39 protein-coding genes, 3 pseudogenes and 1 riboswitch are annotated in these 45,827 nt (G+C 72.3%); of the genes and pseudogenes, 29 read left to right on the forward strand and 13 right to left on the reverse strand.

Going from position 1 to position 45,827, the window contains the following annotated elements:
* The first annotated feature begins 329 nt into the window (after positions 1-329).
* Together ACFWN1_RS06985 and ACFWN1_RS06990 are read left to right on the forward strand one after the other, a co-directional pair.
* Positions 330-1,856, forward strand: coding sequence for an RNA polymerase sigma factor (locus ACFWN1_RS06985; protein WP_384359009.1), 1,527 nt, complete (start codon positions 330-332; stop codon positions 1,854-1,856).
* Positions 1,857-1,978: 122 nt separating this feature from the next.
* Positions 1,979-2,839, forward strand: coding sequence for a S1 family peptidase (locus tag ACFWN1_RS06990; RefSeq protein ID WP_384359011.1), 861 nt, complete (start codon positions 1,979-1,981; stop codon positions 2,837-2,839).
* A 113-nt stretch (positions 2,840-2,952) separates the two neighbouring features.
* Here ACFWN1_RS06990 and ACFWN1_RS06995 read toward each other — a convergent pair whose 3' ends face one another.
* Positions 2,953-3,183: a hypothetical protein gene (locus ACFWN1_RS06995; RefSeq protein ID WP_384359013.1), complete on the reverse strand. Its 231-nt coding sequence runs from the start codon at positions 3,181-3,183 to the stop codon at positions 2,953-2,955.
* Positions 3,184-3,621: 438 nt separating this feature from the next.
* On the opposite strand from ACFWN1_RS06995, the gene ACFWN1_RS07000 reads away from it, so the two are divergent.
* The 3 genes from ACFWN1_RS07000 to ACFWN1_RS07010 all read left to right on the forward strand — a co-directional run bounded on the left by ACFWN1_RS07000 (position 3,622) and on the right by ACFWN1_RS07010 (position 8,065).
* Positions 3,622-5,745, forward strand: coding sequence for a type IIA DNA topoisomerase subunit B (locus tag ACFWN1_RS07000; protein WP_384359015.1), 2,124 nt, complete (start codon positions 3,622-3,624; stop codon positions 5,743-5,745).
* A 176-nt stretch (positions 5,746-5,921) separates the two neighbouring features.
* Positions 5,922-6,476, forward strand: coding sequence for a DUF485 domain-containing protein (locus ACFWN1_RS07005; RefSeq protein WP_384359017.1), 555 nt, complete (start codon positions 5,922-5,924; stop codon positions 6,474-6,476).
* Positions 6,473-8,065, forward strand: a complete 1,593-nt coding sequence (locus ACFWN1_RS07010; protein WP_384359019.1) for a cation acetate symporter — start codon at positions 6,473-6,475, stop codon at positions 8,063-8,065. Before ACFWN1_RS07005 ends, ACFWN1_RS07010 begins: the two co-directional genes overlap by 4 nt.
* 29 nt (positions 8,066-8,094) lie before the next feature.
* Here ACFWN1_RS07010 and ACFWN1_RS07015 read toward each other — a convergent pair.
* From ACFWN1_RS07015 to ACFWN1_RS07030, 4 genes and pseudogenes are all read right to left on the reverse strand, one after another.
* Positions 8,095-8,274: pseudogene (locus ACFWN1_RS07015) on the reverse strand (two-component system response regulator); the annotation flags it as partial.
* Between the two features lie 76 nt (positions 8,275-8,350).
* The gene (locus ACFWN1_RS07020; protein ID WP_384359021.1) at positions 8,351-8,740 is read right to left on the reverse strand and encodes a hypothetical protein; all 390 of its coding nucleotides are present in this window, start codon (positions 8,738-8,740) and stop codon (positions 8,351-8,353) included.
* A 133-nt stretch (positions 8,741-8,873) separates the two neighbouring features.
* A pseudogene (locus ACFWN1_RS07025) lies at positions 8,874-9,461 on the reverse strand (histidine kinase); the annotation flags it as partial.
* A gap of 99 nt (positions 9,462-9,560) precedes the next feature.
* Entirely contained in the window at positions 9,561-10,502 is a 942-nt protein-coding gene (locus ACFWN1_RS07030; protein WP_384359023.1) for a sucrase ferredoxin, read from the reverse strand.
* Between the two features lie 124 nt (positions 10,503-10,626).
* Between ACFWN1_RS07030 and ACFWN1_RS07035 the strand changes: the two genes are divergently transcribed.
* Positions 10,627-11,676: a CobW family GTP-binding protein gene (locus tag ACFWN1_RS07035; RefSeq protein ID WP_384359025.1), complete on the forward strand. Its 1,050-nt coding sequence runs from the start codon at positions 10,627-10,629 to the stop codon at positions 11,674-11,676.
* Between the two features lie 172 nt (positions 11,677-11,848).
* Here the strand turns inward: ACFWN1_RS07035 and ACFWN1_RS07040 are convergent, their stop codons facing one another.
* Positions 11,849-14,302: a DNA topoisomerase (ATP-hydrolyzing) subunit A gene (locus ACFWN1_RS07040; protein ID WP_384359027.1), complete on the reverse strand. Its 2,454-nt coding sequence runs from the start codon at positions 14,300-14,302 to the stop codon at positions 11,849-11,851.
* A 313-nt stretch (positions 14,303-14,615) separates the two neighbouring features.
* Here ACFWN1_RS07040 and ACFWN1_RS07045 point away from each other — a divergent pair, with 313 nt between their 5' ends.
* The 4 genes from ACFWN1_RS07045 to ACFWN1_RS07060 all read left to right on the forward strand — a co-directional run bounded on the left by ACFWN1_RS07045 (position 14,616) and on the right by ACFWN1_RS07060 (position 19,417).
* A complete protein-coding gene (locus ACFWN1_RS07045) occupies positions 14,616-16,010 on the forward strand; it encodes a M16 family metallopeptidase (protein ID WP_384359029.1) in 1,395 nt (464 codons plus the stop codon).
* Entirely contained in the window at positions 16,007-17,395 is a 1,389-nt protein-coding gene (locus tag ACFWN1_RS07050) for a M16 family metallopeptidase (protein ID WP_384359031.1), read from the forward strand. The genes ACFWN1_RS07045 and ACFWN1_RS07050 overlap by 4 nt, the downstream gene beginning before the upstream one ends.
* A gap of 231 nt (positions 17,396-17,626) precedes the next feature.
* Positions 17,627-17,777, forward strand: a riboswitch (cyclic di-AMP (ydaO/yuaA leader).
* Between the two features lie 13 nt (positions 17,778-17,790).
* Positions 17,791-18,534 carry a M23 family metallopeptidase gene (locus ACFWN1_RS07055; RefSeq protein WP_384359033.1) on the forward strand — a complete coding sequence of 248 codons (744 nt, stop codon included), beginning with the start codon at positions 17,791-17,793 and terminating at the stop codon, positions 18,532-18,534.
* A gap of 190 nt (positions 18,535-18,724) precedes the next feature.
* A complete protein-coding gene (locus tag ACFWN1_RS07060; protein WP_384359035.1) occupies positions 18,725-19,417 on the forward strand; it encodes a GntR family transcriptional regulator in 693 nt (230 codons plus the stop codon).
* 215 nt (positions 19,418-19,632) lie between these two features.
* Here the strand turns inward: ACFWN1_RS07060 and ACFWN1_RS07065 are convergent, their stop codons facing one another.
* Complete coding sequence (locus ACFWN1_RS07065; protein WP_384359036.1) at positions 19,633-19,914, reverse strand: HPr family phosphocarrier protein; 282 nt, start codon at positions 19,912-19,914, stop codon at positions 19,633-19,635.
* Between the two features lie 187 nt (positions 19,915-20,101).
* Between ACFWN1_RS07065 and ACFWN1_RS07070 the strand changes: the two genes are divergently transcribed.
* The 4 genes from ACFWN1_RS07070 to ACFWN1_RS07085 all read left to right on the forward strand — a co-directional run bounded on the left by ACFWN1_RS07070 (position 20,102) and on the right by ACFWN1_RS07085 (position 25,586).
* Positions 20,102-22,903 carry a GNAT family N-acetyltransferase gene (locus ACFWN1_RS07070; protein ID WP_384359038.1) on the forward strand — a complete coding sequence of 934 codons (2,802 nt, stop codon included), beginning with the start codon at positions 20,102-20,104 and terminating at the stop codon, positions 22,901-22,903.
* 200 nt (positions 22,904-23,103) lie between these two features.
* The gene (locus tag ACFWN1_RS07075) at positions 23,104-23,700 is read left to right on the forward strand and encodes a DUF5998 family protein (protein ID WP_384359040.1); all 597 of its coding nucleotides are present in this window, start codon (positions 23,104-23,106) and stop codon (positions 23,698-23,700) included.
* Positions 23,700-24,890, forward strand: coding sequence for an alkaline phosphatase family protein (locus tag ACFWN1_RS07080; protein ID WP_384359042.1), 1,191 nt, complete (start codon positions 23,700-23,702; stop codon positions 24,888-24,890). The genes ACFWN1_RS07075 and ACFWN1_RS07080 overlap by 1 nt, the downstream gene beginning before the upstream one ends.
* 45 nt (positions 24,891-24,935) lie before the next feature.
* The gene (locus tag ACFWN1_RS07085; RefSeq protein ID WP_384359044.1) at positions 24,936-25,586 is read left to right on the forward strand and encodes a thymidine kinase; all 651 of its coding nucleotides are present in this window, start codon (positions 24,936-24,938) and stop codon (positions 25,584-25,586) included.
* On the opposite strand, the gene ACFWN1_RS07090 is transcribed toward ACFWN1_RS07085, so the two are convergent.
* Complete coding sequence (locus ACFWN1_RS07090; RefSeq protein ID WP_384359046.1) at positions 25,587-26,387, reverse strand: VOC family protein; 801 nt, start codon at positions 26,385-26,387, stop codon at positions 25,587-25,589.
* Positions 26,388-26,674: 287 nt separating this feature from the next.
* On the opposite strand from ACFWN1_RS07090, the gene ACFWN1_RS07095 reads away from it, so the two are divergent.
* The gene (locus ACFWN1_RS07095) at positions 26,675-27,517 is read left to right on the forward strand and encodes a sulfurtransferase (protein WP_384359048.1); all 843 of its coding nucleotides are present in this window, start codon (positions 26,675-26,677) and stop codon (positions 27,515-27,517) included.
* A 46-nt stretch (positions 27,518-27,563) separates the two neighbouring features.
* Here the strand turns inward: ACFWN1_RS07095 and sepH are convergent, their stop codons facing one another.
* Positions 27,564-28,604 carry a septation protein SepH gene (gene sepH, locus ACFWN1_RS07100; RefSeq protein WP_384359050.1) on the reverse strand — a complete coding sequence of 347 codons (1,041 nt, stop codon included), beginning with the start codon at positions 28,602-28,604 and terminating at the stop codon, positions 27,564-27,566.
* A gap of 492 nt (positions 28,605-29,096) precedes the next feature.
* Here sepH and ACFWN1_RS07105 point away from each other — a divergent pair, with 492 nt between their 5' ends.
* The gene (locus ACFWN1_RS07105) at positions 29,097-29,855 is read left to right on the forward strand and encodes a hypothetical protein (protein ID WP_384359052.1); all 759 of its coding nucleotides are present in this window, start codon (positions 29,097-29,099) and stop codon (positions 29,853-29,855) included.
* Here the strand turns inward: ACFWN1_RS07105 and ACFWN1_RS07110 are convergent.
* Together ACFWN1_RS07110 and ACFWN1_RS07115 are read right to left on the reverse strand one after the other, a co-directional pair.
* Positions 29,782-31,098: a D-arabinono-1,4-lactone oxidase gene (locus ACFWN1_RS07110; protein ID WP_384359054.1), complete on the reverse strand. Its 1,317-nt coding sequence runs from the start codon at positions 31,096-31,098 to the stop codon at positions 29,782-29,784. The genes ACFWN1_RS07105 and ACFWN1_RS07110 overlap by 74 nt on opposite strands.
* Complete coding sequence (locus ACFWN1_RS07115; protein ID WP_384359056.1) at positions 31,058-32,296, reverse strand: MFS transporter; 1,239 nt, start codon at positions 32,294-32,296, stop codon at positions 31,058-31,060. The genes ACFWN1_RS07110 and ACFWN1_RS07115 overlap by 41 nt, the downstream gene beginning before the upstream one ends.
* 175 nt (positions 32,297-32,471) lie before the next feature.
* Here ACFWN1_RS07115 and ACFWN1_RS07120 point away from each other — a divergent pair, with 175 nt between their 5' ends.
* Together ACFWN1_RS07120 and ACFWN1_RS07125 are read left to right on the forward strand one after the other, a co-directional pair.
* Entirely contained in the window at positions 32,472-33,599 is a 1,128-nt protein-coding gene (locus ACFWN1_RS07120) for a ferrochelatase (RefSeq protein ID WP_384359058.1), read from the forward strand.
* An 8-nt stretch (positions 33,600-33,607) separates the two neighbouring features.
* A complete protein-coding gene (locus ACFWN1_RS07125; RefSeq protein WP_384359060.1) occupies positions 33,608-34,423 on the forward strand; it encodes an inositol monophosphatase family protein in 816 nt (271 codons plus the stop codon).
* Between the two features lie 95 nt (positions 34,424-34,518).
* Here ACFWN1_RS07125 and ACFWN1_RS07130 read toward each other — a convergent pair whose 3' ends face one another.
* Entirely contained in the window at positions 34,519-34,692 is a 174-nt protein-coding gene (locus ACFWN1_RS07130; RefSeq protein ID WP_384359062.1) for a hypothetical protein, read from the reverse strand.
* Between the two features lie 411 nt (positions 34,693-35,103).
* On the opposite strand from ACFWN1_RS07130, the gene ACFWN1_RS07135 reads away from it, so the two are divergent.
* The 4 genes from ACFWN1_RS07135 to ACFWN1_RS07150 all read left to right on the forward strand — a co-directional run bounded on the left by ACFWN1_RS07135 (position 35,104) and on the right by ACFWN1_RS07150 (position 38,675).
* Positions 35,104-35,757 carry a response regulator transcription factor gene (locus ACFWN1_RS07135; RefSeq protein ID WP_384359064.1) on the forward strand — a complete coding sequence of 218 codons (654 nt, stop codon included), beginning with the start codon at positions 35,104-35,106 and terminating at the stop codon, positions 35,755-35,757.
* Between the two features lie 6 nt (positions 35,758-35,763).
* Positions 35,764-37,044: a sensor histidine kinase gene (locus tag ACFWN1_RS07140; protein WP_384359066.1), complete on the forward strand. Its 1,281-nt coding sequence runs from the start codon at positions 35,764-35,766 to the stop codon at positions 37,042-37,044.
* A 406-nt stretch (positions 37,045-37,450) separates the two neighbouring features.
* Positions 37,451-37,747, forward strand: coding sequence for a DUF4193 domain-containing protein (locus ACFWN1_RS07145; protein WP_005481602.1), 297 nt, complete (start codon positions 37,451-37,453; stop codon positions 37,745-37,747).
* Positions 37,748-37,760: 13 nt separating this feature from the next.
* Positions 37,761-38,675, forward strand: coding sequence for a hypothetical protein (locus tag ACFWN1_RS07150; RefSeq protein ID WP_384359068.1), 915 nt, complete (start codon positions 37,761-37,763; stop codon positions 38,673-38,675).
* Positions 38,676-38,688: 13 nt separating this feature from the next.
* Here ACFWN1_RS07150 and ACFWN1_RS07155 read toward each other — a convergent pair whose 3' ends face one another.
* Entirely contained in the window at positions 38,689-39,153 is a 465-nt protein-coding gene (locus ACFWN1_RS07155; protein ID WP_384359070.1) for a DUF3093 domain-containing protein, read from the reverse strand.
* Positions 39,154-39,243: 90 nt separating this feature from the next.
* Between ACFWN1_RS07155 and ACFWN1_RS07160 the strand changes: the two genes are divergently transcribed.
* The 7 genes and pseudogenes from ACFWN1_RS07160 (at position 39,244) to ACFWN1_RS07190 (ending at position 45,797) form a co-directional block, all read left to right on the forward strand.
* A complete protein-coding gene (locus ACFWN1_RS07160) occupies positions 39,244-39,822 on the forward strand; it encodes a PaaI family thioesterase (RefSeq protein WP_384359072.1) in 579 nt (192 codons plus the stop codon).
* Positions 39,823-39,830: 8 nt separating this feature from the next.
* Positions 39,831-40,367, forward strand: a pseudogene (gene dut / locus ACFWN1_RS07165) (dUTP diphosphatase).
* Between the two features lies 1 nt (position 40,368).
* Complete coding sequence (locus ACFWN1_RS07170) at positions 40,369-41,118, forward strand: DUF3710 domain-containing protein (protein WP_384359074.1); 750 nt, start codon at positions 40,369-40,371, stop codon at positions 41,116-41,118.
* A 182-nt stretch (positions 41,119-41,300) separates the two neighbouring features.
* Positions 41,301-43,862: an ATP-binding protein gene (locus tag ACFWN1_RS07175; protein ID WP_384359076.1), complete on the forward strand. Its 2,562-nt coding sequence runs from the start codon at positions 41,301-41,303 to the stop codon at positions 43,860-43,862.
* A complete protein-coding gene (locus ACFWN1_RS07180; protein ID WP_384359078.1) occupies positions 43,859-44,545 on the forward strand; it encodes a response regulator in 687 nt (228 codons plus the stop codon). Before ACFWN1_RS07175 ends, ACFWN1_RS07180 begins: the two co-directional genes overlap by 4 nt.
* Before the next feature lie 64 nt (positions 44,546-44,609).
* Positions 44,610-45,008 carry an OB-fold nucleic acid binding domain-containing protein gene (locus ACFWN1_RS07185; protein ID WP_384359080.1) on the forward strand — a complete coding sequence of 133 codons (399 nt, stop codon included), beginning with the start codon at positions 44,610-44,612 and terminating at the stop codon, positions 45,006-45,008.
* A gap of 3 nt (positions 45,009-45,011) precedes the next feature.
* A complete protein-coding gene (locus ACFWN1_RS07190; protein ID WP_384359082.1) occupies positions 45,012-45,797 on the forward strand; it encodes a DUF3159 domain-containing protein in 786 nt (261 codons plus the stop codon).
* The last annotated feature ends 30 nt before the right edge of the window (positions 45,798-45,827 follow it).

Genomic DNA, 45,827 nt, shown 5'->3' on the forward strand with positions numbered 1-45,827 from the left:
ATTCCGGCCGAGTCCGGCGGTGCGACGGGGCGACCGGACCGGCATAGTGACCAGGACGGACTCGATGGCGGACCGTTTTGTTCGTATCTGATCGCATCTTCCTCTTGACAGGGTGTGACTCGGGCCACGCGGATTGGGCGTAACGCTCCCGGAAACAGCGCGATGACCTAAGAGGTGAACAGCCGCGAAGGGAATACGGACGCCGTGCCAGGCGCTGTGTCTCATCCCGGCCCAGCCCGCGCCGTCGGCCCGTCCCCAGGCCGGTGGTCGGCTCCTGTCCATGCCGGACGGAGCCGGAAGCCGCTTTCCAACGTTCCGAGAGGTTGTTCGTGTCGGCCAGCACATCCCGTACGCTCCCGCCGGAGATCGCCGAGTCCGTCTCTGTCATGGCGCTCATTGAGCGGGGAAAGGCTGAGGGGCAGATCGCCGGCGACGATGTGCGTCGGGCCTTCGAAGCTGACCAGATTCCGGCCACTCAGTGGAAGAACGTACTGCGCAGCCTCAATCAGATCCTTGAGGAAGAGGGTGTGACGCTGATGGTCAGTGCCGCAGAGCCCAAGCGCACCCGTAAGAGCGTCGCAGCGAAGAGTCCGGCCAAGCGCACCGTCACCAAGACGGCCGCTGCGAAGACGGTGACCACCCGTAAGGCCACGGCCGCCCCAGCCGTGTCCGCCGCCGCGGGCGACGACACCGACGAAGCCGCCTCCGCCCCGAAGGCCGCGGCCAAGAAGACCACCGCCAAGAAGACGGTCGCGAAGAAGACCGCGGCCAAGAAGACGGTGGCGAAGAAGACCGGCGCCAAGAAGGACGACGCCGAGCTTCTCGAGGACGAGGTCGTCGAGGAGACCAAGTCCGCCGACGAGCCCGAGGTCACCGAGGCCGCCGGCTTCGTGCTGTCGGACGAGGACGAGGACGACGCGCCCGCGCAGCAGGTCGCCGCGGCCGGCGCCACCGCCGACCCGGTCAAGGACTACCTGAAGCAGATCGGCAAGGTCCCCCTGCTCAACGCCGAGCAGGAGGTCGAGCTGGCCAAGCGCATCGAGGCCGGTCTGTTCGCCGAGGACAAGCTCGCCAACTCCGACAAGCTCGCCCCGAAGCTCAAGCGCGAGCTGGAGATCATCGCCGAGGACGGCCGCCGCGCCAAGAACCACCTGCTGGAGGCCAACCTCCGTCTGGTGGTCTCCCTGGCCAAGCGCTACACCGGCCGCGGCATGCTCTTCCTGGACCTCATCCAGGAGGGCAACCTCGGTCTGATCCGCGCGGTCGAGAAGTTCGACTACACCAAGGGCTACAAGTTCTCCACGTACGCCACCTGGTGGATCCGTCAGGCGATCACCCGTGCCATGGCAGACCAGGCGCGCACCATCCGTATCCCGGTGCACATGGTCGAGGTCATCAACAAGCTCGCGCGCGTGCAGCGCCAGATGCTCCAGGACCTGGGCCGCGAGCCCACCCCGGAGGAGCTGGCCAAGGAACTCGACATGACCCCCGAGAAGGTCATCGAGGTCCAGAAGTACGGCCGCGAGCCCATTTCGCTGCACACCCCGCTCGGCGAGGACGGCGACAGCGAGTTCGGTGACCTCATCGAGGACTCCGAGGCCGTCGTGCCCGCCGACGCCGTCAGCTTCACGCTCCTCCAGGAGCAGCTGCACTCGGTGCTCGACACCCTGTCCGAGCGCGAGGCAGGCGTGGTCTCCATGCGCTTCGGCCTCACCGACGGCCAGCCGAAGACGCTCGACGAGATCGGCAAGGTCTACGGTGTGACGCGCGAGCGCATCCGCCAGATCGAGTCGAAGACCATGTCGAAGCTGCGCCACCCGTCGCGCTCCCAGGTGCTGCGCGACTACCTCGACTAGACCGAGCCGCTCCGCCGCCGAAGGCCCGTCCCCCCTCGCGGGAGCCGGGCCTTCGTGCTGCGGGCCATCGTGCGCTGGATGACTCTGGGTGTTCCGGAACCACTCTGAGTGAGGAGTCCAGCATGCGCCCTTCCGTTGTCCGGGTGCTGATCCGGCCGCTCTCGCTGGCGGCCACGCTGACCGCGATACCCCTGATCGGCGCCGCTCCGGCCGTCGCTGACAGCGTGGTGGTCGGCGGCTTCCCGATAGACGTCTCACAGGCCCCGTGGACGGTGGCGCTCTCCAGCCGTGACCGGTTCGGGGGTAGCCGGGCGGGCCAGTTCTGCGGCGGGGTGGCGATCGCGCCGACCACCGTCCTCACCGCCGCCCACTGTGTCTCCGACGACGCCCTCGGCACGCCCCCCGACCGGGTGCGCGACCTGAAGGTCATCGCCGGCCGGACCGACCTGCTCGCGGCCGGCGGCCAGGAGACAGCCGTGCGGGACACGAAGATCAACCCGGAGTACGACCCCCTGACCAACGCGGGGGACTACGCCGTCCTCACGCTCGCCGAGCCGCTGCCGCCGAGCGCCGTCGTACCGATGGCGGCTGCCGGTGATCCGGGCTACGCGCCGGGCGCGGAAGCCCTGGTCTCGGGCTGGGGTGACGCCGACGGCGACGGCGCCTACCCGACCCGGCTGCGCGCCGCGCGGGTCCATGTACTGGCCGACGACCTCTGCGCCCACGCCTACGCGGGCGGGCGGAACGGCACCTATGGCGCCGCCTCCATGCTCTGCGCGGGAGAGGCCGCCGGAGGACCGGATGCCTGCCAGGGCGACAGCGGCGGCCCGCTGGTCGCCGGGGGACGGCTCATCGGACTGGTGTCCTGGGGGAGTGGCTGCGGGCAGGCCGGCAACCCGGGCGTCTACACCCGCGTGTCCGAGGTCGTACGCACGCTGGAGCAGGCCGCGGAAGCGCCCCAGGAGGCCCCCAGGCGCCCCTGAGACGGCCTGCGGCCCCCTTTTCGGGTACGCGTACGGGCGGCCGCTCCTCCGGGGAAGCAGCCGCCCGTACGCCGGCCTGATGCCGGGGCTGGCTCGTCGGTCGGGTGCGAGATTCAGCGCTCTTCGGTGGCAGAGGTGCTGGGAACGGAACCCAGCCGCTCCGTCTCGTCCTGTATCTCAGCGGCGATCTTCTTGAGTTCCGGCTCGAACTTGCGCCCGTGGTGGGCGCAGAAGAGCAGTTCTCCGCCGCTCAGCAGGACGACGCGCAGGTATGCCTGGGCGCCGCAGCGGTCGCAGCGATCGGCGGCCGTCAGCGGGCTCGCGGGGGTCAGAACAGTAGTCACGTCGCCTCTTCTCTAGCTCGACGAGCTGTCGTACCAGGGTCAACATCCAACCAGGCCGAATTCGTTCCCGCTCGTGGCTATCCGTCGAAAATTTCTTTCGGTATGGCCGGCTGTTGCCGGTTGGCGGCGAATGTGCCGTAGCGCGTGGTCTGGTGCTTACGGTTTCGCGCGGTTTTCGGGGTCGGTCCTCCCGGCTGGGTTGCCGGTGTTGATGAGGACGTGCCCGGAGCCTAAATGGTTCATGCCTCGAAGGGAACGTGATGTGTGCTTCACTCCATCGAGGGATCGAACGTCCGTACGACCCTCGGCTAGTCTGAGTTTCCCTACGTGGGTGGCGTTACACCGGCTCTACCAGGCATCGGTACCCTCTGAGCGGTGACCGAAGCCGGCCCCCTACCCACCAGGGGCCCATCTGAAATTCAGCGAGGAGCGAACCGCGTGACCGCCGACACGTCCGTGCCGTCCACAGCGCTGCTGGCAGGAGCAGACCGGGACGGTTCCAACTACACCGCGCGGCACCTGCTCGTCCTCGAGGGCCTCGAAGCGGTGCGCAAACGTCCGGGCATGTACATCGGCTCGACCGACAGCCGCGGCCTGATGCACTGCCTCTGGGAGATCATCGACAACTCCGTCGACGAGGCCCTCGGCGGTTACTGCGACCGCATCGAGGTGATCCTCCACGACGACGGTTCCGTGGAGGTGCGGGACAACGGCCGCGGCATCCCCGTGGACGTCGAGCCCAAGACGGGCCTGTCCGGTGTCGAGGTCGTCATGACCAAGCTGCACGCCGGCGGCAAGTTCGGCGGCGGCTCCTACGCGGCCTCCGGCGGCCTGCACGGCGTCGGCGCCTCCGTGGTGAACGCGCTCTCCTCCCGGCTCGACGTAGAGGTGGACCGCGGGGGGAGCACCCACGCCATCAGCTTCCGCCGGGGTGTCCCGGGCACCTTCGCCCGGGGCGGCGCCGAGGCCGGGTTCGAGGCCGGGACCGGCCTGACCAAGACCAAGAAGATCGCGAAGAACCGGACCGGCACGCGTGTGCGCTACTGGGCGGACCGGCAGATCTTCCTCAAGGACGCCAGGCTCTCCCTGGACAACCTGCACCAGCGGGCCCGCCAGACCGCCTTCCTGGTGCCCGGCCTCACCATCCTCGTGCGCGACGAGATCGGTCTCGGCGAGGGCGGGAGCAAGGGTGAGGAGTCCTTCCGCTTCGACGGCGGCATCAGCGAGTTCTGCGAGTACCTGGCCACCGACAAGCCGGTCTGCGACACGCTCCGCTTCTCGGGTCAGGGCACCTTCAAGGAGACCGTCCCGGTCCTGGACGAGCACGGCCAGATGACGCCCACCGAGGTCACCCGCGAACTCGGTGTCGACGTGGCGCTGCGCTGGGGCACGGGCTACGACACCAACGTGAAGTCCTTCGTCAACATCATCGCCACCCCCAAGGGCGGCACGCACATGGCCGGCTTCGAGCAGGCGGTCAGCAGGACGATGAACGAGGTGCTGCGCGCCAAGAAGATGCTGCGCGTCGCCGAGGACGACGTCGTCAAGGACGATGCCCTGGAGGGCCTGACCGCGGTCGTCACGGTCCGCCTGGCCGAGCCGCAGTTCGAGGGCCAGACCAAGGAGGTGCTCGGCACCTCGGCGGCCCGCCGTATCGTCTCCGCGGTGATCGCCAAGGAGCTGAAGGCGTTCCTGACCTCCACCAAGCGGGACGACGCCGCGCAGGCCCGCACGGTCATGGAGAAGGTGGTCGCCGCCGCCCGCACCCGGGTGGCCGCCCGCCAGCACAAGGACGCCCAGCGGCGCAAGACCGCCCTGGAGTCCTCGTCCCTGCCCGCCAAGCTCGCCGACTGCCGCAGTGACGACGTCGACCGCAGCGAGCTGTTCATCGTCGAGGGCGACTCCGCGCTCGGTACGGCCAAGCTGGCCCGGAACTCCGAGTTCCAGGCGCTGCTGCCCATCCGGGGCAAGATCCTCAACGTGCAGCGCTCGTCTGTGACCGACATGCTCAAGAACGCCGAGTGCGGCGCGATCATCCAGGTCATAGGGGCGGGCTCGGGCCGCACCTTCGACATCGACGCCGCCCGCTACGGCAAGATCATCATGATGACCGACGCCGATGTGGACGGCTCCCACATCCGCTGCCTGCTGCTCACGCTCTTCCAGCGGTACATGCGGCCCATGGTCGAGGCGGGCCGGGTGTTCGCCGCCGTGCCCCCGCTGCACCGCATCGAGCTGGTCCAGCCCAAGAAGGGCCAGGACAAGTACGTCTACACCTACTCGGACCGTGAGCTGCGGGACACCCTCATGGAGTTCCAGCGCAAGGGCGTCCGCTACAAGGACTCCATCCAGCGGTACAAGGGCCTCGGCGAGATGGACGCCGACCAACTGGCGGAGACCACGATGGACCCGCGCCACCGCACCCTGCGCCGGATCAACCTCGCGGACCTCGATGCCGCCGAGCAGGTCTTCGACCTGCTGATGGGCAACGACGTCGCGCCGCGCAAGGAGTTCATCTCCAGCTCGGCGGCGACGCTGGACCGCTCGCGGATCGACGCGTAAGCGACTGCGCCCGGCTTTGGCCGGGCGGTGGGACGACGGGAGCACCGGCCTCAGCCGGTGCTCCCGTTCCTCGTCCCCAGGTTCCTCGTCCCCGGGCCCTGGGAGCGGCTCACCTAATGGGGTGAAATGTACGAGAAGACGTGTCGGGGATCTTCCTGATCTGTCCATCCTTGGGTATGCAGTCAAGCAACGGCCGACAGTTCGGTACCGGGGACGGTCCGAGCAGTTCGGTCGACAACGAGGAAGAGCAGGACGTGACTTCCCGCGATGTGCGGCACGAGGACCCTTGGCACGACACGCTGACCACCGGCTGGAGCGGACTGGACGGGGCCGGGATGCCCGCGCCGGCCGTGCCGCACCCCCGAAGCGAGGGCGAGCCGGACATCGCGGCGGCTCGGGCACGCGAGGTGTATCTCGCGGTGCAGCAGAGCGAGGCGTTCCAGGAGGTGCGCAGCCGGTACCGACGGTTCGTGGTGCCCGGAGTCGCCGCCTTCTTCTGCTGGTACGTGGGGTACGTGGTCACCGCGACGGCAGCGCCCGGCCTGATGGCGCGGCCCGTCATAGGGGCGGTGAACGTGGGGATGCTCGCCGGGCTCGGGCAGTTCCTCAGCACTTTCCTGCTCACCTGGGCCTACGCGCGCCACGCACGGCTGCGGCGTGACCGGCCCGCGCTAGAACTGCGCTGGGACACCCAGGAGCTGACCCGCGGCATCCAGGGAGGCGCCTCGTGACCGGCAATCACCAACTGCTGGCGCTGGTCCTGTTCAGCGCCTTCGTGGCCGTGACGCTGGGCATCACCACCTGGGTGAGCCGTAGCAAGCAGGGGTCCGCGGAGGAGTTCTACGCGGGCGGGCGCCTGTTCACCCCGCTGGAGAACGGGTTCGCCATCTCCGGCGACTACCTCTCGGCCGCCTCCTTCCTCGGCGTGACCGGCCTCATCGCGCTGTACGGCTACGACGGGCTCCTGTACGGCGTGGGATTCCTCGTGGCCTGGCTGGTCGTGCTGTTCCTCGCCGCCGAACTGGTCCGCAACTGCGGCCGGTTCACCCTCGCCGACGTGGTCGCCGCGCGGATGACCGAGCGGCCGGTGCGGATCGCCACCGGCACCTCCTCGGTCACCGTGTCCGTGATGTACCTGGTCGCGCAGATGGTCGGCGCCGGAAGTCTGGTGGCGCTGCTGCTCGGGGGCTCCGGCGGGGCCGCGCAGGCGTGGACGGTCATCGGGGTGGGCGCGCTCATGGTGATCTACGTGTCGCTGGGCGGGATGCGGGCGACCACCTGGATCCAGATCGTGAAGGCCGTCCTGATGCTGGTCGGGACGATCGTGATGACCGTACTGGTCCTGTTGCGTTTCCACGGGGACGTCAACCAGCTGCTGCTCACCGCCGCCGAGCGCAGTGGGCACGGGAGCTCGTTCCTGGCGCCGGGGCTCAAGTACGGCGGCGACTGGACCTCGCGGATCGACTTCATCAGCCTGGGGCTGGCGCTGGTGCTGGGGACGGCGGGTCTGCCGCACATCCTGTCCCGCTTCTACACGGTGCCGACCGCGCGGGCCGCCCGGCGCTCCACCGTGTGGTCGATCGGGCTCATCGGCAGCTTCTACCTGATGACGATCGTCCTCGGCTTCGGAGCGACCGCCGTGGTGGGCGCCGACGCGCTGCGTCGGTCCAACGCGGCCGGGAACACGGCGATCCCGCTGCTGGCGCTCGACCTGGGCGGCGGTGCCTCCTCCACCGGGGGCACGGTGCTGTTCGCGGTCGTGGCCGCCGTCGCCTTCGCCACGATCCTCGCGGTGGTCGCCGGGATCACGCTGGCCTCGTCCGCGTCCGTGGCCCATGACCTGTACGCGTCCCTCCGGCGTACGCCCAGCACCCCGCGCGGTGAGGTGGCGGTGGCGCGGGTGGCGGCGGCCGTCATCGGGATCGTGGCTATCGCGCTCGGACTGCTGGCCCGCAATCTCAATGTGGCCTTCCTGGTCGGCCTGGCCTTCGCCGTGGCCGCCTCGGCGAACCTGCCGACGCTGCTGTACTCGCTGTTCTGGCGGAACTTCACCACGCGCGGCGCGGTCTGGGCCGTGTACGGGGGGCTGATCCCCGCAGTGATCCTGGTACTGCTGTCGCCGGTGGTGTCGGGGAGCCCCGGCTCGCTGTTCCCCGGCGTCGACTTCCAGTACTTCCCGCTCCAGAATCCGGGCATCGTCTCCATCCCGCTCGGCTTCCTCTCCGGCTGGCTGGGCACGGTCACCTCGGACGAGGTGCCGGACGAGGCCAAGTTCGCGGAGACCGAGGTACGTTCGCTGACCGGCGCCGGCGCCGTGTAGGTACACCCGGCCCGGGTGACGTCACCGCGTCACGGCGTCACCCAGGCGTACCGGTGCTCGGGGCGCCCGGTGTCCCCGTATCGGAGAGACAGCCGTAGGCGGCCCGCTTGTTCCGCGCTGTGCAGGACACCGCAGATCAGGTCCGACGTCCGCTCCATATGGCTACTCGACAACCCCGGGGCCGGCGGTGAGGGGGGCGTGCGCAGGGCGGAGGCCCGTGAGTGGCTGGCCGGATCGCGCTCGCCGCGAGCTTCGTCGACGACCCCGAGATCCTGGCCAGCCGGGTCATGCAGCAGGGTCGACTTCGGGGTGCGTGAACCGTACGGGCCTGCCCAGCGACCGGGCGTAGGCGATTTCGGCTCGGGTGCTGTCTCCGATGTAGTCGCCGACCACGAGCACCTCGTCAGCGAGCCGGATCTTCGCCCGGTGCAGATCGTCGAGTCGAACCTTCAGCGCCTCGGCCTCGGCAGGATCGGACCAGAGTTCGTGCGGCGACTTCATGTCACAGCCCGGTTTGACGACGATCTTCCCGGCGCCTGTCTCCCGTAGATCGGCGTCGTTCATCTCGGTCATGAAGCGGGTGGAGCCGCAGATCACGACGATGCGCGGGAGGCTCAGCAGCTTCTTCGCGTCGGCGAGCTTCTCCTCGGGGGTGAGCCGTTCCGGGTATGACACTGGTTCCTCCTGGTGGTGTGATCCAAGACGGACCAGGTTGGCCAGTGCCAGTGCCAGTGCCAGTGCCAGTGCCAGTGCCCCCGCGCCTGCTCCGCTGTCGAAGGTACCGGCGCTCCGGCCGGGGCGACCACGCCTCCCGGATGCCGTGCAGCCTCGCCTCCCGCTCCGCGAGCAGCGCCGAGGTGTCGCTGAAGGCCGGGTCACGGGTCTGCCGGTGCACCCGCCGGGAGAGCAGCCAGGCGGCCACCGCCCCGACCGCCGGCGCGCCCCCGACGCACGCCGGTAGGCCGGGGATCGCGCCGGGCAGTCCGACGCGCACGCTGTCGTACGCGCTGCCCGCCGAGGACCGCGCCGATGATCCGGTGCCCGGCGTCCTGGAGCGGCGCCTTGCCGCGCGCGGAGCGGCCCGGGGTGCCTCGGTCGATCTCCGTCACCCGGCGGCCGGCCAGCGCACCGCCGGGGTCGGTGGAGACGCGGCGGCCGATCTCCCCGGCGGTCGGGTGGGACAGCGCACCCCCCGTGTGTCCATCACGACGACGTACTCCGCGTGCGTGGTCCGTCTGATCCGCTCGGCCTCCTGCACGGGCTCGTCGACGCTGGGCCGTGTGCTCCGGACGCCCTCGGCGATTTGCCGGGTCCTGCGCGATGACCAGCGCGCGGCGCATCGCGCCTCCTGGTCCAGCTGTCCGCCGAGCGGCGCCAGGAAGAGCCCGGTCGCCAGGACCGCGACGCCCGCCGGGGCAGACCGGGTCGCGGACGTCCGGCCGGGGGAGCGGGAGGCAGGCGGAGACGGTGCGCGGCCGGTCGTGCCGGGCGGCGGTCAGCTTGTCAGGGTCGTCGCGTGCAGTGCCCGGACGCCCACGACCTCCATCCGCGCGGGGGTGCCCAGCACGTCCACCCCGCAGCTCTCCGGACGCGGCGGCAGCGCGGCGGTCCGCGCCACGGTCACCCGCCAGCCCCGGCCGTCGGCGTGGGCGACGGTGACCTCCCAGCGGGGCGCGTCACCTTCGGTGCGGACGACGTGCAGCGCGTCCGCGTCGTACTCGGCCGTCACCGCCCGTACGGCCAGTTCGGCGGCCTGGCCGGGACGGTCCCAGGCAGAGCGGCCGCGGCAGTCCTCCAGCAGGACCTGCCCGTCCCGGGCGCGGTACAGGGCCTCCTTGACCGTGTGCGCCTCGGCGCGGGCGTACGCGTAGCCGTACGGCAGCACGAGCACCGTGGGGGCGAAGCGATGACCACCCAGATGGGTGACCTCCCAGACGCCCGGCACGTCGGACGCGGTGAGTTCGGCGGCGAGGGGGCGGCCCAGCAGGGCGCAGCAGCGGTCGCGCTTGCCGTTGGTGCACACCAGCGCGAGCGGATCACCGGTCTGCGGGCGGCCACCGAGGACCGACGCGAAGGACCGGGGGTCACCGGCGCCCAGAGCGGCGAAGTCCAGGCCGAACAGCTGGTGCGGGTCGCTGGTGGCGGCGCCGTACAGCCACACGTTCCCGGGCACCGTGTGGGCGACGTACACCTGCCGTACGGGCGGTGTGCCGGGGTCGGCGTGCCGGCCGGGACGCCGGATCAGCGCCACCCGCACCCCGGTGTCCTGGGCGGCGGCCTCCAGGGCGCGGCCCAGCACGGGGTCCAGATGGCTCGCGGTCAGCGCTTTGGCGCCCCAGGGGCCGGGCTGTTCCAGCAGCAGCCACGTCGTCGCCGTGGCCGCCGTACCGGAAACGGGCTCGTCGAGGTTCCGGGAGACGGTCGCACACCTACTCACAAAGGCGAGCCTAACCTGAGTCAGGGGGGTCCGAGTGACCGGAGGGTCGTACGCGGCCGGGAGGGTGATCCGTCCTCGTATCCTGGCCAGGTCGAAGTCCGTCCGCCGGGAAAGGTGCCCCTCGTTGGCGAACAGTCGTGGTCCGCAGATTCCGGTCGTCGTGCTGGCGGGGTTCCTGGGTTCCGGGAAGACGACGTTGCTCAACCACCTGCTCCACCGCAGCGGGGGCAGCCGCATAGGGGCCGTCGTCAACGACTTCGGGTCGATCGAGATCGACGCGATGGCCGTCGCCGGGGCGCTCGGGGACTCCGCCGTGTCGCTCGGCAACGGGTGCCTGTGCTGTGCGGTCGACGCGAGCGAGCTGGACGGCTATCTGGCCAGGCTCGCCGCTCCGGCCGCCGGGATCGACGTCATCGTCATCGAGGCCAGCGGGCTCGCCGAGCCGCAGGAGCTGGTGCGGATGGTGCTGGCCAGTGAGCGGCCGGAGATCATGTACGGCGGGCTCGTCGAGGTCGTGGACGCCGCCGAGTTCGACGCCACCCGCGCCCGGCACCCCGAGATCGACCGGCACCTCGCCCTCGCCGACCTCGTCGTGGTCAACAAGCTCGACCGGGCACCCGACGCCGACCGCGTCCTCGGCCTGGTGCACTCGCTCACCGAGGGCGCCGTACTGCCCGCCACCTACGGCCGCGTCGACCCGGAGTTCCTCTTCGACTGCCGTCCCGGTGAGGAGCGTGTCGGCCAGCTCTCCTTCGACGACCTGCACGGTCACGGTGGGCACGAGAAGCACTCAGGGCATCTGCACTCCGGCTACGACACCCTGTCCTTCGTCTCCGACGTGGCTGTGGACCCCCGCGCCCTGATGCGCTTCCTGGACAGCAGGCCGGAGGGGCTGTACCGGATCAAGGGGTACGTGGACTTCGGCGCCCACGATCCCGGCAACCGGTACGCCGTGCACGCCGTGGGCCGCTTCCTGCGCTTCCGGCCCGAGCCCTGGCCGCCAGGCGCGGACCGGCTCACCCAGCTCGTCCTGATCGGCACCGGCATCGACGCCGACGCCCTCGGCAAGGAACTGGACGCGTGCCGGGGCGGCGGCGCCGAGGCCGACGAGCAGGCCATGTGGGGCGTGCTGCGCTATGTGCCGGGCTCCGAGGACGAGCCCGGCACACCGTAGCGGGCCGCCAGAGCCTGTCCGGCGGATCTTTGCGGGCCCGCGACGCCCGGCACGCACTCTCGCCGCACGACCGAATCACCCGAGTACGTCCAGTACGAGGGAGATCCGGGCGCACGCCGAGAGCACGCACCAGACGCCGCGGGCTACTCCACAAAGATCCGCCGTACAGGCCCTAGAGCACCGGGCCCGCCACCACCGACACCGTCTTCGCCAGCGAGGTGCCCGAGCCGTCCCGGCGGGGGTCCGGCTCCGGCAGCTCCACCGGCAGGCCGGTCTTCTGCGCCGCCCGTCCCGGTACGGGGCCCGCCCAGGCCAGCGCGAGGCAGTCCTCGCCCTTCAGGAAGCGCTGGCAGCGCACGCCGCCCGTGGCCCGGCCCTTGCGCGGGAACTGGTCGAACGGGGTCAGCTTGGCCGTGGTCTGCACCGAGTCGTCCAGCGTGCCCCGCGAGCCCGCCACCGTGAACACCACCGCGTCGACGGCCGGATCGACCGCCGTGAACGAGATCACCTTCGCGCCCTCGGTGAGCTTGATGCCCGCCACACCGCCCGCCGCACGGCCCTGCTGGCGCACCTGGGCCGCCTGGTAGCGCAGGAGCTGGGCGTCGTCGCTGATGAACACCAGGTCCTCCTCGCCGGTGCGCAGCTCCACCGCGCCGACGATCCGGTCACCCTCCCTGAGGGTGATGACCTCCAACTCGTCCTTGTTTGACGGGTAGTCCGGCAACACCCGCTTGACCACGCCCTGTTCGGTGCCGATCGCCAGGCCGGGCGAGCTCTCGTCCAGCGTGGTCAGGCAGACCACGGTCTCGTCGCCCTCCAGGGCCACGAACTCCGCCAGCGGCGCCCCTCCGGAGAGGTTCGGCGCGGTGGCCGTGTCCGGCAGCTGGGGCAGGTCGACCACATTGATCCGCAGCAGGCGTCCGCCGGAGGTCACCGCGCCGATCTCACCGCGCGCGGTCGCCGGGACCGAGGAGATGATCACGTCGTGCTTGGCGCGCCCGCCTTCCTGCGGCACCGGCTCGGCGCCCCTCGTACGGGCCAGCAGCGCCGTCGAGGACAGCAGCACCCGGCACGGGTCGTCGGCCACCTGGAGCGGCACCGTGGCCACCTGGGAGGCCGTCGACTCCAGCAGGACGGTACGCCGGTCGGAGCCGAACTTCTTCGACACCTCGGCCAGTTCGCCCGAGACCAGCTTGCGCAGCTCCGCGTCCGACTCCAGGATGCGGGTCAGCTCCTCGATCTCCCGGCTGAGCCGCTCCTTCTCCGCCTCCAGCTCGATCCGGTCGTACTTGGTGAGGCGGCGCAGCGGCGTGTCGAGGATGTACTGCGTCTGGATGTCGCTCAGGCCGTAGCGCTCCATCAGGCGCTCCTTGGCCTGCGCGGAGTTCTCGCTGGACCGGATCACCCGGATGACCTCGTCGATGTCGACGAGCGCGGTCAGCAGGCCCTCGACCAGGTGCAGCCGGTCGCGCCGCTTGGTGCGGCGGAACTCGCTGCGCCGGCGCACCACCTCGAAGCGGTGGTCGAGATAGACCTCCAGCAGCTCCCTCAGGCCCAGGGTGAGCGGCTGGCCGTCCACCAGGGCCACGTTGTTGATGCCGAAGGACTCCTCCATGGGGGTCAGCTTGTAGAGCTGTTCCAGGATCGCCTCCGGCACGAAGCCGTTCTTGATCTCGATGACCAGGCGCAGGCCGTGCTCGCGGTCGGTGAGGTCCTTGACGTCCGCGATGCCCTGGATCTTCTTGGCGTTGACCAGGTCCTTGATCTTCGCGATGACCTTCTCCGGGCCGACCGCGAAGGGCAGTTCGGTGACGATCAGCCCCTTGCGGCGGGCGGTCACCGCCTCGATGGCGACCGTGGCACGCATCTTGAAGGAGCCCCGGCCGTTCGCGTACGCGTCCCGGATGCCGTCCAGGCCGACGATGCGGCCGCCGGTGGGCAGGTCGGGGCCCGGGACGTGCCGCATCAGGGCGTCCAGGTCCGCGTTCGGGTACCTGATCAGGTGGCGGGCGGCCGCGATGACCTCGCGCAGGTTGTGCGGCGGCATGTTCGTCGCCATGCCGACCGCGATGCCGGAGGAGCCGTTGACCAGCAGGTTCGGGAAGGCGGCGGGGAGCGCGACCGGCTCCTGCTCCTGGCCGTCGTAGTTCGGCGCGAAGTCGACCGTGTCCTCGTCGATGGACTCGGTCATCAGGCTCGCCGCCGCGGCCATCCGGCACTCGGTGTACCGCATGGCGGCCGGCGGGTCGTCGTTGCCCAGCGAGCCGAAGTTGCCGTGGCCGTCGACCAGCGGGACGCGCATCGAGAAGGGCTGCGCCATGCGCACCAGCGCGTCGTAGATCGACGTGTCGCCGTGCGGGTGCAGCTTGCCCATCACCTCGCCTACCACGCGCGCGCACTTCACATAGGCACGCTCGGGGCGCAGGCCCATCTCGTTCATCTGGTAGACGATGCGGCGGTGCACCGGCTTCAGTCCGTCCCGGGCGTCCGGCAGGGCACGGGAGTAGATGACCGAGTACGCGTATTCGAGGTAGGAGCCACGCATCTCGTCCACGACGTCGATGTCGAGGATCTTCTCCTCGAACGCGTCGTCGGGCGGCGGGGTCTTGGTGCTGCGGCGGGCCATCGCTGCCGGCTCCTTGCTGAAGGCGTGGGACGGATCGGACGCGGACCATTGTGGACCGGGACACTGACAACGAGGGCCGCGACCCGGTCCGTACGGGTCCGCCCCCGGTGCTCGGCGGTCCGGCGGCCCCACCGCCGTGGGCCGGCCGGGGGCCGCGCTCGCCATGAGCACGCCTGACGCAGGCTAGTCGATCCGCTGTGGGCGTACGTCGGGCGGGAACTCCGCCGGGCCTTCGCCCGCTTTGCATACAGTGGCGGGAACGGCAGGAAAACCGCGGTTCGTTTCGACCGCCACCGCTTGCGAAGGGACGTACATGCCCATGGGTCACACGACCACAGCCCAGGCAGGCTCCGGGGGCCTGACAGCGACCGAGCACCGCCTGGCCAACGGTCTGCGCGTGGTGCTCTCCGAGGACCACCTGACCCCGGTGGCCGCGGTCTGCCTCTGGTACGACGTCGGCTCACGCCACGAGGTCCCGGGCCGCACCGGCCTCGCGCACCTCTTCGAGCACCTGATGTTCCAGGGCTCGGGACAGGTCAAGGGCAACGGCCACTTCGAGCTGGTCCAGGGCGCCGGCGGCTCGCTCAACGGCACCACCAGCTTCGAACGCACCAACTACTTCGAGACGATGCCCGCGCACCAGCTCGAACTCGCCCTCTGGCTAGAGGCCGACCGCATGGGCTCGCTGCTGACCGCGCTGGACGACGAGTCGATGGAGAACCAGCGCGACGTCGTCAAGAACGAGCGCCGCCAGCGCTACGACAACGTCCCCTACGGCACCGCCTTCGAGAAGCTGACCGCCCTGGCCTACCCCGAGGGCCACCCCTACCACCACACCCCGATCGGCTCCATGGCCGACCTGGACGCGGCCACGCTGGAGGACGCCCGCGCGTTCTTCCGTACCTACTACGCGCCCAACAACGCGGTGCTCTCCGTGGTCGGCGACATCGACCCCGAGCAGACGCTCGCCTGGATCGAGAAGTACTTCGGCTCCATCCCCGGCCATGACGGCAAGCCCGCCCCGCGCGACGGCTCGCTGCCCGAGGTCATCGGGGACGAGCTGCGCGAGGTCGTCGTCGGGGAGGTCCCGGCGCGCGCCCTGATGGCCGCCTACCGGCTCCCGGAGGACGGCACGCGCGCGTCCGACGCGGCCGACCTCGCCCTCACCGTCCTCGGCGGCGGCGAGTCCTCCCGCCTCTACAACCGCCTGGTACGCCGCGACCGCACCGCCGTCGCCGCCGGGTTCGGGCTGCTCCGCCTGTCCGGCGCGCCTTCGCTCGGCTGGCTGGACGTGAAGACCTCCGGCGACGTCGAGGTCCCGGTCATCGAGGCCGCTGTCGACGAGGAGCTGGCCCGCTTCGCGGAGGAGGGCCCGACCCCCGAGGAGATGGAGCGCGCCCAGGCCCAGTTGGAGCGCGAGTGGCTGGACCGCCTCGGCACGGTCGCGGGCCGCGCCGACGAACTGTGCCGGTACGCCGTCCTGTTCGGCGACCCCCAGCTCGCCCTGACCGCCGTACAGCGCGTCCTCGACATCGCTCCCGAGGAGGTCCGCGAGGTCGCGAAGGCCCGCCTGCGCCCGGACAACCGCGCGGTGCTCGTCTACGAGCCGAGGTCCCCGGAGGCGGTCGAGGACACCGGCGTGCCCGACGACCCGGAGCACGAAGCGACCGTAGAGGCCGGCAACGACGACGAGGAGACGGCCAAGTGACCGAGCTCGCCCCCATGGAGTTCCACCCCCAGCCGCAGGCCGGCGAGGCCAAGCCGTGGGCGTTCCCGGCACCCGAGCGCGCCACGCTGGACAACGGCCTGACCGTGCTGCGCTGCCACCGTCCCGGCCAGCAGGTCGTCGCCGTCGAGGTACTGCTCGACGCCCCCCTGGACGCCGAGCCGACCGGTCTCGACGGTGTCGCCACCATTATGGCGCGCGCCTTCTCCGAGGGCACCGACAAGGACTCCGCCGAGGAGTTCGCCGCCGAGCTGGAGCGGGCCGGCGCCACGCTGGACGCGCACGCCGACCACCCCGGCGTCCGGCTCAGCCTGGAGGTGCCCGCCTCCCGCCTGGAGAAGGGCCTCACCCTGCTCGCGGACGCCCTGCGCGCCCCCGCCTTCGCGGAGAGCGAGATCGAGCGCCTGGTCCGCAACCGCCTGGACGAGATCCCGCACGAGCTGGCCAGCCCGGCCCGGCGCGCCGCGAAGGAGCTGTCCAAGGAGCTGTTCCCGGCCGCCGCGCGCATGTCCCGGCCGCGCCAGGGCACCGAGGAGACCGTCGAGAAGATCGACGCGGGCGCCGTCCGCGCCTTCTACGACCGCCATGTGCGTCCCGCCACCGCCACCGCGGTGGTCGTCGGCGACCTCGAAGGCATCGACCTCGACGCGCTGCTCGCCGACACCCTGGGCGCCTGGACGGGTACGCCCGGCCAGGCCCGCCCCGTGCCGCCGGTGACCGCCGACGACACCGGCCGCGTGGTCATCGTGGACCGGCCCGGCGCCGTGCAGACCCAGCTGCTCATCGGCCGCGTCGGCTCCGACCGGCACGACCGCGTGTGGCCCGCCCAGGTGCTCGGCACCTACTGCCTCGGCGGCACCCTCACCTCCCGCCTGGACCGAGTCCTGCGCGAGGAGAAGGGCTACACCTACGGCGTGCGTGCCTTCGGGCAGGTGCTGCGCTCCGCCCCCGACGGCACCGGCGCCTCGATGCTCGCCATCAGCGGCTCCGTGGACACCCCGAACACCGGCCCGGCGCTCGCGGACCTGTGGACGGTGCTGCACACGCTGGCGGCCGAGGGCCTTACCGACGCCGAGCGGGACGTGGCCGTGCAGAACCTCGTCGGGGTCGCCCCGCTGAAGTACGAGACGGCCGCCGCGGTCGCCGGCACGCTGGCCGACCAGGTCGAGCAGCATCTGGCGGACGACTTCCAGGCGGAGCTGTACCGCACGCTCGCCGCCACCGGCACCGTGGAGGCCACGGCCGCCGTGGTGAACGCCTTCCCGGCCGACCGGCTGGTGACGGTCCTGGTCGGCGACGCGGCCCAGATCGAGGAGTCCGTCGAGGCGCTGGGCATCGGCGAGGTCAAGGTGGTCACGGCCGAGTAGCCGAACCGGCACGCGCACGTGGGCCCTGATGGCACATGAGTCGCCAGGGCCCACACGCGTGTTCGGGAGCGTGCTCGAACAGCGGCCCCCGAATGTCCGGATTGCGAGGGGGTTCACCTCCCTGACGTGTGGGATGCGCTACAAAAGTCGGGACTCGTTTGAAGATCCGCTCCTGTCCCCTTTAGCTTCTTCCGGGCTGTTCGTCAGGCAGTGCGCCGCGCCCGCGGCACCGGACAGCCATCGCCGAGTCCCCTAGGGGAGCCGGGGACCCACCGCAGTCCCTGGGGTGAATCGGGCGCCCGCGCACGCGCGAGGGCGGCCGTAGGAGACCTTCCTGCTCCGAACCCGTCAGCTAACCCGGTAGGCGAGAGGGAAGGAAAGGACCACCCACGCTCATGGCGTTCCTGTGCGCCCCCGGGAAGCACCGCAAGCCCGGCCGGGTCAAGCGCACCGCAGCGACCGCGGCCGGTGTCGCGGCCCTCACCACCGGTGTCGTCGGTACCCTCGCGGTCTCCCCGGCACTCGCCGCGGACATCCCGGCCGAGAACACCGGCCTCACCCCCGTCATCACCCTCAGCGACACGCTCGGCGACGAGATCGCCGCGCAGGCCACCGCGCAGAAGGCGGCCGCCGACCGCAAGGCCGCCGAGGAGGCCGCGAAGCGCGCCGCCGCCGAGCGGGCCCGCGAGACCAGGGAGCGCGCCGCCCGCAAGGCCGAACGCGAGCGCCTCAGCTCCTTCGTCATGCCGGTCACCGGCTCCTACGTCTCCACCGCCTACCAGTCCTCCAGCTCCCTGTGGTCGTCCGGTTCGCACACCGGCATCGACTTCCACGCCGCCGCCGGCACCGCGGTCCACGCGGCCGGCGCCGGCACCGTGGTCTCCACCGGCTGGGGCGGGGCGTACGGCAACGAGGTCGTGATCAAGATGGCCGATGGCATGTACACCCAGTACGGCCACCTGTCCTCCATCGGCGTCAGCGTGGGCCAGCGGGTCGTCCCCGGCCAACAGATCGCGCTGTCCGGCGCGACCGGCAACGTCACGGGCCCGCATCTGCACTTCGAGGCCCGTACGAGCCCCGAGTACGGGTCCGATGTCGACCCTGTCGCCTATCTCCGCAAGCACGGCGTGCACGTCTGAATCCCGGTTCTCCCGAAAGCCCCGGCCCGCCAGGCCGGGGCTTTCGCCGTTTCCGAAGCCTTTCTCCGGCAAGGTGACCAAAAAACGGCCATGGATTCCGGTACGCCATCGGAAATCCCCGCGCATTGCCATAGAGTCACGGAACGGACGCTGTCACCGGCGTTTCGCGGGATCGAGGCGGAGGTGGGTCATGCGTATTCCGGCGCACTCGGTGTGCACGGCGATCCGGGACGACATCGTCGCCGGGGTCCACGCGCGCGGCGCCCGGCTCACCGAGGAGGTCCTCGCCCGCCGCTACGGCGTCTCCCGCGTCCCCGTCCGCGAGGCGCTGCGCACCCTGGAGGCCGAGGGCTTCGTGGTGACCCGGCGCCACGCGGGCGCCTGCGTGGCGGAGCCCAGCGAGCGGGAGGCCGCCGACCTGCTGGAGATGCGCCTGCTGCTGGAGCCGCTCGGTGCCGCGCGGGCCGCCCAGCGGCGCACCGAGGCCCATCTGAAGGTGCTGCGCGGCCTGGTCAGGCTGGGTCAGGAGCGGGCGCGGCTCGGCGACAGCGACGACCTGCGCGCGCTGGACGGCTGGTTCCACGAGACGCTCGCCCAGGCGTGCGGCAGCCAGGCGCTGACCTCGGCCCTCACCCAGCTGCGCCGCAAGATCGCCTGGATGTATCCCGACGAAGGACCCACCGGTCCGGTCGGCCCGTCGGAGACCTGGGCGGAGCACGGCGCGATCGTGGACGCGGTGACGCGTGGCGACGCCGAGCGCGCGCGGGCGGTCACGGCGCTGCACATCGAGCGCGCGACCGTCGCCCACCGGCCGCGCACCGCGGCCGCCGACCGCGTCCGGCACCCGCAACATGCTGTAAACACAGCGGGACTCCGGCATTAACACGGGCGCTGTATACAAAGAGGGATATTCGCGTGCCGGGCAATGGTGCTGCCCTTTTGCGGCGTGCCGTCAATTGCCGGCGGCACGCTTTTCGTGGTGCCCTGAATTATCCGTCCGAATTATCCGTCCGGGTTATCTGCCCGAGTCATCCGTCCTGCGAACAAAGAAGCCGCGCCGCCCGCAGAAGGGGCGACGCGGCTTCCGGCAAGGATCGGTCAGACCGTCTCGGGCAGCTCGTCCAGGCCCTCGGCGACCAGCTTGGCCAGCCGGTCCAGCGCGACGTCCGCGTCGTCGGCGTCGGAGGCGAGGACGATCTCCTCGCCACCCTGGGCACCCAGGCCCAGGACGGCCAGCATCGAGCCCGCGTTGACCGGGGTGCCGCCTGACTTGGCGATGGTGACCGGGACGCCTGTGGCCGTGGCGGCTCGGACGAAGATGGAAGCGGGGCGGGCGTGAAGGCCCTCGGCCCAGCCGACGTTGACGCGGCGCTCAGCCATGTGATGCTGCCCTTCAGTCTCTCAGGTTGTCTAGACCAGTTTCCCATATGGGGAACCGTGCCCGGAGTGGCACTTCACCTCTCCGGAGCCTCTTCCTGCCGGTCGCCGGACCGCGGCCTCGGCCCGACTTCCGTGTCCCACCCGCGGCCTCGCGCCGTACGTCCGCGCGAGCCGTACGCTGGGGCCCATGCAGACCCCGGCGGACCGGCAGGACCGGCACGAGTACCCCGCCCACTGGGAGGCGGACGTGGTCCTGCGCGACGGCGGGACCGCGCGTATCCGGCCCATCACCGCCGACGACGCCGACCGGCTGGTCAGCTTCTACGAGCAGGTGTCCGACGAGTCGAAGTACTACCGCTTCTTCGCGCCGTACCCCAGGCTCTCCGCCAAGGACGTGCACCGCTTCACGCATCACGACTTCGTGGACCGGGTGGGGCTCGCCGCCACCGTCGGCGGCGAGTTCATCGCCACCGTACGCTACGACCGCATCGGCGCCGACGGCATGGCCGCCTCCGCCCCCGCCGACGAGGCGGAGGTCGCCTTCCTGGTGCAGGACGCCCACCAGGGCCGGGGTGTCGCCTCCGCGCTGCTGGAGCACCTCGCGGCGGTCGCCCGCGAGCGCGGCATCCGGCGCTTCGCCGCCGAGGTGCTGCCCGCCAACACCAAGATGATCAAGGTGTTCACCGACGCCGGGTACACCCAGAAGCGCAGCTTCGAGGACGGTGTGGTCCGGCTGGAGTTCGGGCTCGAACCCACCGACCGCTCCATGGCCGTCCAGCGCGCGCGGGAGCAGCGCGCCGAGGCCCACTCGGTGCGGCGGCTGCTGGCCCCCGGCTCCGTCGCCGTCATCGGCGTCGGCCGCGCACCCGGCGGCGTCGGCCGCAGCGTCCTCGGCAACATCCGGGACGCCGGCTACCGGGGCCCGCTGTACGCGGTGAACAACGCCTTCCCGGACGGCTGTCACGAGGTCGACGGCGTCCCCGCCCACCGCTCGGTGCGGGAGATCGAGGGCCCGGTCGACGTGGCCGTGGTCGCCGTGCCGGCCGACGCGGTGCCCGCCGTTGTCACCGAGTGCGGCGAACACGGGGTGCAGGGACTCGTCGTACTGTCCGCCGGCTATGCCGAGAGCGGCCCCGAGGGGCGCGAGCGGCAGCGGGCCCTGGTCCGGCAGGCGCGGGCCTACGGCATGCGGATCATCGGCCCCAACGCCTTCGGCGTCATCAACACCGCCGAGGAGGTACGGCTCAACGCCTCCCTCGCCCCCGAGATGCCACGCCCCGGCCGCACCGGGATGTTCGCCCAGTCCGGCGCCATCGGCATAGCCCTCCTCTCCCGGCTGCACCGGCGCGGGGGAGGGGTCACCGGGGTCACGGGCGTGTCCACCTTCGTCTCCTCCGGCAACCGCGCCGACCTCTCCGGCAACGACCTCCTCCAGTACTGGTTCGACGACCCGGACACCGACGTCGTCCTCATGTACCTGGAGTCCATCGGCAACCCCCGCAAGTTCACCCGGCTCGCCCGGCGCACCGCCGCCGCCAAGCCGCTCGTCGTGGTGCAGGGCGCGGGCTCCGCCCCGCAGGGCCACGCGGTACGGGCCACCCACCTGCCGCACGCCACCGTGTCCGCGCTGCTCCGGCAGGCCGGGGTGATCCGGGTGGACACCATCACCGAACTCGTGGACGCCGGGCTGCTGCTGGCCCGCCAGCCGCTGCCCGCCGGGCCGCGCGTCGGCATCCTCGGCAACTCCGAGTCCCTCGGCAGCCTCACCTACGACCGGTGCCTGGCGGAGGGACTGCGGCCCGCCCGCCCGCTGGACCTGACCACCGGGGCCACCGCTGCCGACTTCCACCGGGCGCTCGCCCACGCCCTCGCGGACGACACCTGCGACGCCGTCGTGGTCACCGCCATCCCCGCCATCGGGGAGGGCTCCCCGGACGACGCCGAGCTGGCCGAGGCGCTGCGCTCGGCGGCCGCCGCCGTGCCGGGCAAGCCGGTGCTGGTCGTGCACGTCGAACTGGGCGGCCTCGCCGAGGCCCTGTCCGCCGCCACCAGTACCCACCCGCAGGCCGGCGCGCCAGTGCTGCCCCCCGTACCGGTGCCGGACGGGGCCGCCGACGAGGACAACCCGCGCCTGATCCCGGCCTACCCCGCCGCCGAGCGCGCCGTCCGCGCGCTGGCCGAGGCCGTCCGGTACGGCCAGTGGCGCCGGGAGGCCGCCGACCCCGGCAAGGTGCCCGAGTACGACGACATCGACGAGCGCAAGGCCGCCGAGATCATCGCCGGGCTGCTGGAACGCGGTGAGGGGCTCGCCGTCGCCCCCGAGGACACCCGCGAACTGCTCGCCACCTACGGCATCCACGTCCGCCCCGCGCTCCCCGCGCCCACCCCGGACGCGGCCTCCTCCGCCGCCCACTGCCTGGGCTACCCGGTCGCCCTCAAGGCCACCGCCCCGCACCTGCGACACCGCTCCGACCTCGGTGGGGTCCGGCTCGACCTCGCCGACGAGGAACGACTCCGCCGTGCCTACACCGAGTTGACCGAGCTGTTCGGCCCGCCCGGACAACTGCGGCCGGTGGTGCAGGCCATGGCACCCAGGGGTGTGGACACCGTCGTACGCGCGGTCATCGACCCGGCGGCCGGAGCGGTGCTGTCCTTCGGGCTGGCCGGGGCCGCCTCGCAGCTCCTGGACGACACGGCGCACCGGCTGGTCCCTGTCACCGACCGGGACGCCACCTCCCTGATCCGCTCCATCCGCACCGCCCCGCTGCTCTTCGGCTGGCGCGGCTCCACCCCCGTCGACACCCCCGCCCTGGAGCAGCTGCTGCTCCGGGTCTCCCGCCTGGTCGACGACCACCCCGAGGTGGTGGCCATCACCCTGGAACCCGTCGTGGTCGCCCCGCACGGCCTCACGGTCCTCGACGCCACGATCCGCCTGGCACCCCCACCCGCCCGCGACGACCTCGGGCCGCGCACACTGCCGTCGTACTGAGGACAGCGGACGGGGATCGCCGGCCGGCCGCCCGGGGACGAGCCGCCGGTGACCGTCGCCTTCGAGGCGGACGGTGGCGGCAGCCGGCCCGTGTCCTGCCTGATCGCCGCCGAGAGCGCCGAGGTGCGGCCCGGACCGGTCCGGCGGGGCGCCGACGGGTCCCTCCGACTGGCCCGGAGCGCCCCCACCCACGGATTAGGATGGACGCCATGGCCAAGACCAGTACGACGACCCAGGGGCTCCGCACGGCGATCGAGCGCAGCGGCTACTACCCGGCCCTCGTGGCCGAGGCGGTGGAGGCCGCTGTCGGCGGCGAGCCCGTCCGGTCGTACCTGGTCCACCAGGAGACCACGTTCGACCAGAACGAGGTCCGCCGCCATGTGACCGTCCTTGTGCTCACCGCCAACCGCTTCATCGTCAGCCACACCGACGAGCAGGCCGCCGACGGCACCTCCCCGACGCCGTACGCCACCACGTCGACGGAGTCCGTGAAGATCGGCCGGATCTCCTCCGTCGTGGTCAGCCGGGTGGTGGCCAACCCCGAGCAGTACACGCCGGGCACCCCGCCCCGCGAGGTCGTCCTCACCATCGGCTGGGGCGCGGTCAGCCGCCTCGACCTGGAGCCCGCGGCCTGCGGCGACCCCGACTGCGAGGCCGACCACGGCTATACCGGCAGCTCCACCGCCGACGACCTCAGCCTGCGGGTCAGTGAGGCCGGGGACGGCCCGGAGACCGTGCGCCAGGCGCTCGCCTTCGCGCAGGCCATCTCCGAGGCGACCGCGGACGTCACCCGCTGATGTCGCAGCCCTCGCCCTGGGACGCCCTGGAACCGCTCGCCCTGTCCTCCGCCCCGCTGCCCGAGTACGGCCACGGTTCCCTCGCCGACCTGCTGCCCACCCTCGCCGCCGGCCTGGGCGTGCCCGGACTGACCCCCACCATCACCGAGCTGACCCCCGCCGACCGGGTCTGCGTCTTCCTCGTCGACGGGCTCGGCTGGGACCTGCTGCGCGCCCACCCCGACGAGGCGCCGTTCCTGAACTCCCTGCTCGGCAGCTCGCGCGGCGGCACCGGCCGCCCGCTGACCGCCGGTTACCCCGCGACCACCGCGACCTCGCTCGGCTCCGTCGGCACCGGCCTGCCGCCCGGCGCGCACGGCCTGCCCGGCTACACGGTGCGCGACCCCGACACCGGCCGGCTGATGAACCAGCTCCGCTGGCAGCCCTGGACCCCGCCGCACGCCTGGCAGCCGTACCCGACCGTGTTCGAGCTGGCCGACCGCGCCGGGGTGCACGCCGCCCAGGTGTCGGCGCCCCACTTCCAGCACACCCCGCTGACCAAGGTCGCGCTCAGCGGCGGCACCTTCGTCGGCAGCCTCGCCGGCGAGGAGCGCATGGACCGCGCGGCCGAGCAGCTCGCCGCCGGGGACCGCTCGCTGGTCTACACGTACTACGCCGAACTCGACGGCGCCGGACACCGCTACGGCATCGGCTCCGACACCTGGCGCGGTCAGCTGATGTACGTCGACCGGCTCGCCCAGCGGCTGGCCGAGCAACTCCCGCCGCGCAGCGCGCTCTACGTCACCGCCGACCACGGCATGATCGACATCCCCTTCGACGAGGAGCACCGCATCGACTTCGACGAGGACTGGGAACTGCGCGCCGGCGTCTCCCTCCTCGGCGGCGAGGGCCGCGCCCGCCACGTCTACGCGGTGCCCGGCGCCGCGAACGACGTGCTGACCTGCTGGCGCGAGGTGCTCGGCGACCGCTTCTGGATCGCCTCCCGCGACGAGGCGGTCCGGGCGGGCTGGTTCGGGCCGCACGTGGACGAGCGCGTGTACCCGAGAATCGGTGACGTGGTCGCCGCCGCGTACGACGACGTGCTGATCACCGCCTCCGAGCGCGAGCCCAAGGAGTCGCTGATGGTGGGCAACCACGGCTCGATGACCCCGGCCGAGCAGCTGATCCCCCTCCTCGAAGTCCGCGCCTGACCCTCCCCCGACCGTCTCGACTCGCCGAAAGGTGCTCAACCCCTCATGCCCGAGCTGGTGTTCTTCTCCGGAACGATGGACTGCGGGAAGTCGACCCTGGCTCTGCAGATCGAGCACAACCGCTCGGCGCGAGGACTCCAGGGCCTGATCTTCACCCGGGACGACCGCGCCGGCCAGGGCAAGCTGTCCTCCCGCCTCGGCCTGGTCACGGACGCGGTCGAGGCGATGCCGGGCATGGACCTGTACGGCCATGTCGTGGCCGTGATGTCACGCGGCGGCAAGGTCGACTACGTGATCGTGGACGAGGCCCAGTTCCTCGGCCCCGAGCAGATCGACCAGCTGGCCCGCGTGGTGGACGACCTGGACCTGGACGTCTTCGCCTTCGGCATCACCACCGACTTCCGCACCAAGCTCTTCCCCGGCTCCCAGCGCCTGATCGAACTCGCGGACCGGATAGAGACCCTCCAGGTGGAGGCGATGTGCTGGTGCGGCGCCCGCGCCACCCACAACGCCCGCACGGTCGGCGGCGAGATGGTCGTGGAGGGCGAGCAGGTGGTGATCGGCGATGTGAACCGCCCGGCCACGGCCGTCGGCTACGAGGTCCTGTGCCGCCGCCACCACCGCCGCCGCATGACGGCCGCCGCCACCCAGGCCGGCGCCCTGTCCCCGGACGTCCTGCCGGTCACCTCCGGCTGACTACCCGCGCGGCCGGGGCACGGTCCCTGGCCTGCGGGCCACGCCGAACCGCGCCCCCTGCGGATCGGCCACCGTGGCGACTCTGCCGTACGGGCCGTCGTGGGCCGGTTCCAGCACCCGGCCGCCGAGGTCCAGCACCTGCCGGACGGTGGCGTCGGTGTCCGTCACCTCGAAGTGCGGCAGCCAGTGTGCGCCCAGGGCGCGGGGGAGGGCCTGGCCCATGCCGCGCAGGGCCACCACCGGGCGCCCGCCGCTGCGCAGGGTGATGTGGTCCGGGGCGGACGGGGGCTCCGCCTCGTAGCCGAACACCCGGGCGTAGAACGTCGTCACGCGCACCGCCGACACGGTCCGCAGCTCGTTCCACGCGGGGAGGCCCGGCCCGCCGCGGCCTGCCGGGGCGGGGTGCGCCCAGTCGGTGCAGAAGCCGAAGACCGCGCCGGACGGGTCGGCGGCGATGGCCATCCGGCCGCTCTCGCCCGCGTCCAGCGGGCCCACCGCCACCGTGCCGCCGGACAGCCGCACCCGCTCGGCCGTGCGGTCCACGTCGTCCGAGGCGAGGTAGGGCGTCCAGGCCGCCGCAAGGTCGGCGCCCGGGGGCAGTTGGGCGATGACCGCCACCTCCCGGCCGCCCAGTGAGGCCCGCACCTGGCGGCCGGGCTGGCCGGGCCGGAACTCCCAGCCGAACAGGGCCCCGTAGAACTCCTCGGCGGCGCCCGCCGCCGGCGTCATCAGGCTCACCCAGCACGGGGTGCCGGGCGCGTGCGGCGCTCGTGGGCCGGCCGACTCCGGTGCCTCGGTCATCGCTCACTCTCTCTCCGGCCCCTCATGGGGGCCGTGTCGCATCCGCTCTCCGAGGGCGGGGCCGGGTCGGCCGGCGCCCGCGGGGACGTGCAGCCACGGGTACGGGGCGGCACGCGGTCCGGCGGAAGGTCCGGCCGTCCGCCGTTCGTCGCGCGGGCGATGACCGGCGAGTGCCGCCGAACGCACACTGTGTGCCCGATACCGTACGCCGTGTGACCGGTGCTGTCCGGCCGAGCGGAGTAGTGGGAGCCGGGCGTGGCGGCCACCCGGTGCGCGAGGATGGCGTCATGACAGTCATCATCACCGCCGGTGAACTCGCCCGGACCCTGGCCGGACCGACCCCGCCGACGCTGCTGGACCTGCGCTGGCAGCTGAGCGCGCCGGACGCCCCCGCCTTCGACGCCCGCGCCGCCTACGAGGCCGGACACCTACCCGGCGCGGTCTTCGTCGACCTGAACCGCGAGCTGGCCGCGCCCCCCGGCCCGCGTGGCCGCCATCCCCTGCCGGACATCGCCGGGTTCGGCGCCGCGATGCGCCGCGCGGGTGTGTCCGCCGGCACCCCGGTCGTCGTGTACGACGGCGGGCAGGGCTGGGCGGCCGCCCGCGCCTGGTGGCTGCTGCACGCGACGGGTCACCCGGACGTGAGAGTGCTCGACGGCGGGTTGACGGCATGGGAGGGCCCGCTGTCCACGGCGGTACCGGCCCCGGCCGAGGGCGACTTCGAGCCGCTGCCGGAGCCGGCCGGGGTGCTCGACGCGGACGGTGCGGCCGAACTGGCCGGTACGGGCGTCCTGCTGGACGCGCGCGCGGGGGAGCGGTACCGGGGCGAGGTGGAGCCCATCGACCGGGTCGGCGGCCACATCCCGGGCGCGCTGTCGGCGCCGACGACGGAGAACGTGGGCCCCGGCGGCCGCTTCGTGCCCGCCGCCGACCTCCGCGACCGCTTCAAGGCGCTCGGCGTCTCCGGGGACGCGCCGGTCGGCGTCTACTGCGGTTCCGGCGTCTCCGGCGCCCACGAGGTACTGGCCCTCGCGGTCGCCGGCATCCCGGCCGCGCTGTACGTGGGTTCCTGGTCGGAGTGGTCAGCGGACCCGTCCCGCCCGGTCGCGGTCGGCCCGGACCCCCGCTAGCGGTGTACAGGGTGGAGTGCGGCCGCACTTCACCCTGCCCGCGCGGCTAATCCTGTTTCTTGCGCCGGGTCCCGAACACGATCTCGTCCCAGCTCGGCACGGCGGCCCGGCGCCCGGGGCGGACTCCGTCGGCCTCGGCCTGACGGTCCGTCGCGCCGGTCAGCCGGTCCCGGTGGCTGGAGACGGCACGGGGCATGAGCACATCCGCGTAGGCGGAACCGGCCGACGCCGCGGGGGCGGGGGGCTCCTCCTCCATGACCTCCTCGGCCGGCTCCTCCGGGGGTTCCGGCGGCCGCTCCGGCACCACCAGATCGCCCCGGAAGCTCGGCACGGCCTCCAGCAGGCTGGTGAGTGAGTCGCGTTCGCCCGTGCTCTCCTCGGCGGGCTCGGACGGCTGCGCGGGCAGGCTGAGCCGCTCGCGGTCGACCCGCTCCAGAGCACGGTCCATGCCACGGTCGCGCGGCAGCCGCGCGATACGCGGGACGAACGGGAAGCTGGGCTCCGCCACCGCGAGGTCGTCGGACTCGCCGATCAGCGAGCGCGCCTCGTCGTCGACGGCCTGGACGAGCCGCCGGGGCGGGTCGTACGTCCAGCTCGCCGAGTGCGGTTCGCCCGCGACCAGATAGACGAGCAGGACTTCCCAGGTGCCGTCGTCGCGGCGCCAGGAGTCCCACTGCACGGTGTCCTTCTCGGCCCCGCGCAGCAACAGCCGCTCCTGCACGGCCTCGCCGAGCGGCGGGCCGGAGTTCTCGCCGGGACGGCGGACGGAGGTCTTGCGGGCGCGCTCGGCCATGAAGGCGCGCTCGGCGAGCACCGGACCCTCGAAGCGGCGGACCCGGTCGACCGGGATACCGGCGAGCGTGGCGACCTCTTCCGCGGTGGCGCCCGCTCGTATCCGCGCCTGGATGTCGCGGGGGCGGAGGTGGCTCTCCACCTCGATCTCGATCTGGCCGAGGCGGGGGCGGTCACCGCGCACGGCGGCGCGCAGCCGCTCGTCGATCGGAAGGGTGTACTCCGTCGCGTCGGCAGCCTTGAGCACCAGCCGTGTGCCGTCATTCGAGACGGCCACGACACGCAGTTCGGGCATGGGGACCTCCCGGATGGTGCCTGCCGACGTCACGTGCGTCGCTGCTTCCGCTAGTCGAGTGTGGCCTGCCCGAGCGCAACCTGCCACAACCTTGCCGAGTTGCCCGGCGTGTCGGACGCGATCCGAGCACCGCCGTTATGGCACGGTTACCTATTTGCAACGCTGAGTGACGAACTCCCTCACCCTGTGCAACTTTCCCCCTCCTGGCGGCCCTGCGGGGCTGCGGACATCCCGATGGGACACCCGTGCCCAGGGGTCGCAACAGTACTCCATTCGGGCCATGTGCGTGGTTCGGCACGCCGCTCAACTTCAGCCGGGGGGTGCGACTTGGCCGCCCATGGGCGGGTTCCGGCGCCCTTCCGGCGCTCACTAACGTGGCGAAGTTCACGCAATACGGTGAAACGGAACTATTGGTTTCGTTCGTACGTCACTCACTCGTCACACGTCGGCAGGTGTCGACGCCGAGCAAGGGAAAGGCGGCGGGTTCCGGGTATGCGTGAGACGCCCGATGCGGGTCGGAAGCGGTTCGACCTGAACGTCCCCCAGGTCGCGGGCGGCGCGCTCGCGGCGGTCGTGGCGGCCAAGATGGCCTCCTATTTCGGGGTGTACGGGACGATTCTGGGCGCCGGGGTGGTCAGCGTCGTCGCCACCTGCGGCGGCTCGGTCCTCCAGCAGTTCTTCAGCCGCACGGGGGAGCAGCTCCGCGAGGCCAGGGACACCACCCGGCCGCGTACCGCCGTCGCCGCGGGGCACCCGGAGCCGGTGGCGGGCGAGTTCACCGAGGGCACCGTCCACCGGGCGAAGGCCAGGAGCTGGAAGCGGCCGCTGCTCGCCGCCGCCCTGGTCTTCGGCGTCACCATGGGCGGCATCACCGCCTACGAGGCGGCCTCCGGCACCAGCTTCAGCGGCGGCTCCGGCACCACCGTCAGCGACGCGGTCGGCGGCCGGAACTCCTCCCACCACCAGCGCCGGGACGACGACCCCACGCCGGTGAACACGCCGCCCGGCACGGCGGGCCCCACCGGGGAGACCCCGGCCGGAGACGGCTCCTCCACCACCGGGCCGACGACGCCCGAGCCCACCCGGACCCCCGGCGACGGGCCGGGCACCACGCCCGGCCAGGACGCGACCAGCCCGGCCCCCACGCCGGGCGAGGGCACGACCGGCCAGGCGCCCACTACCCCAGAACCCTCCGCAAGTAGTCGTTCTGGAACAGCCGTTCCGGGTCCAGCCGGTTCCGCAGCGCCGTGAACTCGGTGAAGCGCGGATACACCCCTTCGAGGTACCCCGCGTTCCGTGTGTGCACCTTCGCCCAGTGCGGCCGGCCCTCGTGGGCGGTGAACACGCGCTCCGCCGCGCTGAAGTACGCCTGATACGGGGTGCCCCGGAACATGTGCACGGCGATGTACGCGCTGTCCCGGCCCGAGGCGGTGGACAGCGCGATGTCGTCGGCCGGGGCGGTGCGCACCTCGACCGGGAAGCCGGTCCGCAGCCCCGACCGCTCGATCACCGTCCTCAGCTCGCGCAGCGTCTCGGCCAGGGCCGCACGCGGCACCGCGTACTCCATCTCGACGAAGCGCACCCGGCGCGGCGAGGTGAACACCCGGTACGGGATGTCGGTGTACGACCGCGCGGACAGCGCCCGGCTGGCGACCTGGGCGATGGCCGGGACGGAGACGGGGGCGGCGCGCCCCACCCACTGGGCCACCTGGAAGACGCCGTTGGACAGGAACTCGTCCTCGAACCAGCCGGCCACCCGCCCCACCGGCCGTGCGGGGCCCTCGCTGCGGTTGTTGCGCTTGGTGTTGGTGCTGCCGGTGTGCGGGAACCAGTAGAACTCGAAGTGCTCGTTCTCCGCCCAGAGTTGATCGAACTCGGCCAGTACCCGGTCCAGTGGCATCGGCTCCTCGCGCGCGGTGAGCAGGAAGAGCGGCTCGACGGCGAAGGTCAGCGCGGTGACGACACCCAGCGCGCCGAGGCCGATCCGGGCGGCCGCGAAGATCTCCGGGTTCTGCCCGGCGGAACAGGTGAGCACCGAGCCGTCGGCGGTGACCAGTTCGAGCCCCGTGATCTGGGCGGCGATGGAGCCGGACTCCCGGCCGGTGCCGTGGGTGCCGGTGCTGGTGGCCCCGGCGACGGTCTGCTCCATGATGTCGCCCATGTTGGTGAGCGACAGACCCTCGCGCGCCAGGGCCGCGTTGAGCCGCTTCAGCGGGGTGCCCGCCTCGACCGTGACGGTCATGGCGGTGCGGTCGATCGCGCGGATGCCGGTCAGCAGGTCGGGGCGGATCAGCACCCCGTCCGTGGTGGCGACGGAGGTGAAGGAGTGCCCGGCGCCCACCGCCTTGACGCGCAGCCCCCGCTCGGCGGCCGCGCGTACCTCAGCGGCCAGCTCCTCCACCGAGGCCGGCGTCACCTGCCGGGCGGGCCGGGCGGTCACATTGCCGCCCCAGTTACGCCAGGTGCCGTTCTTCCCGTTCGCCGTGCTGCTCAACGGTGCCTCCCCGCCCCGAGACCGGCCTGCGCAGCCGGCGGTACCCGAGGAAACCGACCACGACCGCGGCGGCCCCGGCGACCACCGGGACCCCGTACCCGGCACGCGCGCCGGCCGCGTCGATCACCCAGCCCGCCACGGCGGAGCCGAGCGCGACCCCGACCGCCAGACCGGTGCCCACCCAGGTCATGCCCTCGGTGAGGTTCGCGCGAGGTACGTGCTTTTCGATGAGGGACATCGTCGTGATCATCGTCGGCGCGATGGACAGCCCCGCAACGAACAGCGCCACGGCCAGAAGTGCCAGGTTTCCGACCAGTAGGAGTGGGATCATACTCATGGCCATCGCGCTCACGCCCAGCAGCCACCGGCGCTGCGGCGGACCGGAGAGGCGCAGCAGGCCGAAGACCAGGCCCGCGAGGCACGACCCGGCCGCGTAGACCGCGAGGACCAGGCTGGCCGCCCCCTTGTGGCCGCGTTCGTCGGCGAAGGCGACGGTGACCACGTCGATCGCGCCGAAGATCGTGCCCGTGGCCACGAAGGTCGCCACCAGGACCTGGAGTCCCGGGGAGCGCAGCGCGCTGCCCCCGCCGTGGTGCTCGCGCGGGTGCGGCACCGGCTCGGTGGCGCGCTGGGAGGTGAGCCAGAAGACGCCGGCGGCCAGACAGCAGGCCGCGAGCAGCGGGCCCGCCTCCGGGAACCAGGCCGTGGACAGGCCGATGGAGAGGATCGGCCCGACGATGAAGCAGACCTCGTCGACGACCGACTCGAACGAGTAGGCGGTGTGCAGCCGTGGATCGCCGCCGTACAGCGCGGCCCAGCGGGACCGGATCATCGCGCCCAGGCTGGGCACGGCACCGACCCCGGCGGCGAAGGCGAACAGCGTCCAGTCGGGCAGACCGAAGTGGGCGGCGAGCAGCAGCCCGGCGCCCGCGGTGAGCGCCACCAGGGTCGCGGGGCGCAGCACCCGGCGCTGGCCGTGCCGGTCCACCAGCCGGGATATCCGCGGCCCCAGCACGGCGGCGGACAGCGCCATGGTGGCCGAGAGCGCGCCCGCCAGCCCGTAGCGCCCGGTGAGCTGGGAGATCATCGTGACCACGCCGATGCCCATCATCGACAGCGGCATCCGCCCGACGAGGCCCGCGGCGGAGAAGCTCTTGGTGCCCGGTTCGGTGAACAGGGCTCGGTAGGGGCTGGGCACGCGGGACTCCGTCTGGACTGTTCGGTAAGGCGCGAAGAAGGTGGATACAGCTTACGAGTCAGGCACCCTAATGCAGCCGGGCAGCGCTCCGGGCATACCCGCGCGAAGTCCCGCTCTCCCGGCGCACCCCTCGTGCCGTTTCACCCCTGTCGGTGGCGGGTGGCAGGATCGAGTCATGTCAGACGCACTCGATGTGACTCCTTACGACGCCCTTCTCCTGCTCTCCTTCGGCGGCCCCGAGGGGCCGGACGACGTGGTCCCGTTCCTGGAGAACGTCACGCGGGGCCGCGGCATCCCCAAGGAACGGCTCAAGGAGGTCGGGCAGCACTACTTCCTGTTCGGCGGGGTCAGCCCGATCAACGAGCAGAACCGTGAGCTGCTGGACGCCCTGCGCAAGGACTTCGCCGGCCACGGTCTCGATCTGCCGGTCTACTGGGGCAACCGCAACTGGCAGCCGTACCTCACCGACACCCTGCGCGAGCTGACCGCCGACGGCCGCCGCCGCGTCCTGGTCCTCGCCACCAGCGCCTACGCCTCCTACTCGGGCTGCCGCCAGTACCGGGAGAACCTGGCCGACGCGCTCGCCACGCTGGAGGCCGAGGGGCTGACGCCGCCGAAGGTCGACAAGCTGCGGCACTACTTCAACCACCCCGGCTTCATCGAGCCCATGGCCGACGGCGTCCTTCGCTCGCTGGCGGACCTGCCCGAAGAGGTCCGCGACGGCGCCCACCTCGCCTTCACCACCCACTCCATCCCGACCGCGTCCGCCGACACCTCCGGTCCCCCGGACGACCACGGGGACGGCGGCGCCTATGTCGCCCAGCACCTCGACGTGGCCCGGCTGATCGCCGACGCCGTCCGGGAGCGCACCGGGGTGGACCACCCCTGGCAGCTCGTCTACCAGTCCCGCTCCGGCGCCCCGCACATCCCCTGGCTGGAGCCGGACATCTGCGACCACCTGGAGGAGCGGCACGCCGCCGGCGCCCCGGCCGTGGTCATGGCCCCCATCGGCTTCGTCTCCGACCACATGGAGGTCCTCTACGACCTCGACACCGAGGCCACGGCCAGGGCGGCGGAGCTGGGCCTGCCGGTGCGCCGCTCGGCCACCGTGGGCGCCGACCCCCGCTTCGCGGCCGCCGTCCGCGACCTCGTCGTGGAGCGCGCCGAGACCGAGCGCGGCGGGGCGGTCACGCCGTGCGTCCTGGGCGCGCTCGGCGCGAGCCACGACGTGTGCCCGGTCGGCTGCTGCCCGGCCAGGGCCCCGCGCCCGGCCGCCGCGGGCGCCGACAGCCCCTACGCGTGAGGAGACCCGTGACCGACCCGCTCCACCTCGAACTGCTCCAGCTCGCCCAGGAGGCCGCCCGGCAGGCGGGTGTGCTGCTGCGCGACGGCCGCCCGGCCGACCTGGCGGTGGCCGCGACCAAGTCCAGCCCGGTCGACGTCGTCACCGAGATGGACCTCGCCGCCGAGAAGCTGATCGTCGACCTGATCTCCGGCCGCCGCCCCGAGGACGGGTTCCTCGGCGAGGAGGGCACCAGCGCCGAGGGCACCAGCGGCGTCCGCTGGGTGATCGACCCGCTCGACGGCACGGTGAACTACCTCTACGGGCTGCCGTCCTGGGCCGTCTCCATCGCGGCCGAGGTGGACGGGGAGACCGTCGCCGGCGTGGTCGCGGCCCCGATGCGCGGCGAGACCTACCAGGCCGTGCTCGGCAAGGGCGCCTGGGCCACCGGCGGGTGGGAGGGCGAGCGCCCGCTGGCCTGCCGTCCGCCGGCCCCGCTCGGCCAGGCGCTGGTCTCCACCGGCTTCAACTACGTCACCGAGGTCCGCGCCCGCCAGGCGGAGATCGCGGCCCGGCTGATCCCGCTGGTCCGGGACATCCGGCGCGGTGGCTCGGCGGCGATCGACCTGTGCGACCTGGCCTGCGGCCGGCTCGACGGGTACTACGAGCGCGGGCTCCACCCCTGGGACGTGGCGGCCGGGGACCTCATCGCCCGGGAAGCGGGCGCCATGACCGGCGGGCGGCCCGGAGAGCGCCCGTCGGACGTGCTGACGATCGCGGGTACCCCGAGCGTCTTCGAGCCCCTCCAGCGGCTGCTGGGGGACTTCGGCGCCTGGCAGGACTGACGGCACGCCACGCGCGACCGGGGGGCCCGGGGCACAGCGCGTGCCGGGGTCCCGCCGGTGTGCGCGGGCCGGTGTCACCGGCGCCAGGGGGGCCGTCAGGCGTGGGTGACGCCGACCTCCACGCCGTGCTCGGCGGCGAGCCGGCGCAGGTCGTCCAGCTCGCCCTGCTCCACCTCGACGAGGAACTCGTCCCCCTCGTCACGCGCCCGCGTCAGGTCGGACTCGGTCGTCTTTATGCGCTGCAGAAGTCCCGTGGTGAAAGCGTCCATGCTGCGCCCCCTCGTCCTGGGTCGTGGGCTGGTGGCACGGGGTGTGCCAGGTGGGAAAGGGGCGATCGTCGCCGCGGGTGCCCAGCGCTGCCCTGCCGGGCGGCGACGGTGCCGGACACCCGCGCCCGCTCCGCGGAGTGATCGGGGGGTACCGCATGGTGCCGCGGCACATGCGGAGCGTGATCGCGGGGTGTAAAGCCGTCCTCCCCGCGCGCCAAGTCGGGGAAACCTCGCCGACGGCAGAACTTCCGGCATTCGCGCGACGCCACACCCGGCCCTGTGGCCCCGCACCCGGCTTACAGCCGACTTATGGCTGAAAAGGGCAGGATGGAGGCCACGATCCCACGGCCGTCTCCACCCGCCCGCGCCCCGGCGCGGCCACCCGGGCGGACTTCAGGAAGGACTAGCGACGTGCGTGTACTCGTCGTCGAGGACGAGCAGTTGCTCGCCGATGCGGTGGCCACCGGACTGCGCCGGGAGGCCATGGCCGTCGACGTGGTGTACGACGGTGCGGCCGCCCTGGAGCGCATCGGCGTCAACGACTACGACGTGGTCGTCCTCGACCGCGACCTCCCGCTCGTGCACGGCGACGACGTCTGCCGCCGCGTCGTGGAGCTGGGCATGCCCACGCGGGTGCTCATGCTCACCGCCTCCGGCGACGTCAGCGACCGTGTCGAGGGCCTGGAGATCGGCGCGGACGACTACCTGCCGAAGCCGTTCGCCTTCAGTGAGCTGATCGCGCGCGTGCGCGCCCTCGGCCGCCGCACCAGCGTGCCCCTGCCCCCGGTCCTGGAGCGGGCCGGCATCAAGCTCGACCCCAACCGCCGCGAGATCTTCCGCGACGGCAAGGAGGTCCAGCTCGCGCCCAAGGAGTTCGCGGTGCTGGAGGTGCTGATGCGCAGCGAGGGCGCGGTCGTCTCGGCCGAACAGCTGCTGGAGAAGGCGTGGGACGAGAACACCGATCCCTTCACCAACGTGGTGCGGGTGACGGTGATGACGCTGCGCCGCAAGCTCGGCGAACCCCCGGTGATCGTGACGGTCCCCGGCTCCGGCTACCGGATCTGATCCCCCGTGGCCGCCACCCCCGCGCCGCCCCAGGCGCCCCCGAAGCCCACCTGGGACCCCCGCCCCCAGCCGCCCTTCCCCTGGCTGCGCCCGACCATCCGGATACGGCTCACCCTGCTGTACGGCGGCATGTTCCTCATCGCCGGCATCCTGCTGCTGTCGATCATCTATCTGCTGGCCGCGCAGGCGATCAACACCGGCAACCAGCCGCTGTTCAAGATCGTCGGCTATCAGGACCTCAGGGTCTCCAGCGGCAACTGTCCGGCGATCAACAACACCACCAGCCTGTCGCTCCAGGACTTCAACACCGCGATCAGCCAGTGCGTCGACCACCAGCGCCAGGTGGCCCTGGACAACCTGCTCAGCCGCTCCCTGCTGGCCCTGCTGGGCCTCGCGGTGATCGCCTTCGCGTTCGGCTACGCGATGGCCGGCCGGGTGCTCTCCCCGCTGGGCCGGATCACCCGCACCGCCCGCCAGGTGGCCGGGTCCGACCTGTCCCGCCGGATCGAGCTGGACGGCCCGGACGACGAGCTGAAGGAACTGGCCGACACCTTCGACGACATGCTGGAGCGGCTCCAGCGGGCCTTCACCGCCCAGCAGCGCTTCGTCGGCAACGCCTCGCACGAGCTGCGCACCCCGCTGGCGATCAACCGCACCCTGCTGGAGGTGCACCTGTCGGACCCGGACGCCCCGGTGGAGCTCCAGCAGCTCGGCAAGACGCTGCTGGCCACCAACGAGCGCAGCGAGCAACTGGTGGAGGGCCTGCTGCTGCTCGCCCGCAGTGACAACCAGATCGTCGAGCGGGGCCCCGTGGACCTGGCCGAGGTGGCCGGGCAGGCCATCGACCAGGTGCGCTCCGAGGCCGAGGCCAGGAGCGTGGAGATCCGCAGCGGGCTGGTGCCCGCCGTGGTGCGGGGCAACGGCGTCCTGCTGGAGCGCATCGCGCTCAACCTCGTGCAGAACGCGGTGCGCTACAACGTGGCCCCGGACGAGACGCAGCGCGAGGGCGAGGGGGCGGAGAGCGGCTGGGTGGAGGTCAGCACGGCGGTCGAGCACGGCCGCGCGGTGCTGACCGTCTCCAACACCGGTCCCGTGGTGCCCGCGTACGAGATCGACAACCTCTTCGAGCCCTTCCGGCGGCTGCGCACGGAGCGTACGGGCAGCGACAAGGGGGTCGGGCTCGGCCTGTCCATCGTCCGGTCCGTGGCCCGCGCGCACGGCGGCCACATCTCGGCCGTGCCGCGGGAGGGCGGCGGTCTGGTGATGCGGGTGACGCTGGCGTTGTGACCGTCCCTGTCACAGCTCCCGACACTCGCGAAGGATGTTCGCTTCGCGCGGAATTTTCCGAGCACCGAAAGAGGTTGTCTCTGTGTGATCAATCACATCGGCGGATTTCCAGCCATGCACTCACTGTGATCATCAAGAGGGCCGTAAAGCCGGGAAAATCCGGGTTTTCAAGGCACTTCATCACGGGAAGTACACGATGAGGCGCCTTTGAGGTGCGACATCTGGACCGTGTACGGTCCTCACCGCCATCCAAGCCGATCACTCACGAGGGGCCGGGTTGGATGTCGATTGAATAACAGACCTTGATGTGAGGCAAAATCTCCGCCTCAGGTCGGGCACAAGTCCGGCCTCTCACGCGTTACGTGCGCTGAAGACACCGCAGATACCCAGAGGGGGAGAGTGACACATGGCAACCGATTACGACACTCCACGCAAGACCGACGACGACGTCGACTCGGACAGCCTCGAAGAGCTGAAGGCCCGCCGGAACGACAAGTCCACCTCCGCGGTGGACGTCGACGAGTTCGAGGCCGCCGAGGGCCTCGAACTGCCGGGCGCCGACCTCTCCAACGAGGAACTGGCGGTCCGCGTGCTGCCCAAGCAGCAGGACGAGTTCACCTGCATGAGCTGCTTCCTTGTCCACCACCGCAGTCAGCTGGCCCGTGAGAAGAACGGCCAGCCGATCTGCCGCGACTGCGACTGAGGGCGGGTCGGCCGTGACTGGCTCGACCCCTCCGCGGAAGCGCCGCTTCGGTCTTCCGGGAGCGGACAAAGGGCCCGTGCGGGGCTCGCACGGCGCGCGTGACGACGACGAGCGGGGCCCCGCTGCTTCGGGGGCCTCGCTCGAACCGGTGTCCGATTCCGAGGCGGCCAGGACGGGGGAGTCCCCCGGCCGCACGGCGGCGATGCGCGAGCGGGCCCGGCTGCTGGCCCGGGAAGGCGCCCGCCGGGGCGGCACCCACGCGCGCGCGGGACTCGCCTACCTCGCCGACCGGATCATCGACCTCGCCCCGCGCGTCCCCGTACGCGACCTGGCGACGCTGCGCCGGCAGTTCCCGGGCCTCGGGCCCGAGCAGCTCGCCGACAAGCTGGTGGCCGGAGCGGCCAACGGCACCTCCACGGTCGGCGCCGGGATCGGCGCGGCCGCCATGCTCCCCGTACCGCCCGCCATGCCCACCGAGCTGGCCGCCGAGATCACCGGGGTAGCAGCGATCGAGCTGAAGCTCATCGCCGAACTCCACGAGGTCTACGGCCTGCGCCCGCCGGGGAACCTCCGCACGCGCAGCACCGCGTACCTGTCCTCCTGGTCGGGGGAGCGCGGGATCGACGTGATGAAGCCGACGACCATCGATGTCGCGCTGGGCGGCCGGATGAAGCGCGAGCTGCGCCAGCAGATCATGAAGCGCATGGTCCGCAACCTGCCCAGCCTCATGCCGTTCATGGTCGGCGCCGCCGTCGGCGCGGTCATGAACCGCCGGGACACCCGGAAGCTCGCCGCGCGCGTGCGGGCCGACCTGCGCAAGAGCCAGGTGCCGTGGGACAGGCTGTCCGACCTGCCGCCGCTGGAGGAGCCCCAGGACCCACTGCCGATCACCGGATACCCCGGCTACCCGGAGGGCACCGGCAGCTGACGCCCCGCGCGGCTCAGGCGGCCGCGGTCCTGGCGCCCGCGATCGCCGCCGCCAGCCGCTCCGGCTCACGCGTCGACAGATACAGGTACGGCGTCGGGTCCTCCGGGTCGGTCACCTCGACCCGCAGCGCCGTCGGGATGTAGGAGCGCAGCAGCAGGAACGCGCGCGTGTCGGCCTTGTACGTGCGCCAGGCGCGGGCCTCCTCCGCGTCCAGCACCTCGGCCGCGCCGAGCGCCGACACCGGGATGCGGGCCTCGCCGGCGATCAGCGCGTCGCCCACCACCCGGATGCGCGGGGAGCCGTACGAACTGGCCAGCACCGCCGAGACGGCCGTGCCGCCGACCAGACCGCCGAGCAGCGGCAGCGTGCCGAAGGGCAGCAAGATCAGGGCGAAGGAGACGCCCACGAGCACGCTGATCAGCCACCACGAGCGCGGGGCGGTCAGGCGTTCTTCGAAGGGGGCGGCGGAGAGCTGCATGAGCCAAGCTTGGCACGGTGGACGGACATCCCGGACGCCGGGGCGCCGGCGTGGTGGCGGCCGCAGGGCGGAGCGGTAAGGTCTGCGCCTGTGAGTTCAGCCAGCCTCCATCCGCCCGCCGACGCGCAGCCCCCCGTCCGGCACCCCGACGCTCCCGCGCCCGGTGAGCTGCTCGGTGCCCACTACGAACACTGTTTCGGCTGCGGCCCCGGCCAGCCGCACGGGCTGCACCTGGAGGCACGCGCGGGCGACGGCGTCTCGCTGACCGCCGAGTTCACCGTCCAGCCCGCCCACCAGGGCGCCCCCGGCCTCGCGCACGGCGGGGTGCTGGCCACCGCCCTGGACGAGACCCTCGGCTCGCTGAACTGGCTGCTGCGCACCATCGCCGTCACCGGACGGCTGGAGACCGACTTCGTGCGCCCCGTGCCCGTCGGCACCGTGCTGCATCTGGAGGCCGAGGTCACCGCCGTCGCAGGCCGCAAGATCTACTCCCGCGCCACCGGCCGCGTGGGCGGCCCCGAGGGCCCGGTGGCCGTGCGCGCCGAGGCGCTGTTCATCGAGGTCAAGGTCGACCACTTCACCGACCACGGCCGCCCGCGGGAGATCCGGGCCGCCCTGAGCGACCCGGACCAGATCCGGCGCTCCCGCGCCTTCGAGGTGAACCCGTGAGCGCCCCGCTGGACGTCCGGCTCCGCCGCATCGACCCCGGCGTACCGCTTCCGGCGTACGAGCACCCCGGTGACGCGGGGGCCGATCTGCGCACCACCGAGGCGTGCGAGCTGAAGCCCGGCGAGCGGGCCGTGCTGCCCACGGGCGTGGCCGTCGCGCTCCCGGAGGGGTACGCGGCCTTCGTGCATCCCCGCTCGGGCCTGGCGGCCCGCTGCGGAGTAGCGCTTGTGAACGCCCCGGGGACGGTTGATGCCGGGTACCGTGGAGAGATCAAGGTGATCGTGGTGAATCTCGATCCGCGCGACAGCGTGCGGTTCGAGCGCTTCGACCGGATTGCCCAACTGGTCGTCCAGCAGGTCGAGAGGGTCCGCTTCCAGGAGGTCGCGGAACTTCCCGGTTCGGCGAGGGCCGAGGGGGGCTTCGGGTCCACCGGAGGCCACGCCTCGGTGGACGGCTAGCGCGGCACGACGGTCCGGCCGCCGCCAGGTGGCCGGGCGGGTGGGAATCGATACGCTTCGGTCGTATCCGACCGGGAAGGACAGTGACGTGTTCGGACGTCGCAACAAGAAGGGTGCCGCCGAGGACGCGGCCGGCGAGGCCGAGCAGGTCGTCGACAGCGTCGGCACCGAGGCGGAGGAGCGGACGCGGGCACGGCTCGAGCCCGAGCCGCGCCCCGACGGACCCTGGGACTCCACCGAGGTACGCGACCCGGCCGAGGGCCGCGTCGACCTCGGCGGTCTGTTCGTGCCCGGGGTCGACGGCATGGAACTGCGGGTCGAGGTTGCCGGTGACGCGATCGTCGCCGCCACCGTCGTCCTGCGCGACAGCGCCGTCCAGCTCCAGGCGTTCGCCGCCCCCAAGCGCGAGGGCATCTGGGGCGAGGTCCGCGACGAGATCGCGGGCGGCATCACCCAGCAGGGCGGCATCGTCGACGAGGTCGAGGGCCCCCTCGGCTGGGAGCTGCGAGCCCAGGTGCCGGTGCAGCTGCCGGACGGCACGGGCGGCTTCCAGGTCGTGCGGTTCATCGGTGTGGACGGCCCGCGCTGGTTCCTGCGCGGTGTGATCTCCGGCCAGGGCGCGGTGCAGCCGCAGGCGGCCGGGCTGCTGGAGCAGATCTTCCGGGACACGGTCGTGGTGCGCGGAGAGGGCCCGATGGCGCCCCGCGACCCGATCGTCCTCAAGCTGCCCAACGACGCCCAGATGGTCCCCGAGGGCGTCCAGCAGGAGGAGGGCTCCCGCTTCTCCGGCGGCATGGGCCAGCTCCAGCGCGGCCCGGAGATCACCGAGGTCCGCTGAGCCGGGACAACGCACGTCGAAGGGCCGTACCCCGGGGGTGCGGCCCTTCGCGTGTCCGTGCGCCCGAGGCGTCAGGGTTGCGTCAAAGCGTCCCGTCGCGCGGCCCCCCGCCCGCTTTGTCCGCACCGGCCGCCGTAAGGTCGACCCGGCGTAGGCGGCAGTCACCGGAAGACAATGGGGCCATGGCACGCGGCAAGCTTCGGATCTACCTCGGCGCGGCACCGGGCGTGGGCAAGACCTACGCCATGCTCGCCGAGGCGCACCGCCGTCTGGAACGGGGCACCGACTGCGTGGTGGCGTACGTCGAACACCACGGCCGCCCCCGCACCGAGACGCTGCTGCACGGCCTGGAGCAGGTTCCGCGCCGTCCTCTTGAGCACCGGGGCGGCTCCTTCGAGGAGATGGACGTCGACGCGGTACTGCGCCGGGCGCCCGCCGTCGCCCTGGTGGACGAACTCGCGCACACCAACATCCCCGGCGCCCGCAACACCAAACGCTGGCAGGACGTGGAGGAACTGCTCGCCGCCGGGATCGACGTCGTCTCCACCGTCAACATCCAGCATCTGGAGTCCCTCGGCGACGTGGTCGAGTCGATCACCGGGGTCCGCCAGCGCGAAACGGTGCCCGACGAGGTGGTCCGCCGGGCCGACCAGATCGAACTGGTCGACATGTCCCCGCAGGCCCTGCGCCGCCGCATGGCGCACGGCAACGTCTACCAGCCGGACAAGGTCGACGCGGCGCTCTCCAACTACTTCCGCCCCGGCAACCTCACCGCCCTGCGCGAGCTGGCCCTGCTGTGGGTGGCCGACCGGGTCGACGAGCATCTGACCGCCTACCGCAGCGAACACCGGGTCTCCCGGATCTGGGGCTCCCGCGAGCGCATCGTGGTCGGTCTGACCGGCGGACCCGAGGGGCGCACCCTGATCCGCCGTGCCGCCCGGCTCGCCGAGAAGGGCGCCGGCGGCGAGGTGCTGGCGGTCTACATAGCCCGCAGCGACGGCCTCACCGGCGCCTCCCCGAAGGAACTCGCCCTCCAGCGCACCCTGGTCGAGGACCTGGGCGGCACCTTCCACCACGTGGTCGGCGACGACATACCGGCCGCCCTGCTGGCCTTCGCGCGCGGTGTCAACGCCACCCAGATCGTGCTCGGCTCCTCGCGCCGCAAGGCGTGGCAGTACGTCTTCGGACCCGGCGTCGGCGCCACCGTGGCCCGGGAGTCCGGTCCCGACCTCGACGTGCACATCGTCACCCACGGCGAGGTCGCCAAGGGGCGCGGACTGCCCGTGGCGCGCGGCTCCCGGCTCGGCCGGGGCCGGAACATCGCCGGCTGGGCCGCCGCGCTCGCCGGCCCGGCCGTCCTGGCGCTGCTGCTCAACGCCGTGGACCTCGGCCTCGCCAACGACATGCTGCTGTTCCTGGCCGTCACGGTCGCGGCGGCCCTGCTCGGCGGACTGCTGCCCGCCCTGGCCTCGGCCGCGCTGGGCTCCCTGCTGCTGAACTTCTTCTACACCCCGCCCCTGCACCGGCTGACCGTCTCCGACCCGCGGAACATCGTCGCCATCGCGATCTTCTTCGGCGTCGGCATGGCGGTCGCCTCCGTGGTCGACCTCGCCGCCCGCCGCACCCACCAGGCGGCCCGGCTGCGCGCCGAGTCGGAGATCCTCTCCTTCCTCGCCGGCAACGTCCTGCGCGGCGAGACCAGCCTGGAGGCGCTGCTGGAGCGGGTCCGGGAGACCTTCGCCATGGAGTCCGCCGCCCTGCTGGAGCGGGCCGGCGACCTGGAGCCCTGGACCTGCGCCGGGCGCGCCGGACTCGGGCCACCGCTGGAGCGGCCCGAGGACGCCGACGTGGACATGCCGGTCGGCGACCACATGGCGCTCGCGCTCACCGGACGGGTGCTGCCCGCCGAGGACCGCCGGGTACTGGCCGCGTTTGCCGCCCAGGCCGCCGTCGTGCTCGACCGGCGCCGCCTCAAGGCCGAGGCCGACCGGGCCGGCGCGCTCGCCGAGGGCAACCGCATCCGCACCGCCCTGCTCGCCGCCGTCAGCCACGACCTGCGCACCCCGCTCGCCGGGATCAAGGCCGCCGTCTCCTCCCTGCGCTCCGACGACGTGGCCTGGTCCGAGGAGGACCAAGCCGAGCTGCTGGAGGGCATCGAGGAGGGCGCAGACCGCCTCGACCACCTCGTGGGCAACCTGCTCGACATGTCCCGCCTGCAGACCGGCACCGTCACCCCGCTGATCCGCGAGATCGACGTGGACGAGGTGGTGCCGATGGCGCTGGTCGGCGTCCCCGAGGACAGCGTCGGCCTCGACGTGCCCGAGACGCTGCCCATGGTCGCCGTCGACCCCGGACTGCTGGAGCGCTCGGTCGCCAACCTGGTGGAGAACGCCGTCAAGTACAGCCCGCCCGGCCAGCGCGTCACCGTGGCCGCGAGCGCCCTGGTGGACCGGGTCGAGGTGCGCGTGGTGGACCGGGGGCCCGGCGTGCCGGACGACGCGAAGGACCGTATCTTCGAGCCGTTCCAGCGGTACGGCGACGCCCCGCGCGGCGCCGGGGTCGGACTCGGCCTCGCGGTCGCCCGCGGTTTCGCCGAGGCCATGGACGGCACCCTGACCGCCGAGGACACCCCGGGCGGCGGACTCACCATGGTGCTCAGCCTCCGCGCCGCCCGGCCCGGCCCCGGCCCCGGCCCGCTCGGCGCGGGCGAGGACACCGCAGAACAGGAAAGGCAGCCGCAATGACCAGGGTGCTGGTGGTCGACGACGAACCGCAGATCGTGCGGGCCCTCGTGATCAACCTCAAGGCGCGCTCGTACGACGTCGACTCGGCCCCTGACGGCCGTACCGCCCTCCAGCTCGCCGCCTCCCGCCACCCCGACGTGATCGTCCTCGACCTGGGGCTGCCCGACATGGACGGCGTCGAGGTGATCCGGGGCCTGCGCGGCTGGACCCGGGTGCCCATCCTGGTGCTGTCCGCCCGCCACTCCTCCGACGAGAAGGTCGAGGCGCTGGACGCGGGCGCCGACGACTACGTCACCAAGCCCTTCGGCATGGACGAACTCCTGGCCCGGCTGCGGGCCGCCGTACGCCGGGCCGAACCGGTCGGTCCCGGCGAGGACGACGTCATCACCGTGGAGACGGCCGGCTTCACCGTCGACCTGGCCGCCAAGAAGGTCCACCGGGCGGGCCGGGACGTACGGCTCACCCCGACCGAGTGGCACCTGCTGGAGGTGCTGGTCCGCAACACCGGCCGGCTGGTCGGCCAGAAGCAGCTGCTGCGGGAGGTCTGGGGACCCTCCTACGGCACCGAGACCAACTACCTGCGGGTCTACATGGCCCAGCTGCGCCGCAAGCTGGAGGCCGACCCCGCGCACCCCCGGCACTTCATCACCGAACCCGGCATGGGCTACCGCTTCGAGAAGTGAACCGGTGTCCCGCCGGGGCTCCGCGGAGTACGGCCCCGGGGGTCCGCCCCGGTACGCTTCAGATATGAGTGGCGTTCCTAGTTCCGAGAAGCCGGCAGGCCGGTTCCGCCGCATGCTGGACCGGCTCTCCACCTCGCAGGAGGACCTGGAGTCGGAGGAGCTGCGGGAGGACTCCGAGACGGCCGGCTGCACCCGGATCGGCGACTGCCACGACCGGCAGATCGTCACCGTGACCGGTACCTTGCGCACGGTCACCCTGCGGCCGCGGGCCGGCGTCCCGGCGCTGGAGGCGGAGCTGTTCGACGGCACCGCCGCGCTGGACGTGGTGTGGCTGGGCAGACGCTCCATCACGGGCATAGAACCCGGACGCAGGCTGATCGCGTCGGGCCGGATCTCGATGAGCCGGGGACGCCGCGTGCTGTTCAACCCGAAGTACGAACTGCGACCCCTCGGACGGGAGTAGCCGGTGACGTCCCTCGACAAGCCGACCCAAGACGCCGGACAGAGCCCGCCGGACGGCGCACGCGAGGCCGAGGAGGCCCACGACTCCCGGGCGGTCACCGAGGCCGCGCTCTTCGAGGCGTTCGGCGGCATCCGCGGCATGGTCGAGACGGTGCTGCCCGGCCTGCTCTTCGTCACGATCTTCACGATCAACAAGGACCTGCATCTCTCCGCGATCGCCGCGCTCGGTGTCGCGGTGGTCATGCTCGTGGTCCGGCTGCTGCGCAAGGACACCGTCAAGCACGCCTTCAGCGGTGTCTTCGGGGTGGCCTTCGGCGTCGTGTTCGCCATGTTCACGGGCAACGCCAAGGACTTCTACCTGCCCGGCATGCTCTACACCCTGGGCATGGCGCTCGCGTACATCATCACGACCCTCGCCGGGGTGCCGCTGATCGGCCTGATGCTGGGCCCGGTGTTCAAGGAAAACCTCTCCTGGCGCACCCGCAACCCCGGCCGCAAGAAGGCGTACGCCAAGGCCAGCTGGGCCTGGGGCCTGATCCTGCTCGCCAAGTGCGCGATCCTCTTCCCGCTCTACTGGTGGGCCGACACCACCCAGCTCGGCTGGATCCTGGTCATCCTGAAGATCCCGCCCTTCCTGCTGGCGGTCTGGCTCACCTGGGTCTTCCTCGCCAAGGCGCCGCCGCCGATCGACGTGTTCGCCGAGCTGGAGGCCGCCGAGAAGGCGGAGCGTGAGGGGAACGTGGCCGAGACCGGCGAGTCCGCCCCGGGACGGCACCGCCGGGAGGCCTAGCCGCCGCGCACGAGGAGAGCGCCCGCGGAC

Source organism: Streptomyces sp. NPDC058459, assembly GCF_042721685.1.
In the GTDB taxonomy this organism is placed as follows: domain Bacteria; phylum Actinomycetota; class Actinomycetes; order Streptomycetales; family Streptomycetaceae; genus Streptomyces.

Coding starts and splice junctions, on each gene's coding strand:
- ACFWN1_RS06990 (WP_384359011.1), top strand. CDS start 1,979: ATGCGCCCTTCCGTTGTCCGGGTGCTGATCCGGCCGCTCTCGCTGGCG.
- ACFWN1_RS07005 (WP_384359017.1), top strand. CDS start 5,922: ATGCAGTCAAGCAACGGCCGACAGTTCGGTACCGGGGACGGTCCGAGC.
- ACFWN1_RS07040 (WP_384359027.1), bottom strand. CDS start 14,302: ATGGCCCGCCGCAGCACCAAGACCCCGCCGCCCGACGACGCGTTCGAG.
- ACFWN1_RS07045 (WP_384359029.1), top strand. CDS start 14,616: ATGCCCATGGGTCACACGACCACAGCCCAGGCAGGCTCCGGGGGCCTG.
- ACFWN1_RS07055 (WP_384359033.1), top strand. CDS start 17,791: ATGGCGTTCCTGTGCGCCCCCGGGAAGCACCGCAAGCCCGGCCGGGTC.
- ACFWN1_RS07060 (WP_384359035.1), top strand. CDS start 18,725: ATGCGTATTCCGGCGCACTCGGTGTGCACGGCGATCCGGGACGACATC.
- ACFWN1_RS07065 (WP_384359036.1), bottom strand. CDS start 19,914: ATGGCTGAGCGCCGCGTCAACGTCGGCTGGGCCGAGGGCCTTCACGCC.
- ACFWN1_RS07070 (WP_384359038.1), top strand. CDS start 20,102: ATGCAGACCCCGGCGGACCGGCAGGACCGGCACGAGTACCCCGCCCAC.
- ACFWN1_RS07075 (WP_384359040.1), top strand. CDS start 23,104: ATGGACGCCATGGCCAAGACCAGTACGACGACCCAGGGGCTCCGCACG.
- ACFWN1_RS07080 (WP_384359042.1), top strand. CDS start 23,700: ATGTCGCAGCCCTCGCCCTGGGACGCCCTGGAACCGCTCGCCCTGTCC.
- ACFWN1_RS07085 (WP_384359044.1), top strand. CDS start 24,936: ATGCCCGAGCTGGTGTTCTTCTCCGGAACGATGGACTGCGGGAAGTCG.
- ACFWN1_RS07090 (WP_384359046.1), bottom strand. CDS start 26,387: ATGACCGAGGCACCGGAGTCGGCCGGCCCACGAGCGCCGCACGCGCCC.
- ACFWN1_RS07095 (WP_384359048.1), top strand. CDS start 26,675: ATGACAGTCATCATCACCGCCGGTGAACTCGCCCGGACCCTGGCCGGA.
- sepH (WP_384359050.1), bottom strand. CDS start 28,604: ATGCCCGAACTGCGTGTCGTGGCCGTCTCGAATGACGGCACACGGCTG.
- ACFWN1_RS07105 (WP_384359052.1), top strand. CDS start 29,097: ATGCGTGAGACGCCCGATGCGGGTCGGAAGCGGTTCGACCTGAACGTC.
- ACFWN1_RS07120 (WP_384359058.1), top strand. CDS start 32,472: ATGTCAGACGCACTCGATGTGACTCCTTACGACGCCCTTCTCCTGCTC.
- ACFWN1_RS07130 (WP_384359062.1), bottom strand. CDS start 34,692: ATGGACGCTTTCACCACGGGACTTCTGCAGCGCATAAAGACGACCGAG.
- ACFWN1_RS07145 (WP_005481602.1), top strand. CDS start 37,451: ATGGCAACCGATTACGACACTCCACGCAAGACCGACGACGACGTCGAC.
- ACFWN1_RS07155 (WP_384359070.1), bottom strand. CDS start 39,153: ATGCAGCTCTCCGCCGCCCCCTTCGAAGAACGCCTGACCGCCCCGCGC.
- ACFWN1_RS07175 (WP_384359076.1), top strand. CDS start 41,301: ATGGCACGCGGCAAGCTTCGGATCTACCTCGGCGCGGCACCGGGCGTG.
- ACFWN1_RS07180 (WP_384359078.1), top strand. CDS start 43,859: ATGACCAGGGTGCTGGTGGTCGACGACGAACCGCAGATCGTGCGGGCC.
- ACFWN1_RS07185 (WP_384359080.1), top strand. CDS start 44,610: ATGAGTGGCGTTCCTAGTTCCGAGAAGCCGGCAGGCCGGTTCCGCCGC.